Origin of the sequence: Pantoea sp. S62, from assembly GCF_016658625.1 — a bacterium.
In the GTDB taxonomy this organism is placed as follows: Bacteria; Pseudomonadota; Gammaproteobacteria; order Enterobacterales; family Enterobacteriaceae; genus Pantoea; species Pantoea vagans.
Map to the genome: position 1 here is coordinate 453,884 of NZ_JACVVI010000002.1, position 57,671 is coordinate 511,554.

The window sequence follows — 57,671 nt, forward strand, 5'->3', positions numbered from 1 at the left end:
AAAAAGGGACGAAGCGATTCGTCCCTTTTTTTATCTTTTACTTTTAATCAGAAATCGTAACCAACGGTCGCCATCACGCTGCGTTCCGCACCCCAGTAGCAGTAGCCTGTGCCGTAGCAGCCCGCCACATAAGTACGATCGGTCAGGTTGTTGGCGTTGACCTGAACCCAGGCCCCTTTCAGGCTGCTGTTCCAGACGCCAAGATCGGCCCGCACTGACGCATCAAACAGCGTCACCGACGGCACGCGCGTGGTATTTGCATTGTCCGCCCACTGTTTGCCGATGTAACGCACGCCTGCACCCGCACTCAGACCGTAATCAAACTGATAGTGACCCCAGAGTGCCGCCATGCTGTTAGGGGTGACGTATGGCGTATGTCCGCTGTTGCCATCCACCGAATCCTTAAAGCGCAGATGATTCAGCGTATAGCTCGCCACGGTGCTCAGACGCGGGGTGAGCTGATTACGCGCTTCCAGCTCGATACCCTGTGAGTGAACTTTGCCTGATGGCGAATAGGTCGCCGTCAGCACGTTGCGGTTCGCCACATCTTTCTGCGTCAGGTCATAGACCGCCACGCTATAGAGATCGCGGGTGCCATTGGGCTGATATTTCACCCCGGCTTCATACTGCTCAGCGGTGGTCGGCTTCAGCAGATTATTGTTGGGATCGGTGAGCGCGGTCGGGGTAATCGCCTGGCTCCAGCTCACGTAAGGTGAGATGCCGTTGTCGAAGGCATAGAGCAGTGCCGCGCGTCCGCTGATGTGATCATCCTGACGGCGATCGCTGCCGCTGTTATTGGCGACGATGCGATCGTAACGGCCGGAGAGATCCAGATGCCAGCGATCCAGCTTCATCTCATCCTGCAGATAGAGGCCGGTCTGGAAGTAGCGACGGGTTTTATCCGCCCAGGTGTAATCCGGCATGTCGCCTACCTGTTCGCCGGTCAGAGCATTGAGCTGGTTAGCCGAACCGCCCGCCGCGCTGATCTCATTTTTATAGCGATGATACTCGGCACCCAGCGTGACGCGGTGCTCCAGCTCACCCGTGGCAAACTCCGCCTGTAAACGGTTATCGGTTGACCAGGCGGAGAGCGACGAGCGCTCGCCAGAGTAGTAGCGGTTCAGCAGATCGGGATTATTTTCGTCCCAGCCAATCTGATAGACCTGATCGAGATCGACATTGGAGTGGCTGTAGCTGCCGGTTGAGGAGAATGACCAGACGTCGTTAAAGCGATGAGCGAAGTCGAAGCTGTAGATCTGCTCGCGGCGCTTAAACTGATCGAGGTCGCTGTTGCCCTCATAAAAGCCATTGCTCAGCTTATAGCCGTTGTGTTCGGTGAGGCTGCCGTCGCCCGGCACAGAACCGTGATAACCGCCCGACGGATCTTTCTGCAGATAGGCTTTCAGGATCAGATGGGTATCTTCATCCGGCTGCCACATCAGTTGCGGCATCAGCGCATATTTCTCTTCGCGGGTGTGATCGTACTGCGTATCGCTGTTGCGGGTCACGCCGGTCAGGCGAAACGCCCACTGGTCGTTGATCGCATTGGTATAGTCAAACATCGTGCCGGTGGTGGCATTACTGCCTGCCTGCAGTTGGATGTGACCCTCCTCGGCGAACTGCGGACGTTTGGTCACCATATTGACCAGGCCGCCTGGCACCGTCTGACCATAGAGTGCAGAAGAGGGGCCTTTGATCACGTCGATGCGCTCAAGGAAGGCGTTATCCACCTGCAATACGTTGAAACTGCCGCCGTCGCTCATCAGCCGCATGCCGTCGAGGAAGGTGTTATCGACATCGCCGCCGTGGAAGCCGCGCAGCGCAATGGTGTCGTAACGGGTCGCGGCACCGCCAAAGTTGGTGAAGACGCCGGAGCTGTAGCCGAGTGCCTGGTTCAGGGTCAGCGCGCCCTGATCCTGCATCTGCTGGCGGGTGACCACGGATATCGACTGCGGCGTGGTGATCAGCGGACGATCGCTTTTGGTTGCGCCCTGGCTGGTCGTCGCCAGATAGCCCTGGGTCGGTGACGTCGAGTCTTCCTGCGGTTGTGCAGTCACCACCATATCGGCAGCGAAACTCAGAGCAGGCGCGGTCAGCGCCAGGGTGCAGAGGCGAATATACCCTCTCAGCGACAGTGACAGTTTCATCGGAGTTCCTTTCATAGCAAAGATTAAGGCAGGTGAGTAAAGTTGTTAATAGGTAATCTCATTATCATAATGAGAATTATTACCTTTTGTAAATTGGCTGCAATTTTGCCTGTTGATGTAAGAAGGTCAAGTAAAATTCGCTGAAAAGGCGTGCGGATACCTCCGGTGAGGCCAGAGGTATCCAGAGAGGGTTAAGGTTGTGAGGCTGACGCCTGCGGAATATCGTGGGCGCTGTTACAGGTTTTATCTTTCGGACAATACTTATCGAGCAGTTTCAGCGTGACGCCGTTGGTCCAGCCAAAGCCGTCCTGGAGCGGATACTCACCGCCGCCACCGCCGCCGAGATTTTTGCCGTCGACGACATATTTCTCCACCAGCTTATGCTCACGGTCATAGGTTGTCTGGACGTTTTGCAGGAAGCGTAAGCCTACCTCTTTCGCCAGTTTTGGCTGGTTGTAATGCTCCAGACCTTCCACGGCAACCCACTGCAGCGGTGCCCAGCCATTCGGTGCATCCCACTGCTGGCCGTTGTGCACGGTGGTGGTCACCAGACCACCGGGCTTCAGCAGCTGCTTTTCAACTGCGCTGGCGGTGCTTTCAGCCTGCTTATCACTGGCGACCTGCAGATAGAGCGGGAACAGCGCGGCAGCCGTCAGTTGCGGATGAACCTGCTTTTTCTGCCAGTCATAGTCGGCATACCAGTTCTGTTTACTGTCCCACAGATAGCGGTTGATCGCCGCCTGGCGCTTCTCCGCGCGATCGGCGTACTGCTTCGCCAGATCGCTCTGCTTGTTCATCTGGTAGCCTTTCGACAGGGTCTGCTCCAGATGGAATAGCAGGCTATTCAGGTCAACCGGCGCCAGCTGGGTGGTACGGATTGTCGACAGGTTGTGCGCGTCGGTAAACCAGCGTGAGCTGAAATCCCAGCCCGATGCGGCACCGGAACGCAGATCGCGGTAAAGTTCAGCTTTATTGCGCTGCGGCGCTTTCTGCGCGGTGGCAATATCATCCATCCAGGATTCGGTGCGTGGTACATCGCGCGCATCCCAGTAGCGGTTGAGCAGGGTGCCATCTGCCAGCTTAATCACCCGCTTGCTGGCTGCGCCCGCCGCGACGTTATCGCTGTCGGCCATCCAGTAGTCGTACTCTTTCTGCAGCTGCGGCAGATAGTGGGTATAAGCTTTGCCGTCATCGTGCGTCGCCAGCAGGTCGACCATCAGGCTGAAGAACGGCGGCTGTGAACGGCTCAGGTAGTAGCTGCGGTTGCCGTTGGGGATGTGGCCATAACGGTCAAGCAGCGAGGCGAAGTTATCCGTCATATCCTGGACTTTATCCCAGTGTCCGCTCTCGGCCAGCCCCAGCATGGTGAAGTAGCTGTCCCAGTAATAGACTTCGCGGAAACGCCCGCCCGGCACCACATAGGGCTTAGGCAACGGCAGCAGCGAGTCATACTGACCGGCGCTGCTGGTGGTGCGCGTCAGCACCGGCCACAGGCCATCGATGTGCTCACGCAGGTTTTGTCCGGCGGGCGGCACATATTTGTCGCCTGCAGCAGGCAGCGTAAAGTTAGCGTCAACAAAACGTTTGAGATCGAAATTGCGCTGTTTCTTCTGCATCTGCCAGTCGGCAAGAATCGAAGCGGGATCAAATTTCGGCACCGCATCGGCAAAAGTCTTCTGATCGGGATAGAACTTCGCCTGCTGCACGGCATTAAACAGCGGCCCTAAACGAACGTCCGGCGGCTGCGGCTGATTATTCAGCATGCGGCTGTTGTCGTCGGCATGGGCGGTGAAAGCAGGTACGCTCAGCAGCAACGTGAGCAGAAAGGGCGCATAACGCTGACGCCGTGAGTCGGCGCTTACCTCAATTTTTGTCATCGGTTTTTCTCCTTGTCCGAAATGCGGCCGCGCGTAACGCATTGACCACAGGACCAACTTTAGACCTTATCTGCCCACTTCACCCTGAAGCGAGCCGGAAATGTGAAGCCACGGGAATTATTTTTATGGAAAAAACCGCTTTTTCACGCGGGTTTTTTCTTGCTCTCACCTCACTTTTCCCCGACGCTGAAAGAAAAAAAGGAGAGCAGGATGGAGATCATCTGGTATCACCCGTCGCAGTCTGCAGCGGCCTGGATTAACGGTTTGCAACAGCGTCTGCCACATGCGCGTGTGCGTGCCTGGCAACCAGGCGACAACGGACCAGCAGATTATGCGCTGGTCCGTTCACCCCCCGCAGAGATGCTGCAGGGACGTGCCACACTGCGCGGCGTCTTTGCGCTGGGTGCAGGCGTTGACGAGATTCTGAAACAGCTGCAGCACCCTGAGATGCTGCCCGACAGCGTGCCGCTCTACCGGCTGGAAGATACCGGGATGGCGCGCCAGATGCAGGAATATGCCGTCCATAGCGTACTGAACTGGTTCCGTCGTTTTGACGACTACCGTCTTCAGCAGCAGCAACAGTGCTGGCAGCCGCTGCCTGCTTACCCGCGTGAAAGCTTTACCGTCGGGATTCTGGGCGCGGGCGTGCTGGGACAGAGCGTGGCAGAGAGCCTGAAACCCTGGGGATTCCCGCTACGCGTCTGGAGCCGTTCACCAAAAGCCATCGACGGCGTGACCAGCTTTGCCGGACGCGATGCGCTACCTGCGTTTTTGCAGGAGACGCGTGTGGTGATCAACCTGCTGCCGAGCACGCACGAGACCATTAATCTTATCGACCACGCCTTTTTAGAGCAGTTGCCGCACGGCGCGTTCTTCCTCAACATCGCGCGTGGCGCACAGCTGGTGGAAGCGGATCTGCTGGCCGCGCTCAATAGCGGTCAGCTGAAAGCGGCGGCGCTGGATGTGTTTCAGGTTGAACCGCTGCCCGAAGCGCATCCGCTCTGGTCACATCCGCGCGTCACGATCACGCCTCATAATGCGGCGGTAACCTTGATCGACGAAGCTATCGATTACATCGCCCGCGCCATCACCCAGGATCAGGCAGGCGAGCCGCCGCAGGGCAGGGTAGATCGTCAGCGCGGCTACTAATGAACCGGCCCCGGCAGGGGCACTCAGCAGGAGAAGAGGATGTATCCGGTAGATCTGCATATGCACACCATCGCCAGCACGCATGCTTACAGCACGCTGCACGACTACGTGACCCAGGCGAAACAAACCGGCATGAAGCTGTTTGCCATTACCGACCACGGCCCCGACATGGCTGATGCGCCGCACTACTGGCACTTCATTAACATGCGCGTCTGGCCGCGCGTCATCGATGGCGTGGGAATTCTGCGCGGTATCGAAGCCAACATTAAAAACCAGCAGGGTGAGATCGACTGTTCCGGCCCGATGCTCGATGCATTGGATTTAATCGTCGCTGGTTTTCATGAGCCGGTTTATGCGCCGCGCGACAGAAAGCATCACACAGACGCGATGATCGCCGCCATGGCGGGCGGGCTGGTTCATATCATCAGCCATCCGGGCAACCCTGAAGCAATTTCTACACATTAAGGTAACTTTTTGTTTTTAATAGGAATTGTGTAAATGAAGCAGAAGTTGTACTCATATCAGCGTTGGTCTAGTGCTGTACAGCAAGAAGGTACATCTAAAGATCGGCAGTCCGAAAGTGCTCGAAATTACGCAGAAGAAAACAATCTAGAATTAGTAGAGATCGTGGATGCCGGTGTTTCGGCTTTCACGGGATTGAATGCACGTAAAGGAAGTTTAGCCGCTTTCATTAAGGCAGTAGAAGATGGATTTATCTCACCTAATAGTATTCTTTATGTAGAATCCTTGGACCGTATATCACGTGAAAAAATTCTAAAAGCATTGGGGTTATTTAATGACTTGTTAGAGTTAGGAATCACTATAGTTACTGGTTCAGATAGTAAAATCTATACAGAAGATTCAGTAAATGAAAACTCTATGGATTTGCTACAAAGTATTTTGCTATTCAGTCGTGCACATGAAGAAAGTAAAACAAAGCAAATGCGAACTAATGGTAGTGCATTAGCAATGATTCGCCGTTTTCAGACTGGCCTACCAACGACTATAAAGGCCGTTGGCAGTCATCCATGGTGGATCGATTCCAGTACTGATAAGTTTGAAGCGGTACGTAGACACGCGATATTATGGCAGCCTGCACAGGATGCTATTAACCTGTTCATGGAAGGTAAGAGTGTTTTTAAAGTAGTACAATATCTAAATGAAAAATACCCACATGCATATAAAGGGAAAGCATGGAGTACTGCTAATATCCGTAAACTTAGATTCAACAAGGCAGTGTATGGTTTACGTGAAATCCAAGTTGATGGAAAAGATTATTCATTACTGAACTACTTTCCGGCACTAATTACCGAGGGTAAATTCGAAAGGCTCAAACAGATTCGAAAAACAACAAAGTACATAGGTGAAGTAGGTAAGGGAAAAACTATTATTGATGAAGATGGTACTACTAAAGTAGTTTCTGAAAAGAATAATATTAACTTGCTTGCAGGAATGAAAATATTCAGATGTGGTCACTGTAATAGTACTATGATGGCTATGCGACATGGCGACACGATTAGATATCTATGCGAGAAAGGCAGAGGTAATAACCATGATTGTAAAACATGGTCACTACCAGGTATATTAGTTGAGCATACATTAATGCTTGTAACTACTATTGCCTATATCAACATGCAGCGTAAAGGCGGTATTACTAAGGAAGATTATAGTAATCAGATTGCAAGTGTTGAAGTACTTGTTGAAGATATAGGTAAGAAGATCAGTAATGGTACAAAGTTAGTACTTGCAGGTTTAGATGATGTTGATGAAGTTATTCAGCAGATAAAAGAATTAAAAGATTCTAGATCTAATCTTGTATTGGAACTTGAAGTACTACAAAGAAAACAACTTCTATCACAAGATAATACTTTTGAAGATTTAATGCTGAGTTTCTTTACTTATGCTCAATATGGTGTTCTACAAGACCCCGTACACGAATATAGGCTAAAGTTACGAGACATTGTATACAGTGCAATAGGTGAAGTTAAAGCATGGAAAGTAGAGCGTCGTCTGATGATTAGCTTTCAGATTAAAGGAGATGAAGAGTACTACACCTTTAGTGCAGGGGACGAACCCTATAACTACATCTTCTACTATGGCTTACCAGTGCAGCTAGGAGAAGACTTAAAATCAGATAGTATCTGCGAATTGCCTGATGAAGTAAAAAATCGCATACGCGAACACAGCGACTTCTATGAATCTTCAATGGCCGTTCTAGCCACTGCACATAGTTTGCTTTCGGAAGTACATTATCCATTACTAGATGGACGATTGTTTTGGCCTAAAAAGTAAAAAAAAGGCATTACTAAAAACCCGCCTTGTGCGGGTTTTTTTACGTCTGTAAGTTATTGATTTATCAACGGACTATTCTGACAGACTTAACGTAAGTGGTTGAAAATGATCAGTTTTTATTGACGACTTTAAAGAGTGCTGATAATCTTTAATCGTTTTCTGAACAATTCTCTGTAACAGCTAACCGTGGCGACCCCTAATTGCCTTTAGGGGTGCTTTTTTCAAAAGTTAACTAAATACCTTACTAATAATAAAAGGATTATAATATGAATAAACTACTTATTGCCTCTGCTTTCTTTCTACTTACTGGATGTGCATCACAACCACAAGTTACTAGCTTACAGTGTGATTCTGACTGTAAAACAGAAATTGCTAACATGGTGGCTTACACCGGCAAGTTCAGTTACTACACAATCACCAAGAGTACTAAAAATGGTTTTTCTGCTTCAATGAGTTCATAGGATAACTACAACTATCGTTCAGGTTCAGTGGTGACCGGCTATGTAAACGTATGGATAGAAGGTAAACGTATCAACGTTGAAGCAGTTAATAACGGCATCAATGATACTGATATGGTTACTGCGTTGAACAAGGCGAAAGATTATGACTGGCAGAAGGAGAAGGTTCACCCTAAACAGTCAGTATTGATTGATGATCGTGGTATGGTTGACCAACTTTACCTAAACAACAGGGCGTACTGATATGTATAAACAACATAACCTAAAGCACCCTCAAATGAGGGTGCTTTTGTATGTGTTGTACTAAATACATTAGTTAATCAGCAAAAGGAAAAATTGATGAAACTAATAAAAGAATATCTGCTTACTTCTTTAATCATGATTGTACTCTTCGTATTCTATGTAAGTGGTGCATTCATGATACTTATACCATTTATAGTAGTTTGCATTATATTGAAAGTACTAAGCCACATTCCAGTAGTACAAAAATATTTTAGAGAAAACTCATTATAATAGACGTGGTTTTGATTCAAAATGATAAATAACTATGTAGAAAGCAGAAAAATGAGATGGTCAATTTTTTTGTGATATAATAGTAGTACACCGACATACCGGTTCACGTATGAATTCCTAAATCCTCCGAGATTACCCCAATGATGTTATTGGGGTTTTTCTCATTGCGATTTAGTATAAAAATGTATGACAAAACAAGGATGACAACATGAAAGAAAACAAGACAAAACAACTATCAGTACGAATCAATGCAACTCAGGAAGAAGCGTTACAGCGTATGGTAGATAGTGGAGCACACAAGACGATAGCCGCAGCAGTTCAGTACTTAATCAATCAACAAACAATTTTAAAAAGTAACTAATCAATACACGGATAGTATTGATTCAAATGAAGGAATACATATATGTTCACGGAAGAACTACAATTACCAAAACTATTATCAAGAGAAGAATTAAAGAAGGAGTCAGACAAACTAAGAGCAGCAGTACTAAGTGGTGAAGTTCAAGATAAGCTACTAATGGCAGTACTACGCAAGGAAATGACCGGTAGTGAATCGGCATATAATGGTGAATGGACATTAGAACAAAACAGATGGATTAACAGTATTATTGATGAAATGGACTTATCGTCGGGTGTTAACCTAATCAATTCATCAGTTGGTACGGGTAAGACTACTCAGTTCATTTACAAACCAACCGAAGAGGAAAGGCAACGTGGTATGGTTACACGTGCTAAGACGGGTTATATAGTACTGGTTCCATTAACTTCAATTCGTCTATCATTCGAAGGTGATAATGATTTGTTCAAAACTGGAATCTGTACCTGGAACCAGATTGATACGATTCTACGTCACCCAAATAAAGAATATTTTGCAGATAAAACATTAGTGATTGATGAAGTACACGGATTCTTCTTAGACTATGGTTATAAGGCAAACGTAATTAACCGCCTGATTACTTCTTTCAACCTATTCAAAAGTGTAATCATGTTAAGTGGTACTGCTAGTCCTGATGATTTCTCTGGGATTGACTTCAATAAAGTGTATAAGGTTTACAAACCAAGTCTAGCACGTAAAACTCTTAATACTGTCATCGCAACTAAGACTCAGGATCTTGTACTAACACACTTGAATCAGAGTAAGCGTAAAACAATCGTACTACTAAATGACAAAGCACAGTGTGAAGCATTGAATCAGATGTGTACTCGTAGTGGTTTAGTAGTTAATGCAGACAGAAAAGATAATCAGGATGTAATGGATTTGTATACTAGCGGTATTATGAAAACAGATATTCTTTATGGTACTTATAGTATTGTTGAAGGACTTTCAATCAATAATGTACTAGATGAAGTTGATGTAATCATTGTTGGTCATGAACACCCGGCACGCATCGAACAGTTTACAAACCGTTTTCGTAATGTAAGTAAACTAAAGTGTGTTACCTACTACCTAAACCGTTCTGAGATTGAAGAAGTCGGAATCTTTAACCGTAATGAAGTAGTCAGTGATGCAAAAGTAATGAAAGAACTACTACAGGTTACTTATGAAACTTTACAGACTGATGAAGCTAAGTATTCCTTCACCAGTCAGTACCGTAAAGATATTGCCGGTAGTATGGTGTACTTTCATAATGGTGAATTCCATGTTTCATTTACTGGTATTGATTATGCATATAGTGAACACAAAATTAGAGAGTACGCAAACAATTGTGATATGCTTTGTACTGAACTTAAAAAGTATGATTTTGTAATTAATCCAATGCGTTTTGAAGATGGTGATGGCGATACTGCAAAGGTGATTACTGACACTGCTAAGAAGCTAAAGGAGGCCGCAGTAGAGGCCGAGAATGCGATTATTCTTGAGTACCTTGATGATGCCCTAAGTGGTAACGTGAAGGCCGTAGAAGACGCTACAGAGCTTTATACAAGTATTGATGAAAGTGCTTCGAAGTTACTAGCACGCGGCCTCAAGTCTGAAGACTTCAAGAGCCTAATTGAAGGATATGTAGAAGACCGTAGTTTCTTCGCAAGAGCACACGCCGACGCAGATTATTACCCAAATGGAAATACCATTCGTGAGCTAATCATTACTAAGCTAGCCGGAAAGACTAAGCTAGACAGTTTTGATATTGGTGATATTGCCGATTCTATTATCAGTAAGGTGCATCAAGAGTATTTTGCAGGTAATGATGAACTAATGTTAAAACATCCACTATGGAAGAAATCAGTTTCAGTAGTTGGCGGTCAGATGGTTAGCTCATCTTCCAAGGGTGCTAAGAGCATTGTAGAGCGTTACATTACCTTATCGAAGGGGAAGCAGGAACGCGTGAACGGACAGAAGGTAAGACTTTGCGAAGTAGTTCATCTATCACTTACCGGTCTTCAGTTCAGGCCGCCAGTGTTCAGACCTAAAGCAGTTGAACACGTTGAAGTGAGTCAGACCCTTGAGGGACTTAAGGCTAGATTCAACAAATTATTCAGTTAATGAGTTAAGTGTCTCGCTTAGGAAAGTTATATTCTATATAAAGAGATTCCTAAGCGAGACAGAATCTACTTTTGAAGGGAAGTGTCTACCTTAGGAAAGTTATATTCTATATTATAAAGAGATTCCTAAGGTAGACAACTACTACCAAAACCTAGTGAGTGTACTAAGGGCAATAGACGACAGTGAGAAACGCATGAAGGATGTATCAAGCGGCCCATCCGTCCCGGTGAAGACTAAGCAGTAACCCAACAATAAAATGTTCTCACAAAGAACCATTATTATTAAGTAAAAGAGATCATTTTTGTGAGAACAAATGATTATTTTTTATGCAAAAGAGGATTTAGATGAAAGAGGAATTTATCTACATGTGTACTGTACAGAACAAGCACACAAAAACACTAAGCGTCAAAGTCGGATATACGAATGACATACTACGCAGAATGAAGCAACTAGACGAATCAAACCCACACTACGAATACAAGCACTACAGGCTCTTTAAGCACGTTATGAAGACACAAGGGTACATCTATGATGAACAGAGCATACACCGCTCTAGCGTGCCATACAGAGCCAATTTGAATAAGGTTTCAATGCCAGTTGGATATACTGAATGTTATGAATGGGGATACACAAATGACCTCATAAAAAAACTTGGTATGATTGGATATGTCTGTATCTATGATGAGTACTATCAGTATGTTAAACCAGAACCAGAACCAAAAATGTTTGAATGGAGAAATAATGACAACATGGAACAAACTAAGAAAGGCAATTAAAGCACAAGGAGGCCGCTCTGATGGCCTCTACAACAAGCCAAAGAGTTCCCCCCTAAGTGATGATTTAGTACTGTCAGAATTGCATACAGAAGCAATTTCAGCATACATAGATAAATACATCACAAAGAATGAACGTATGCCTTCATACACTCACTTGAATAAACAATTCGGTATAATGGCTACAGCAAAATTTTACGGGAAATTGCGAAAATAAAAGGAATTTTAAAATGTATAAGATAACTAGTTTACAAATAACTAATAATAACACTCAAAACTTTAAAGCATCATTCTATATTGATGGTAAACCAGCCCGGCTACATTTGAGTAAACTACATGATACAAACTATGTGTACATAGGATCACTTCGCATCGTATCAAACGTATACGGTAAGATCATGTGTGGCGATGGTGAAGTTAATGAACATATGATGCATGAAGAAGAACTATTCATGCAGTACACTATAGATTCCAACGTTTACGATAAGTACATTGCAGGCAAGATCATTCATGCGTGGTTCGTAGCAGGGCAGCAGATGACAGTTGAAGTACTGAACCAGATACTTACTTCACATCCAGTAGAGAAGCCAGCAGTCGAACCAGAGCCAGAGCAAGCACCTAAACCAAAGAAACGCATTACTAGTAAAACCAAGTAGGCTGATATTGAGCAAATCATTGCCGATAACCACACTAAAAGAAAACAATAAATTTACAAAGGTAGTATACGCTAAACCTCAACTACCATTAAAAGCATCGGACTAATTGCTAATCTTATTAAAGATGAATAGTATGGCTATAAGCTATTGCCATGTTACTTTACCAGGAGCTATCAATGAGTACTATCACTAATAGAATCTTTAACCTTCTTCGAAACGAGACGCACCCAGGACAGTTTGAACTAGCCGACAATAAAGCAGATATTGAACGCATTAACCTTGCCGATCTTGATGTACTTGAATCGAACATTCCAGTACTGAGAGAGTACATTCAGACTACCCGCCAGAATCGCGAAGAAGCCACACGTAAGAAGCTGGAAGCGTTTCTAAAACAAAATGCTGATTTGGGTATCTCTTCTGTAGAAGACCTCATAGCGACGTTCCAGGGACGCGAGGAAGTACCCCAGCAACGGAAACAAAAGCCCAAGGCAGACAACAACACACGCTATACGGTAACACTTTTCAATCCAGAAACTGAGAAGCACGAACAGTTCCCCGTAGTGAATAAGATACTGAGTAAGAAAATCAAGGAACACCCAGCATACATAGCACTGGTTAAGAAGGACAAATCAATGTCTGATGTTGATAACTTCCTTCGTGCCTTTAGTCCAGAGTACGGCGAACGTTACCCAATCAATGCTAAGTGGAAGACCAAGACCTTTCACATCAACGATCAAGGGAAACTGAACAAACACAGTCAGGCGTACTTTAATGAGCACCTTAAAACGCAGCCAGACGCGACCACAGACGACTTCCGTACTCTGGTTAAGCAATCCTACAAACAAGTAGATTGACTCAGTACAGCCCCTTAGAGGGGCTTTTTAGTACCATCATTTACAGTTTGAAAACCGCACAACCTATCAGATACTATTAACCATACCTTAACTGAAGCAGGTCAGGATATGGACGCATCTAACATCGCTAAAGGCATTTGGGACAGCATTAAAGGACTTCCGCAGAGCGTCTACTATGGTGCTAAACGGACCTATATCAGTACTGGTGCTGTTGGATATGACCGCAAATTTCGCAACGATAGCGAAACAGAGCGATTCTACCAAGTAGTGAAATCGCTGGTTAGGAATGAAGAACCCTTACGAAGGTTGGTTACTACAGTAATTACCGAGTTTTACCGGAAACTTGACGATGAGGGCAAAGAAGCCATACATAATCAGTTGGCATATGGTGCAGGCCGTGTTAGTGGCCGTTTGGGTGGTCAGATTTTTGTGTCACAAACAGTAGCTGTGGCAATCATCAGGAATTCACGTAGTAGCTATGCCTATAAAGCCCTGTACCGTTTCGGTGCCAGCTTCACTATCTCCACTGCCTTATGGCAAGGACTCATTGAAGAAGCAGCCCTTGGAAGTCGCAGGTTACAGAATCACTACAGTGCAATGTACTGGAAGGTACAGCCACAAGGACTTGATATGATCTACTTCATAGTAGAAGACCAGCTCAAGCCTTATCTGGATTTCATCACCAGCCATCCGCAAACGTGCAAAGGGATCAATAATGAAATCTGTAAACTTGCTGGCTAAACTATCTGCTCACCTTCTGGAAGGGGCGATAACAGTAGCTATGAGTTTCATTGCTCTAGCATCGCTGTTTGTGTTCGATAGTGTCGCTATGAAAGCATGTGGCTTCATAGGGGCAGTAGTTATTGGATATGCAGCAGCATATTATCTTGGCAAGGTAAGGGGAGAACATAAGCAATGAAGAAAGTACTGGTGGCGGTAGTATTAACAATGGTAAGTGCATATGCTAATGCTGCTTATTATTTCAACTTGGGTGATAAAGGTAAACTAACAATAAGTAAAGATCTTAAAACCGCTGTGGTGGTCAATGGTGATCAGGTTATCAGAACTACACTTGGAAAAGCATTTACTGAAGACATAGATAATGGTGGACGTCCATATAATCTAAGTATCTATTATAATGAATCATGTAATTCATTTAAAGAATGTGATAAGCCACTGTTGGGAATTAAAAACTACAATGACAAAGTAAAGGGGTTCAGTATATGGATGAGTGAACCTATAACTAATAAAATTCTATGGCAGAAAGAACTAACAGAGCGTGATTTAATTACTGATTAATTACTCTACACCTCATTAAGGATTACTAATGAAATGGATTAATAAGCAAGAAAAAGAGTTTGAAAAAGATGAGTTGAGAAGAGAAATATCAAGAGCAAACTGGCGATATCATAAGCCAAGAATTAAGCAATCTCTTCAAGAAGTAGCCATATCAGCTAAAAATATCAACATTGAACTTAGTGTTTATGATTATAAAAGTAATCCAAATGGCTTTGGTTTTGATGGTCTCAATTTACAGTTTGGTATGAAATTTACAGGCAATATGATACAAACAGAAACTGAAGAGGTAATAGAGTTAGAAACAGAAGAAGGGGTACAGGAAAGAAAAGATAAAAGGTTACATTTCAACCATCACATGCAAGAAGGTGCAGTATTAGTAATCACCTATAGTGCGGTGGGGCATATACACATATTTTGCAGTCCATCAACCTCTGAAGATTCTTTAGCTAAACATAAAAATTTAATTCTCTATCACACATATGATGCACGAACAATAAATGATAAAGTAATTAAACGATGTGTAAAAGCACTATTTCATTATCACCGTTTTACAGGCGTTTTACATAGAATCACATGGCGTGATAGATGGGCTGTAAGATGGCTAAAAACTAAGATGTATTTCATTGAATATCTTGAGCCAAATGAGAAATTCACACGCTATTCCGGGCTATACATTCCTATAATATCATTCATTGTTGCAGTACTGTCACTATGGGTGGCATATCTCTCATATAATCCACATCAATAAATACTTCATATAGAATAAATATCTACTGATCATCTGATCAGTAGGTACTCCCACCCCCTTAAAACACCGCGAGATTTCGCCAGCACTTTATTTTAAATATATTTGAAAAATAAATGCCATACATAACAATGTTATATTATAACAATTCATAAAAGGAAATATTATGAGTACTGAAAAAAGGAACTTACAAAATGGCTAAATCAAAACTAACTATATCTTATTCTGAACTATCTCGCAGATATGGTTATGACGTTTCAGTAATTAGTCGTGAATGGGTTAGTAATGGATTGGACTGTACTAAATCAGAAACAGAAATCTATAAATGGATTCGTGAAAACGTAATAGACAAACTACGCAATGGCGATATTAAAGAACAGATGGATCGTGAACGACTTGCAAAACTTGCCGCAGAACGTGAACTAGCAGAGATTGAACTAGCAGAGAAACGCGACACCGTAATCAGTACTGAATATGTTGAACATGTTCTTACGGGATATCTATTTCAGATTAAAAATACAGTAAGAAGCATTCCCAATAAAATCTATCTTGATTTATTTGCAATGGAAGATGCAAAGGATCTAAGAGATAAACTACGCGAGGAAATAGATACACAATTATATAACTTAGGTGAAATGGAATTCACCTTACCAGAAGATATGGAAATCTTGGATGATGAATTACAACCAGAAGAAACTAACGAAGATACTACAGAACTCACAGAAGACGGTCAAACCTCCGAAGATTCAGAAAACAAGTGATTGGTTAAAATCCCCCGAAGCTCCATTACGTTGGGTTGATGGTCCTAGTATGGGCCTTCCTTGGATACCATTTAACTTTCAATGTGAACCAATAGATGTAGCTCAACTTAGAAGCACAAAGAAGATAGTACTCCAATCATGTAGCCAGCTTTTAAAGACGACAGTACTACAATCAATCGCATTTGGAATTATGGCAAATGATCCAACTAACTTTGCTTTTGCGAGTAGTTCAGCAGATGAAATAAAAAAGTTTAAGAATGGTAAATTCATGCCAGCAGTTGAAGGTTCTGAAGTACTAAGACCATTGATTACTGATAAAGCAGATAAGAATGCCGCAAACAATGCTAAGCAATCCGAAATGGTAAACGGTACTTTCATATACTGGATGAACCTCAATACTCCGGGAAACCTTAGAGGCATTACATGTAAGACAGTACTATTAGATGAAGTATCAAATGTTGAAATTACCTCGGAAGGAAACCCAATCAAGTTAGCCGAAGCCAGAACATCGACCTTTGGTGATGATGCTTTGACAGTAGTTTCCAGTACTCCATTATTTCCCAATGACCTAATCAACTCAGAATACAATCTATCCGATAAAAGACGATTTCATGTTACGCATGATTGCGGTCATGAATATGTATTCGAATGGGAACAGGTACGCTTTGAGTTTAAGCAACTTGAAAACGGAAGGGCAATACCAGACAGTACTACCACTAGATTAGAATGCCCCCACTGTAAGGGGATTATATCAGAACATAAAAGACACCAGATGGTATCTGCAGGCCGATGGATTGCAACGAATCCCCAAGGTGAACCGGGTGTAGTTGGATTCCAGTTGTCTCGCATGTACTCCCCTTTGAATTCTATTTCAGAGATGGTAGCAAAGTTTTCCGAAGCAATGTACACATTCAATATGCAAACATTCTTTAATAATGAATTGGGTGAAGTTTATGAAAACGAGTATGAAAAAGAGTTAGATGTACTAAGACTTGAAACACTACGTACTGACAATATAAGTATTCACAGTATACCTGATGAATCACTAGGAATCGTTATAGGTTGTGATCAGCAGGGTGACAGGCTTGAAGCAACTACAATCGCATTTGATGAAAAGAATATATGGGTATTAGACCATTCATACTTTTACGGTAGTGACTGTACTAAGATTGAATCTGAAGCCTATAAGAAACTTAACGAACACTGTAAGCAGACATTTAAATCAACTACTGGACGTGAGATACCCATGCTTGCGGCATTCATCGACAGTGGTAATGGTAATGCAACAGATACAGTTAAAAAGTTTTGTCGTACATGGTCTAAGTACCACGCAATAAAGGGTTCAAGTTCAACTACCAGCCCATTGTTTAAGAAGTCAACAGAGGCAAACTATCCCTTACAGATACTAAACGTACATGAGCAAAAATTAAATATACGTAAGTGGGTAAACTTAGCAATAAGCGATGAACCAGAAACGGCAACAACACAATTACATTTCAGTAGTTCCCTACCACATGATTACTTTGAACAATTAAGTTCTGAAGTACTAAAACCAAAGGGTAATAAACTAGTCTGGATGTTAAAGCCCGGTCAAAAAAGAAATGAAACATTAGACTGCTTAGTATATTCAAGTATTGCCATTAAGTATGTACTTGCGAATCTCGGTACTCAATATCCCGAAAAACTTTTACGTGAAAACCGTGCAAAACTTAAAGATAAATATAATGAAGAAACTACAACAGTAGTTGAAGAAAAAACAAAACCAAAGCCAACAAATACCAGAGTTCCAGGAAGGAGTTCAAAGGGTGGTTCATGGTTCGGTAAAAAATAAGGAAATAAAATGGCAAGACTTTTACCAGAAAAGTTATACATCCCAACAGTACCATATACCTGTACTGTAATCGTTCCCGCCTATTCTATTCTTTTCCTATGTAGTATCACAACTGCAAAATCTGAAAAACTAGACAATAGTCAATCGGACGTAGATAAAACCTTTACGTTCGATATCGTACAAAACGTTGCTAGTGATAAGTTATTTTGTACTTTAGTTACTTATAAGAACGTCATGAATACAGATAGTGAAATGTTCACTACTGAAATCATTGACGCCAGTAAGAATACTCAGGAGTACGCAGAACTAATTTCAATGATTAAAGAATTAGATGAAGTAATACGCGTTAAGGTAAATGGCGGTGGTGTATATAGTACCACAATTAATAATAAAACGTTGGTCAGTGAAAACTTAGCAGCACTTGAAAATCTAAGAATCCGATATGTTAAGCGAGCGAATGCTCTATGGTCAATTATGAATGACCAACCAGCGAACGGAAACGGAAGGCCAATCAAGTCTGTAACTATGCTTCGCGATCCCAACTATCCAAATAGATGGGGTACTAGATAATGTTTAATATGTTCAGAAAGAAACAACCACAGCCAGCAGAACTACCAAAGAAAGATAAGATCGCTGCAAAGATCCCACAGAAATCAAGCCTACAGCGTGAACTACAGAATATCCGTACTGGTCATAATGCAAGCGGTGGTGTAATCAACTTTGGTTTTACCAGTGGTATCGCAAGTAACAATATAAATAACATTCTTCGCTGGTTCTTGAATGATTTCCGTAATACAAGCCGTGAGGCAAGTATACATAATCCAATCGCACGTAAGTACATGAATCTTTCAGTAGATGGTGTTGTTGGTTCATTGGGTATCTATGTAAAACCAGATGTACAGGTAGAACGTTACACCCCAGATGAAACACACGAAGTAAACAAGAAACTTGAAAAGCTATTTGATCGTTGGGCGTATAACGCAGAACGTTTTAGCATGGATGGACAACTAAGCCTTGATTCATTCTTACAAGTACTTGAGAAAGTACGTGTAACTGATGGTGAAGGATTCGTACGTATTCATAACGTTAACTGTACTGTTAAGATTGAGATACTGGACGCAAGTAGATTAACTCAGCTAAATAACCAATGGCTAGGAAATGGTAACTATATCAGTAATGGAATCGAGTTTGATAAATATCACAAGCCAGTTAACTATTACTTCTGTCAATACAACCCAATTACATATACCTATGATGCAGTAAGTTATGACATTATCCCAGCGGATGAAATCTGTCATTATATGATATCTGATTTCCAAGGGCAGGAAAGGGGAATTCCCGATTTAGTCAGTACTAACAAAACACTCGAAGACTTAAAGAACTTTACTGAAGCAGCATTAGTTGCAAAACGTGTTGCAGCAAGTTCAATGGCATTTATTACTAACAACAATGGAAGTACTGAAAACGTTGAACTAACAGCCGGTGAAAGTGACGAGGCTGCAAAGTACTATGAATACCTTGAAGCTGGTGCGATTTATGAACTCTCACAGAATCAGGATGTTAAGTCAGTAAACCCACAAGCTGGGGTTGATCACATTCAGGAATTCACTAATGAGTTAATGAAACAAATATCAATGGGTTTAAACGTTACTCAACAGTCACTACTTGGAGACACGGGAAACGCCTCTTTTTCCGCCGCGAAGTTGGCAGAACGTTTACAGGCAACCACTTTTGGTACTCGTACTAATCTACTGATAAATAAAGTACTAAAGAAGATTTATATCACTTGGTTGAAAAACGAAATGATTAACAATCAAAACCTCGGATTATCTTTTAGTGATTTCGAAGATTTGATTTGTGCAAGATACATCCCACAAAAACCAATCAGCCTTGATCCACTAAAAGACATACAAGCAAGTGTAGCTTTACTCGATGCAGGTCTAGTTAGTAAGACTCAGATTATCAGTGAAATGGGTGGTGATGCACGGATTGTTTTCGACGATATAGAGAAAGAAAGAAACACAGTACAGGGAAGTACTGAAAATAACAAGGATGACCCAGATAATGAAAATCAAACAGATTCACCAGACGCGTGAAATTAGTGTTAGTGATATTGATGTTGATAAACGTACTATTGAACTCGCATTCGTAAGTGAAACTCCCGTTAGTCGTATTATTGATGACCAGTTATATTATGAAATCCTATTGTGTAATCCAGAGAATGTAGATCTATCACGCCTTAATAATGGGCGTGGTGGTCCAGTACTCTTTAATCACAACAGAGATATTCTACTTGGTAAAGTTATTAGTGCAAGAATCGACCCAGATAAAGTAGGCCGTGCACAAATTAAAATAAGTGCTGCTGGTATGGGTAATACTATGTTCCAGATGGTGGAAGAAGGAATTCTAAATTCTGTAAGCATTGGATATAACATTTACGATTACTACATGGATGGTAATAACATCATGGTTACTAACTATGAGATTTATGAAATCTCACTAGTAACAGTACCCGCTGATGATACTGTTGGTGTTGGCCGTAGTGATGATTTTGAATACCAGTTAGAAACTGCAAATAAGAAAGAACTAAATACTTCAGATGAAACAAACTCTGAAGGAACAGAAATGGAAAACGAACAAACGGAAACTGATGAAGTACGTCTAGACAATGAAGAGTACGATATTAAAGAAACTCTAGAAGTAGTCAATGATGATACCGCAGCAGTTGCAAATGTTGAAGGTTCTGATGATACAGAATCTGAAACACTAAATAGTAATGAACCTTCTGATGAAATTGACCGTCGCGAGATGGAAGAAATTGATGAAGATGAAGAAGAAATTGATACCGACGAAACTACTACTGAAGATATTGCAGAAGAAGAACGTAAACGCGAGTTAACCGCAATCGGTTCAGTACTACATATTGATGTATCGGAAGCAATTGAAAAAGGAATTTCAATCACCGATTTCAAACGTCAATTAAATAATAAAAAACCTAACGTTAAGGATAACAAACCAATGACTAAATCAGTTATTAATGGCCTAATTCGCTCTGCTGCTGCTGGTGAAGAATTCAAAGGCGACCGTGTACAAGTTCCAGCAAATGAACTAGTACGCCAAACTTCTACTGCTCCTGCTACTGGCGGTGCTCTAGTTAAAGAAGTATACGCAGACTCATACATCGATGTTCTTCGTGCTAACTCAATCTTTGCTCAATTACCTATTCAAGTATTTTCTGGCCTAGAAGGTGAAGGTAATCTAGTACTACCAAAGCTATCTAGTGACTTTACGCAAATGTTCACAATGATTGCTGAAGGTGCGGATTCCCCACTAGTTGATGCATCTTTCGAACGTCTAGTACTAAAGCCTCAGACCTTTAGTGGTTCAGTGCCAATTACTCGTACTCTAATCAAATCTGCTGATACTGCTGAACGTTATGTTCAAGACGCAATGGTACGCGGTGCTGGTCTAAAGCTAGAGCGTCTAATTCTAGATCAAATCGTTGCTGCTGCACCGAATGAAACACTAACTGCTGCACCTACTCAGGAAGATGTTCAGAAAGCACTAGCAGTACTAGCTACCGCAAACGTTCGTTTAGATTCTGTTGTTGCTGTTGTTCACCCAACTACTGCTGCTACTCTACGTAGTACTCTAGTAGGTAATAACACCGCAGCTAAGTACATGATCGAAGGCTTCCGTTTTGAAGCATGGCTATGTGATTCAGTACGTGTAATTGAATCTACTCAAGTTGCAGCTGGTCAGATTGTACTTGGTGACTTCTCTGAAGTTATCCTAGCTTCATGGGGTGGCCTAGCAGTTGATCGTGATGATACTACACTACGTGCTTCACAAGGCATCGTACTACGTACCTTCGCTTACATCGACCATGCTGTAGCACACGAAGAAGCATTCTACGTAATGAAGTTAGCTAAGGCGTAATAATTATGAGAGCGTTTAATAATTCACAATTAAACGTCTTTCTTAATGCCTTTGGTGAATCTATGACTTTAACCAGTGGACAGAAGCTAACAGTAATATTCGAACAAGAAACTGTTGGTATTGATACTGATAGTGGAATTGTTGAAACACAAGAACATTACTTTACTACTGCCACTGGTAAAGCAAACTACACAGATACATTTACGTATCGTGGAGTACTACAAGAAATTTATAACATAGTGGATGATCTTTCGGGGTTGTCTAACTACTACTTCAGGGATCACGAATGATTTTATTTAAACTAAAAAATCTTATCGTAGATTCCTTTTTTTCTTTGGGACTCACGGTAATTTCACCAAAAACAATTAACTCAGACGCTTTACCATATATCTTATACCTCACTAACTGTATTGAAACTAGTGCCAATATACCCATGGGACGTAATACCAGTACTCAATTTACCTTTGATGTTGTATGTACTTCAAAGGCTGTTGAAGATAATCAGGAAGCAATTCAGAAAGCCTATGATTATCTAATGTCTGAAAGGTTCGTTCTTGATGCAAATGGTATTAATGTACAGGTCAGTACTGTTACTAATTCACAAACTCAGGATGATTACGATCCAACTAGTGGACTAAATACAATTGTAATTAGTATGACTCTAAATTACTTAACACTAGCGAGGTAATCCCATGAGCGGTATTTTCGTCGGGAATGTTACCAAGATATTCTATAACACGGACGCAGGAAACAACATCCCAAATGCTCCGACATATGTTAACATTGATGAGCTTGGAGCATTTCCAGAAGTAAAAATACAAAGCGATATGAACCAGTACGATACTTATAAAGATGAGTATGCTGGTATTATTGCAGGTAACAAAAGCATTCAATCCGTAAACATAGTTGTGAACTATATCCCGGATAATGTTACCCATAGATTTTTAGATTCTATGTATGCAAATCAAAACAAATTTCAAATTAAAGTGTCACTATATGAAACACAAGATAGCTTAGAAGAACACTACGCAATCCTTTCGGGATATGTCAGTAGTACTAATCTATCTGGTGGTAAAGATGATGTAGTACGAAAAACATATGTCTTCACGGCTGAAGACATTATAGCCAGAGGGACAGCAACAGAAATGGCAGACTTAAAATTAGGTGATTATGGTGTTGGTGCCAATGGCGTAGACATTCCACAATTAGAATCAGAAACACCTTCCGGCAACTCATTCATTAAAGTACCATCAAGTCAGGCACAAAACCCAGCAGGGGTAGATTTACTTGGTATTGCCAATGTTGATAACGGTAATACTACAAAACTAGTAATGACTGAATCTGGTACTTTTAGTTTATATGGAAAGAATCAAAGTAATAACTGGCAACTAATCCCAACTAAAGTACAGACAGATGGCTACTATGTACCAATGGCTCGTACTGTTAATGGTAAAGCCTTAAGTACTAACATTACTCTTACTCCAGCTGATGTATCAGCACTATCTTTAACTGGCGGTACTCTATCTGGTACTTTAAACGGTACTGTAGCAAACTTCAGTGGGGCATTATCAGCAGGTGCAACAACACTATCTGATGCACTAACCGGTACTACCGCTACCTTCAGTGGGGCAGTACAGGCAGACTCAGCGAGTATAACGGGTAATCTAACTGTTAATAGTTTAACACTACAGAATGCAACCATTCAGAATAAAGCAACTACTAAAGATCTTGAAGTAACGGGTTCTACAACCGCAGGTGTATTGACCTTAAGCGGTGCTTTGACCGGTACTAGTGCTACCTTTAGTGGTGCTGTCAGTACTGGTAATCTAACAGCAGGGACTATCTCTGGTAGTACTGGTACTTTCACAGGGGCAGTAAAGGCAGACTCATTAACCCTAGCACAGCCTTTGGGCGTTAGTAGTGGCGGTACTGGTTCAAGTACTCCAGCAGCGGCCCGTACTGCCTTAAGTGCGGCAAAGACTGGTGTTAACAGCGACATTACTGGCCTCACATCTTTATCTGGTCCTTTACGCTTAGGCGGTGATGGTCAGGCAGACGCAGACGCTATTACATTACGTCAACTACAAGCGGCAACCTCTGGCAGTGGGTCAGGTGGAGCAACGCTAAATGGGGTAATGAATAACTTTACGGGTGCGGTTGAATGGTACTTAGGTACGCGTGCGAAGATACCAGCAGGATATGTAGCAGCAGATGGACAAGTACTAAACCGTGCAGACTACCCAGAGATCTGGAACGCAATCAATAATGGCGTATTTGTCAGCGTAACAGACGCATCATGGATATCAGCAGCCACTTACAGAGCATGTTATTCATTAGGTAATGGTAGTAGTACTTTCCGTATGCCAGATCTAAATGCTCAGCAATCAGGATCATTACTTCCTTTCCTACGTGGTGATAAAGGTTCAAGTGTAGGCTCAGTACTACCATCAGCAGCACCGAATATTACAGCTTTACTATCAATGCATGGTTATGATCCTTCAGGTAGTGGATTCTCTCCAGTTGCTGGTGCTTCAGGTTCGATGTATCCAGATCCTTCAATTGCTACTCAAACATCCGTGATTACTGGCGGTACTCGAACATCGGTCAATTCATATTCAACTATTATGTTTGATGCAAGTCGATCAAGTAGTGTATATGGTAATCAAAGTGAAATCAGACCGGTATTAGCAATTGGTATTTGGTTAATTCGTGTAAACAGCATCTATTCAGCAGCCAGTACTAACTTTAATGTCATTAATAGTATGAGTGCTGTACCTGCAACTGGTGCCGTTGTATATGGTGGTGATGTTAGAAGTAACTTACAACTTAATGGAGCTGATTACTTAGTTTCACGTGTTCGTAGCAAATTAGTTGGTGGCGGTGCAAAAACATTAGCACTTGGTTTAGCTGATAGTACTGGTGGTTCAGTAGTAAATACAGAATGGACAATGCCAAGTACTGGTGGTGAATTAGTATTAAGTACTGATACACGCCTAAGTTCAATTAATGGTAAGTCTGGCGGCACTGTTAATGGTAGTATAGCTATTAATAATGGTGGATTTGCTATTAATGGTGGTGGTGGCATTGAGCTTATCGGGGCAACATTATCAAATGGTGCTTATTATGGAAGTGGATATTTCCAGTACCTTGCCGGACGTGGTGCAAATAGTGATTCACGTGGTGCTTTCTCATTGTTCCGTACTGTTGAAGAAGTTGGTTCAAAAGCATATGCTCAAATTTTCTTTGATGGTTTTGGTGTTTCCTCTCAGTGGCAATTCTTAAATAGTGGTTCTGCTTTAGCAGCAAATGGAAGCTGGTTAAACGGTTCTGATATTAGACTTAAAACAGATTTGGAAGTAATCATCAATCCAATTGAAAAAGTAAATTCATTAACTGGATACACATATACACGTGATGGAACTAAAAGTACTGGTCTAATTGCTGATGATATTGAAAACGTATTACCTGAAGCAGTATTCAATGTGGGTTCTTATACCTTCCAGAATGATACTGGTGAATATAAAGCTGGTGATACTATCAAAGATGTTAAAGCAGTATCATATGGTGAATTAGCAGGTCTGTTAGTTGAATCAATCAAAGAATTAAATTCAAAAATTGAAGCAATGCAATTAAAAATCAATGCTCTCCAATCAGATAAATAAACAAGAGTAGGCACAGGCAGTGCCTACCAACTAAACTTATATAAGGATATAAAATATGGCAATGGATATTTTTGCTGGTGCTAACCTTGGTGTTTCAATCGGTACTGCTGGTTCTACTGAATCTGCTGCATGGACTGAAGTACCAGAAATCGCAACCTTCGCAACTTCTGGCGGTACTTCTACCGTTATTGATGTAGTAACTTTCAATCAACTATACAATCGCAAACTTCTTGGATCCAAGGCAGTTCCCGATGTTTCAATTAGTGTTAACTGGATTCCAGATAATGCAGTACATCAACAGTTAATTTCTGCTAGTGATACACAGAAACGTATTCAGGTTAAATTGGAGTACTTCCAGGATGCAACCCGTACTACTGGTTACTATGTAGTATACAACGCTTTCGTAAGTGCTGATACCGTAGCCGGTGGTAAAGACGAAGTAGTTACTAAGGAATTCACCCTAGCAATTGATGGCGGCCCGGTAGTAGCAGCAGTAATTACAAAATAATTAACTCAATTAAAAGGAAATTAAAATGAGTCTATTAAACGAACTTAAAAATAAACTAGCTCCAAAACTAACAGAAGTTACTGTTGGTGGTGATATTACTCTTTACGTACGCAAACCTAGCCTATCTAAGTTTGATGAATGTAAGGACATGAAAAATACTTTAATCAATTGCGTATGTCGTGATAGTACTGGTTATCCAGCTTTCAGTGATGGTGGAGATGAAACTACTATTGATGTAAATGAAATTGATGCTTCAATTGCGGGTGAACTATTCCAGCATTGTTTAGACCTATGGAGTACTGGTGATTCACCATCTGAAGAACTAGAAAAAAAGTAAGAGACAGTCCAGATCTACGTTTTGCCCTGAAGATGATACATCGACGGGGCTTTTCACCACAAGAGCTTGATGATTTAGACCCTGAATTATTTCAACAACTAATGATATTTGACCAGCGTATAGAGCCTAATGGAAGCAGACACGACATGATGATGTTTGCGAACCTATGCCACTTGATGCTTGTTACTTCAGGTAATATTAGCGAACGTGGACGTAAAGAGGCTTCAGTACTGGATTGGGACTTTTACGGACTTCTACAAAACCTTACTACAGGTGAACTATCCGATAAGGCAGAACAGAAGAAAAATAAAGAAGCCCAAAAGCAATTTAATAACATTGCCGATACCATTAAGGCACTAGCAATCAAGGATGATAAAGATGGCAAAAAATAATCAACTAATTTTTAATGTTGATGGTGATGTAACTGGCTTACGCAAAGCACTTGCCGATGGTACTAACAGTATTACAAAATTCGGTAGTGAGTCAGGTGAACTACTTGGTGGTTTAACTGGCAAGGTAACCGACCTAACAGGCAGATTCGGCGGGCTTAGTACTGGTCTAATCGGTACTGCTGGTGCAATGGGTATTGTAGCTGGGGGCATTTATAGCCTTGTAGCTTCAACTACTGAATATGTTAATAAGTACAATGAAGTTGCCCGAACCAGTTCACTTACTGTTGAACAATTACAGAAACTTGAAAAACAGTTTAACGGACTAGGATTCACTGTTGAAAAGTTTGGTGACCTTAACCGTGATGTACTCGATCACTTAGGAGATGCTTTCCGTGATGGTTCTGGACCTGCTGGTGATATGAAAGCATATGGTATTAATATTCAGGACTTCAATAAGTACTTGAATCAATCCGATGGTGGTATTCGTTCAGTTGCTGAAGCATTCTATCAAATGCGTAAAGCGGGAAAAAGTACTGCCGAAATTACTAACATGTTAGAAACACTTGGTTCTGATGGTAGTAAGTTAATTGGAGTATTCAGTAAGTTCAATGATACAACTGAACTAATGAATTCAATTCAGGGACAAACAGCACTTTTAACTAATGATAATGCTGCAAAGTTTGCAGATTTTGAAACTAAGGTAGATTCTTTAAGTACTAGTTTTCACCTATGGATGGCAAACGCATTAGGCCCAACAATTGATGATTTAAACACACTATTCAACTTAATGAATAAAGAATGGACCAGTACTGATTTCTGGGAAATGTTCCGTGGTTTTTATTATGGTGGTGATAATGGAATTGCCAAAATGTTACGGTCAATTGATGGTGTTGATGCTAAAACTATTCCGGGTACAAAGGAATGGAATGCAGCCCATATTGATAATAACTTTCCACCAAAGCCACAAGCCAGTACTGCAACTCCACAAGGTGGATGGGTAAACAAAGATCAGGAAGCCGCAAAAGCTAAAGCAGCCGCAGAGAAGGCCGCACGTGAACGCGAAGCACAACGTAAGAAGGAAGAAACAGCACTCAATAACTGGAATGCTGCGATTAGTAAATCTGGTATCACTGAAGGTGCTATACGCGTAAAAGAGTTTAACCGACAACAAGACGAAATCGTTAAGAAGATTAAAGAAAGTGGTGTAACTCTCAAAAAGTCTCAAGATGAAATTGATCATTACGTGAATGAAGCAAACGCAACTCGTTTGAAAAAATTCAAAGATATGATCGATGATATGATTGGGTACTCAGACCCAAATAAAGAACTACGTGGATTATCTGAAAATCTTTCTGGTCTAGAAGGACAGTTAAGTACTAGCCAAATGAAAGGATTACTACAGCAACAGGATCAACGTGTTGGTTTAGAAACTCCCGGTAATAGTACTACAAACCCGTTTGATAATGACAATGTACTAGACAAGAAAAAGAAAGATCTTGAAGCACAGCGTGATCTTGAACTTCAGATTAATGAACAGTTGAACAGACAGTTGGGTACTTCTCAGGAAGAGTATCAGAAGCGTAAGAAGGCCATTCAGGAAAAGTATTCAAAGCAAATCCTAGCCACTGAAACTGATAATACTCAGGCTCAAATGTCACTTCTAAGTGATTCTGCTGGATCATTGGGTACTATCCTCAGTGGTGCCCTGGGTGCCGGAAGTCGTGCGGCGAGTGCGGCATTCGCCCTACAGAAAGGCATCTCAATGGCTCAGATTGTGTTGAACCTGCAAACGGCACTTTCCTCTGCATTAGCAACGCCTTTTCCGGCAAGCCTAGCGGCATACGCTCAGGTACTAAGCCTTGGTGCAAGTATTGTGACAACTGCAAAGGGTGCCGCCTCTGGTAAAGCACACAGTGGTATTGATGAAGTACCGGGTAGTGGTGACCAGACCTGGATTCTACAAGGTGGCGAACGTGTGGTACAGAAAGACCAGAACAAACGCCTTACAGAGTTCCTAGATAACCAATCCTCTGGAAGTAAGACTAGTACTGGTGATGGGATGGTAATTAACGCACCTTTGATTATTCAGGGTGGCAGTACTGATGATGATACTAAGTTTCAGGCGATGCTTAAGAAGCACCAGAATAGCGTATCTCAGGCAGTTAAGAATGCTCAGGCACGTACTACTTAAAGTGTCTCGCTTAGGAAAGTTATATTCTATATAAAGAGATTCCTAAGCGAGACAGTATCAACTTTTGAAGGGAAGTGTCTACCTTAGGAAAGTTATATTCTATATAAAGAGATTCCTAAGGTAGACACTGACAAGCATAAATAATTAAAGCCCGGTATAAGTCTGTTTTATTCCTTTTAGCAGCAACCGGGCTTTTTCCATTTATAAATACCAGAAACCAAGAGGATTCACTATGGCATTTTCAAGCAACATTAAAGTAACTGGATTCCAGTTAACCAGTACTGAACCCATGTACTCTAACAGGGCATGGAACGGTGCATTAATAACCCGTAGTACCAATATTCAGTACTATCAAATTCAGTTTACACTGAACTTCAACCAGAAAGACCAAGCAGAAATCAAACAATTCTTAGCACAATATTCACAGGCTAGACCTTTTCAGATGGACTTAGGTTATCTCAGTCAATATACGGGTATTCAGAATTCAGCACTATCAGCAACCTCAGTAACAGCAGCTGGTACATACAGAGTGAATACACAAGCTAATAATCTTGAAGTTGGTTCATTGATTCAGTTCAGTAATCATTCAAAGATATACCGCGTTATTGCAAACACCAGCGGTGTACTAAGCATATTCCCAAATCTACGCCAACAGGTACAGGCTGGTGAAAATATTAAATTCAATAATATTCAGGGGCAATTTGTACTGGACATTGATAACGACTATCAAATCCAGGTACAAAATGTAATGAGTATTCAACTCAAAGCTACGGAGTACTTAAACTAATGAACGAATCAGTATTCACTAATCAGACACTACTAGACTTTTATAATCTCAAACGTGGTACTAATAAAACTCGTTTAACCATGAGTGATGTTACTTCACTTGGTGTAATAGTACGTTGTGTTGATATCTATCCAGTACCGGGTAGTCCTGCACCACAGTTACACCTTACTGATGCATTCACTGACGTAATGGCGAATGGTATTACATATACCAGTTTTCCCGACTTTATTAACAATAGTTTCCCAACATTCAATGAACAGAAAGATATCCAGAATGAATCTTTAAGTTTTCGTATTAGTAATGTTGAGCCAAGTTTTAGAGTACTGGCAACTTCTGGAGCATTTCGCAAGGCAAAGGTAAATATCTATCTAACTATAATGAGTCCCGCTGATAATACCGTAATTGATCACGACATGATGTTTAGTGGTTATATCGATTACTTCGAAGTATCGGCAAACAATCAGAGTCAGGGAATCATCAATGAGATTACAGTAAACATTAACAGTATATGGAATAAGCTAGATGTACAGATGCGAACCCTTGCGGCTAACTCAGTACACCAGTCAACACATCCCGGAGATGAATTCTTTTCATTACTAGGTATTATTCATAGTCAACAATATTGGGCATTTAAATAATGAGAAGTAAGATAAATAAAATTGTAGAAATCGCAGATGACACAATCAATAATCCATATGTAATAGGTACTAATGATTGTAACATTTTAGTACTAAGAGTTATCGATTTACTATGTGATACCAACTACACAGAAAAAGCAACTGGTTATACTTCGATTAAAGAAGGTTTAAAGATACTAAAAAATAATGGTTTTAAAGACCTCGAAGAACTAGTACAGAAACATTGTACTGAAGTAGAACTACCAATACTTGGTGATATCTACATTATCGAAGGAATAATGGCTAGTATATTCCTTCATGAAACTTATATTGAAGTAGACCATGAAAGACACGTCTTTAAAAACGTGCATACCCCAAAGGAATTGAAGGGTAAAATATATAGAATAAACAGGGAAGGTTAATATGGGTAGTAGTTCAGGGGGCGGTATTTTATCCGCTGTTATTATGGGCGTTGCAGTTGCAGCCGCCGCATTCACAGGAGGTACTAGCCTTTATGTTGCAGCGGCCTGGGGTGCAGGTGCAGCAGCCGCAAGCTATATTGCATCTAGTTCACTTACTTCTTTATCACCTAATACACAGGGTTATAATGACACTGCCAGTACTATAACACGTTCAACGGCTCCACAAAGCGGTATGCCAATCCTGTATGGGGGTGATGGTCTTAATGATTGGTGCAAAGTTGGTTCAATTGTACCATGGTATAACGTATCGAATGATAGTTCACAGTACCTCTTTACTCAACATGCCTTAGCAATGGGTGAAGTTGGTAACTTGATAAATCAGATTTACTTTGACGACGAGCCAGTACTGGCAAATCAAATAGCATATGAAGGTGTTGTAAATCCATCTGACATACTAGAGAAGTTCAGACCTTACTTGCAGTTAGAGGTACGATTTGGTAAATCATCTTATGCAGGTACTAATTCACTAGCAACAAAATACGCTGGTAATAAATGGAATAATAATTTTAAAGGTAATGGTGTAGTACAGATCAGTACTGTAATCAAGAAAACACAAACCAGCCTTGAGAAAGATATTCTTACAAACGATAACTACGTATTAACTTGTGAAATTAAGGGTATGTTAATCCGTGATTTGTACACTGGTAAAATAGCAGCAAGTTCAAATCCACCAAGCCAATTGTATGACTTTCTAACTAATACTGAATATGGTATGTCAATTGACCCAAACAATATTGATTTAACATCATTTCAGGCAGCGGCAAACCTTTGCCAGCAGTACAGGTTTAAATCAGTTGGTAACATTAGTTACAGTGATTCATACAAAAGTAACATCGAAAAGATCTTAATGACCTTTGGTGGTATTACATATATTCATGCTGGTAAGTTATATCTAACTATGGATTTACCCGGTTCAAGTGTTGCGACATTTGATGAATCTAATATGTTTGGTAATGTTAAACTTACTACTACTGGTACGGCAGATTACTTTAACTGTATTGATGCAAGCTGGGTAAACATCGGCAATAGTTACAGTACTGATGTAATTCGTATTCCAAGTGATATTGCTACTAATGAAGTCATTGAAAGTGACGGTACTATTATAGCTAAAGCAATGTCATATGAATTCGTACATGATAAAGATCAGTTAACATACCTAGTCAATATTGAACTTCTAAAATCGAAGTACTTACAGAATACCCTAGTGTTCAGTACTGACTCAGCATGGAACCTTCAGGTGTGGCAGGTAATCACCGTAAACTTTGCAGAGTATGGAATCAATAACAAACAGTATCGTATACTTGGTAAAGAAATCGTTACTGATAATGAAAACGTCGGAATGATGACAGTAACGTGTGTTGAGTACAGCCCTGGTGTTTACACTGGTGAAGATCCCGGTATTTTCCCCGTAGATGGTTCAGTACTATCAACAATCACCGTACAGCCTCCATCAAACCTACAGGTTATCAAAAAGGGTGGAGTAGTATCGGGTAACGTTGTATCAATGTCATGGACTGCTTCACCAGACCAGTACTTACGTGGATATTACTTGTACTACAGGATCGCGGGTGCGGCCTTATGGACATACGCAGGACAGGTTAACCAGTACGTGAACACCTTTGATGTGTTCAACCTTGACCCTGATGTGAGTTATGATTTCTCAGTCATGGCCTATAACAACTTGGGTATTCTATCGGCAAGGGTAAGTTTAACTAACCAACGTCCAGATTATGAATTCACACTACCAAATATCACAAATCTAGTACTAAAGAATAATGATTTGGGTGGTGCGAACACTACCAGTGGTGATTTCCTTATCGGATGGGATGATCAATCAACATTAAAAGTAAATGGCTTGATGTTTGGTCAGTACTTCAGCCGTTATCAAATCAAGGTGTATAACACTTCTGGCTCATTACTTAATACATATTTTTCAAGTACTAACCAGTTTAACTACCAGTTCCAGTACAACAAGAATGATGGTACGAACCGTAGCGTGATACTAGGCGTAACAGCCCTAGGACGCACTACAGGGACTTATTCACAGGAAGTAAGGATTACGGTTAAGAATCCACAAGCACCTGCTCTAAAGGGCTTCCAGGCACGTTCAGTTATAGGTCAGATTGTATTTGAATGGTCTAACCCAATAGACTCATCAGATCCTACATACTCACAGGTAAAAGATTACGCGGGTGTATATATCCAGATAAGTAACACTGAAAACTTCAGTAGTATTGCTAAGAACTATATCAGTACTAATCAATGGGGTGATTGGGTAACTGTTGATGATGGTCAGTACTATGTACGTGCTGGTATGATTGATATATTCGGAGTGTCAGAGATTATCTGGACTTCGACATTACCATTCTTACAACAAACCTCAGTTCCATTCAGTCAGTTGAATAATGATGTTGTTGATGGAGTACTAGCCAGTTCTGAGTTTAACACTGTTAAGACCCAGATTATTGATGATGCAAAATATAAAGGCTGGGCTGTAAGTGTAAATAATAATGGATATGTATCTGGTATTGCACTAGCAAACTCTGGAACAGAATCAGTGTTTACTATTATCGCAGACAGATTTAGTTTGATTAGTTCTGGAACAGCAGGTGATAGTACTAAGGTTTATCCATTCGTTGTTCAGAATGGAACGACATTCTTAAATAATGCTGTTATTCAAAATGCTGCAATCGGTACAGCTCAAATAAGAGATTTAAGTGTTAACAATGCGAAGATTATCGACGGTACTATTCAGGGTGCAAAAATTGCCCAAGCTACAATCATGGAAGCTAATATAGGCCAAGCCCAAATTACCGGGGCACTCATCCGAGACGCAAGTATTAATAATGCGAAGATTACAGGGGCTATATTCTCTGATAACTATCCTGGTTCTGGTGGTACTCAAGGTTGGTACATTGATAAATCGGGTGGCTTCCAGATGGGTTCACAAGATGGTAATGGACGTGTAGTACTAAATGGTAATGGATTAGCAGTTATTGATGGTGCTGGTACAGTACGCGTACAAATTGGAAGATTATAATAATAATGGGGGTTATCCCCAATAAGGAAATAAAAAATGGCAATGGGTTTTACAATTACTCCTGATGGATGGGATAAGAGAATAGATGTTACTGCTAGTTCACGGATTCTAAGCCATTTAGGACGAAATCAAATACAACTTAGTGGTACTGGTGATAACGTCGCAACTACTGTAGCACTTGAAAGAGCGTCAACAGGTGGTACATATCTATGTATTCCAAACAAGGCAGTATATGTACAGCCTAGTCCTGATAATGGTATTCCAAAAGTTAATATACTAAGGGGTGCTTCAGTCAGTGGTAACGCTCTTACGATTCGTTCATACCAGTACTACCCAAATGTACCCAATACTTTTGATATTAGTTCATTCGAAGTACCAGCAGCACAACCGCAGACCTATGGCATCGCAATGAATGATGCGACGGACTTCTGTGCAATCAGTGATGTTAGTCGTTTTGGTTACGTCACATACAGAACTACCCAAACAATCAGCGGTACATTCACACTTCCAGCATCAATTCCCAATCGTGATAGTTGTGTAGTATTTGTTCGATTCGAGAACACAGCTACACCTTTATATTATGATCGTGCTACATATCAGATCCGTACATATACGAGTTATGGTAGTACATCTGGTTCAGTTATTGGTGGCACTGTTGTTAACGTACAGATCCTTGTTGTGAGTACGGGTGTTACTCCACCAATTCCGTCTAGTGGGTTCGGTACTGTGATACGTAATGCAGCAGGTCAGGTTACTTTCAGTTCTGCATGGCCTCCTGTTATCTGGCGTGGTGGCATGGTCACATTTCCATACTACCTTGAGAACTCAACTGGTAGCCCCGCTAAGATTCAATGGAATGCCGCTACCGGTAACGTTGCGTTACCTATGGTTCCGTTAGGTTCATATGGGTTTATGTGTGGAGATTATGTAACCGCTGAAACCTACAAGAAGCGTCCAGCTTGTTACTCCGGTCTTCTAATGTCGGGTACGAGTGTTAGTACATACAGAGCCGCACCAGCAGGAGCTAACGTTGCTTACGATTACGCTCCTGTTCGTGCACAAATGGGTATTTCCATTCCAGTATTAGATGCCGCTGATTATTTTTAATAAATACTTTGAACCAAACAATATAGCGTAAGGCAAAATAAACTATGGAATGGATTATTACGGGATTATTAATCCCCGTAATCTTGGGTGTTTGGCAGATGGTTACAAAATATCTAGATAACAAGAAAGAACACGAAAAAAGATTAGACGATCTTAATACACGTGTCACTGTTGCAGAAGGAAAGATTGATAACTTGGAAGTTGACATTACAGAGATAAAAGAAATCAGGGAAGAAATTAAAAATATTCGAATGGATATTACTAAGCTAATCACACTGATTGATGAAAGAACTAAAAAAGGGCCGTAACTGGCTCTTTTTTTATGCAAGTGATAAATAGTATACGAACACATTGAAAAGGAATTCAATATGAATATTACAGAACAATTAAAACAATATGAAGGTACTAAACAGTATCAAGCTAAACTTGGTTACTACAGGAATAATAAATTCTGGACGTATAAAGATTCATTAGGCTACCCAACAGTTGGTTATGGTCACTTAGTTAAGAAGGGTGAAGACTTCTCACAGGGGATTACAGAGCAAGAAGCAACTCGTTTACTAGAAGCAGATATAACCATAGCACGTAATGATGTACAACGCCTTGGTGTAGTACTTCCACCTGACAGTAACTGGAATGACTTTCTAGTACTGATGGTATTCCAGTTGGGATTAACTAAGACTCAGCAGTTTAAGAAGTTTCTTGCGGCACTGAAGGCCGGTAACTACAACACCGCAATTATGGAAGTTAAAGACAGTAATTGGTACAGGCAAACACCAAACCGTGTTAATCAGATGATTGCGGCGGTGCTTAATGGCTAACTGGACAATGTTTTACCGTGATGACTGGAACATTGATGATGTAACAGACTATGCAGGATTTGTTTACTTGATTCAGTTTCCAGAGTCGGGAACGTACTATATCGGTGTTAAACAGGTATACAAGGGAATTAAGGACCATTCAAAGCTAAGAAGTACTTCTAAGGAATCAAACTGGAAAACATATTACAGTAGTTCAAGATCTGTTAAAGAAATGATTGATTCTGGTGAAACTTATACAAAGCAAATCCTATGGTGCTTTAAGACAGTACAGGAAGCTATGTTAGTAGAGAGTATCTTAATTGGTGTATTCGGTACTGACTGGAAGAATCTCAACAAGGCAATCATGGTTAAAACCCGATTAAGAAAAGACAATGGCGAACAGCTTCGCATCATAAAACAATTAATAGGGGATTTATCATGAATATCAACTCTGGATTCAGACCCGGACATACTCCAGCCGATGCAATTAAATGGGTAAATACCAAACAGACTGAAATAGTAGTTAATGTTCAGTCAGAGATTACGAAGAAGATACGGGCAGTAGCTTATGAACTTCAGAATAAACTAAATCAAGATATTAAAGGTGGTCCAGTACCGTTTACAAAACGGGCAATACTCTTCAACTTTATTCAGCGTGGTGAAGTACGTACTAACCAGATTATAGTACGTGGTGAACAGGCTAAGTATCTTAGTGCCGTTATTACTAAAGCGGCAGAAGTTCACGCAAAGTTTATCCCAACAGATAATGTGAAGTTAAACAAGTTTGGTAACATACCGGGATTACGTGCTGGTATGGATAAGAAGTACAAGGTAGCAACAGTCAAGGGTAAGAAGATGTTGATTGATACTACTAAAAAGAAAAAGAAACGTGATCAACGTATCGTGGCAGTTAAAGAAAGAAAAGTACGCAAATTGATATTCGACTTCTATCAAGAAGCAGAATCTGGAGCACGTCTAGCACTCTCAAACATGAACGGTACTTATTACTTTTCAAAACAATAACAAAGGAAAAACAAATGAAACTTGAAGAACATTATGATTTTGAAACAGCCAAAAATATTACATTGGCGGGTGTAAAACCACTAATGAATACTTACGCAGTAGATAAGACTCTATTCAATCCTAAGTACTTTCAATCTAAATACCCCATCGATTCATTTCAGGGTGATTGCATGAACATTGCTTTCTATCAAGGACAGGAGCCTGATATCTATCCAGGTGAGTTAATTGAATGGAAATTCTATGATGAACTTTCAATCGTTAAAGTAGTTGATACTTTTACATTGTTCGTTAAGGGGCTTCATTTTGTTTATTTCATTGTTCAAATACAAATCTAAGGACAATAAATGTTTGGTTTAATCATGAATCTCATAAGTAAGTTTGGTAACTTACTCGTTAATAAAATACCAAGTAAAAGTACTCAGGAAGTTGAATCTGAAAATACAGAAACAGCCAATGAGACAAACCGAGAAGAAATCAAAGCGGGTAAGGGTTGGCGTAGTTGTTTAGGATATGTTTGTACATTTATCCTTGCTTATAATTACATCATAGTACCGTTACTTGATCACTTTGGGATAGTACTCTTTTCTTTTCCACTATCAGATATCATTAGGATCATAGTTTTATTAATTAGTGGAAACTAAATAAAACCCCTTGCGGGGGGTTATTTTTTTATGGTAGTGGTAATTTTTGTCTCTAGATTGGTTTCAACTATAATTGTCTCTGATTGATGAACTTTTCGGCTGGTTTGTTTATTTTTAAATAGTAGCCAGTCAATAAACAGGCCGAATAATCCTAATGCTGCTATAAAAACGTATACATTACTATCATTGCTATTATTACCAAAATTAACTGCCCATGGACCAAATCCAGCAGAGACAGCTACAGCAACTGCAACAACATTAAGGATATCGATTTTTTTACCAGCTTTGTTTGTATAAGTTCCATACTCTTTACCTAAATAGCTAACACCTAGTATAGTCAAAGCAAGTGATTCCCAGCCTAACAATATAGCTGGATCTGTATTGGTCAAATACATAATTGCAATATTTAAGGATAATACTGGTAATGTAATAAAAAATAAAATCATTTTCATTGTCCTCAATAGTTTAATATTCCCAGTTGACAGTAGTATCTAAACCACGCAACTTAGTATGTTCAGTGCGTGTAGCTGTAATTATGGTTTCTCCAGTGTATTTTGAAACAATATCATAAACATCAATTTCAGTTTCCCCTATATGCCCTCTACTCCTACTGCTTATCATGGTTGGTGGTAGTTAACATAAGCCCCATACGGAGCTTTTTTTGTTAGAGATTAAATTTATTAAAAAGCCAATATTGTTTGCTTAATGGTATTACAAAGTTTGTACCTTTTGGATCTCGACTACGATTGGGTTTTATAATTCTATCAAAAGTAGAATGATATATAGTATCCATTTTTATACTTTTATACATTAACCCGTGCACATATCTATTTAAAAACCCAGCGATTATATCTGCTATCTGTATGCCCGTACTACCTTTAGAGTCTTTAAAATTCAAGGCTGGAGTTTCAACAACCTTAAAATCGCATGTTGGGATGTTAGGCATGAAATCAATATTAACTGTTTTTATTTCTGTCATGCAAAACTTTAAGGTATCGGCAAACTCGCTAGACGTATCATGTGTTAAAATGACATTAGATAATTTTCTGTTATGAATTTTATTGATTCGAGCGATCTGATTATAAAAACTATGTACGTTAGGTAATAGCTTTATGATATTGCCGTTGCTATCTAAGTCAGGAATGGGTACAAACCATCTAATAGCTATCTTTTCTGTAAACACACTTTTTCTGTAGTAATATTCTTTTAATGTTTCATCAATCATTCTACAAGTTTTTCCTTCATCATTTAGTGGGTTGCTATCACTAGAAAAGAATTCTTTTAAGGTATAAATGCAAACGAGTAACTTTTCTTCACAAGGATTTTTGCATAACTCCGAGAATGTTATGAAACAATCCTCTGGTGCATACAAACTAAGCACATCAACCAGTACAGATCTTATTAATTGTACTTGGTCTTGATCTTCATTCTCCATTGTATGTACTATAAGTTGATTTACTATAGAAACAGCTACGTTACATTTTTTATCCATTACCTCACATACTAAAGTGTATTTTTCTTTAATTACGAAATCCACTAATTCGTATACTAGTTCAGGGTTTTTTATATAATAATCTTGTGATTTTAGTTCAATTGATTCATCTATGCCGTGTCTTTCCTTCAGTGTACGTACGAAACCTTCCATTCTGCTAATTTTCCCGCTTGGTATCCCCACGCAGGAATGAGTGAAAAGGGGCTGATTAGCAAATCCCATGTCATTTTTTTTGTTAATCAAATCACCTGTGTTTCCACTTTCATCTAAGAAATATTCCATCATTACCAATCCGAATTGAACGAAGTTTCCAATTTTTTAAGGTTGGTAAGTTCCATGCGTGTAGCCTGTAGAACAGTTTCACCAATGGCTTTACTAACGATATCAAACGACCCTATTTCAGTTTGACCAATAGAGCCTTTTTTCCTGAAATTGGTTCTCACGTAGTCGTACTGATCTCTTGCGTAGTTACGTTCAAATTTTTCTTCTGTCATTTTTATAACTCTTGTGGTTAGTTTTTAAAATCATACCGTTAAGTAGCAAAGTTACAACACTTTGTACTGATAGTCGTATTGGTAGGATTTCATACATTCGTGCAGTGAATCCCATAGCCACCTTCACGCCCACTTGAGCAGCAGGCGAACAACAGAATAATTAGCACGATTACTATGGTGTTTCCCACCATTCGCTTATTTTTTACTACGGATTCCCTCGGAGTGTGACGGCGTATGTCTGTTACTATAGTCTAGTGGTATGCATATGAATTTTGACGGGGTAGGGGGATAAAGCTATGATTCTATCTAAATGTGCAGAAATTCATGCAGGGAACCCGAAATTCCCGGTTGATATCCCGGCGATTGCCGAGGCCGCAGCGCACTACGACGTGGCGCTGGAGCTGAACAACTCCTCCTTTACCCATTCGCGTCCGGGCAGCGAACCTAACTGCCGCGCTATCGCCGCCGCCGTGCGTGATGCGGGTGGACGGCTGGCATTCGGCTCCGATTCCCACACCGCGTTTACGCTGGGCCATTTCGATCACTGTCTGCGGATTGCCCGCGAAGTGGATTTTCCCGAGGATCGGGTGTTAAATGTCACGCCGCGTCGCCTGCTCGACTTTCTGGAAATGCGTAGCGGCAAATCTATTGCTGAACTGGCTGACTTTTAACAGCTTCATCGGGAACTCTGCCCCGCACAGGGGCTTTTTAGGGCCATCGCTGTCTGTTTTAAAAAATGACTTTATTCAGATACTATCAAACGTATCTGAACAAAATAAGGTCAGGGAATGAACGCTTTAAACATTGCTAAAGGTATATGGGATAGCATTAAAGGGATTCCGCAGAGTGCGTATTATGGTGCTAAACGTACCTATATAAGTACTGGTGCTGTTGGATATGACCGCAAATTACGCAACGATAGCGAAACAGAGCGATTCTACCAAGTAGTGAAATCCCTGGTTAGGAATGAAGAACCCTTACGAAGGTTGGTTACTACAGTAATTACCGAGTTTTACCGGAAACTTGACGATGAGGGCAAAGAAGCCATACATAATCAGTTGGCATATGGTGCAGGCCGTGTTAGTGGCCGTTTGGGTGGTCAGATTTTTGTGTCACAAACAGTAGCTGTGGCAATCATCAGGAATTCACGTAGTAGCTATGCCTATAAAGCCCTGTACCGTTTCAGTGCCAGCTTCACCATATCAACTGCCCTATGGCAAGGACTGATTGAAGAAGCCGCTTTGGGAAGCCGCAGATTACAGAATCACTACAATGCAATGTACTGGAAAGTACAGCCGCAAGGGCTGGACATGATCTATTTTGTCGTTGAAGACCAGCTAAAGCCATATCTCGATTATATCAATAGTCACCCTCAAACGTGCCGAAGGATTAATAATGAAATTTGTAAAATGGCTGGGTAAACTTTCGGCACACCTTCTTGAGGGTACGATAACAGCAGCGATGAGTTTCCTGGCTCTCGCTTCGCTATTTTTGTTTGATAGTCTTGCTCTGAAACTATGCGGCTTTTTCGGTTCTGTTTTGATGGGGTATGGAGCAGCTTATTTCCTTGGTAAAGCCAGAGGTGAGCAAAAGGAATGACAGTACATAGATCTCTCCCTGCCCTGAATACCCTGTGAAATAGACTCTTATAATTCCGGTAGACGGCTGGCGTTTGGCTCCGATTCCCACACCGCGTTTACGCTGGGCCATTTCGATTACTGCCTGCGGATTGCCCGTGAGGTGGATTTTCCTGAGGATCGGGTGTTAAATGTCACGCCGCGTCGCCTGCTCGACTTTCTGGAAATGCGTAGCGGCAAACATATTGCTGAACTGGCTGACTTTTAATTTATTTTGCCTCAAGGAAATCTGACTCATGAATGAGTTTTCCATTCTGTGCCGTGTGATCGGCTCACTGTTTAATCGTCAGCCGCAGGACCCGCTGCTGGTGCCACTGTTCACGCTGCTGCGTGAAGGCAAACTGCAGTCGCAGTGGCCGCTGGAGCAGGATGAACTGCTGACGCGTCTGCAACAGAACAGCGATCCGCAGGCGCTGGCCGCCGATTACAACGCGCTGTTTGTCGGCAGCGACTGTAATGTGCCGCCTTACGCCTCACAGTGGCCGGAAGGCAAAACGGAGCCGGAAGTACGTGCGTTCTTAACCTCACGCGGCATGCCGCTGAGCGATGCGCCTGCTGACCATTTTGGCGTGCTGCTGCTGGCCGCATCCTGGCTGGAAGATCAGTCAGCGGAAGATGAGAGCGCGGCGCAGCTGGCACTGTTTGAGGAGTACCTGCTGCCGTGGTGCGGAACGTTCCTGGGTAAAGTGGAAGCGCATGCAACCACGGCGTTTTATCGCACGCTGGCGATGCTGAGCCGCGAAGCAATTCAGGCGATGTATAACGAACTGCTTGAGAGCAGCGAAGAAGCGCCAGACGCCTGATTTACCACCTCGCCGGGTGCGAACCCGGCGCACAGCCCGGTGTTGCGCAGAGCTGCGGGGTGCCGGGTAGCCAGGCGGCTGCCCTGAGCCTGACCCCAAACCCCCACGGTGTTAACTCGTAACAGGGCAGGTTGTCTTTAACCCGCGGCGTAATGCCGGAACCCGAGCACTGCCCGGTGGGATGCTGCTGCAACAGCCACGCGGTGCGTGCCAGCGACAGCCGCACCTGGCTGCCATCTCCTTGCGTCACGCGTCGCCGTAATCCTTCCAGCACCGCGGCCGCCAGCAGATAGCCGGTAGCATGGTCCAGCGCCTGTACCGGCAGCGGAACCGGTTTGTCGCTCTGCTGCCACTGCATGCCGCGTTCGGCAATGCCGCATCCCATCTGCACCAGACTGTCGAAACCCCGGCGGTTGCGCCACGGACCCTGCCAGCCCCAGGCATTCAGACCGGCATCAACCAGACCGGGCGAGAGTGACTGAAGCGTCTTCGCATCAAACCCCAGCCGTTCCAGCGCATCCGCCCGGTAGCCATGCACCAGCACGTCCGCCTCACGTAGCAGGCGGATAAACTGATCGCGATCGGCGGGTTGTGTCAGGTCGAGCATCGCACGACGTTTGCCGCAGCTCATCTCCTCATCCAGCGTCGGCTCCTGCCAGCCTGGCGGATCGATGCGCAACACACTGGCCCCCAGGCTGGCCAGAAACCGCGTGGCGACCGGCCCGGCAATAATGCGTGTCAGATCCAGTACCCTGATACCCAGTAATGGGCGCGCTTCGGCCAGCGGCCACGCCGGAGCGGGTGCCGCGAGTGTTGTTTTCCAGCTAAACAGCGGCTCATGCTGCACGGCCTGGCCCTGGGGATGCAGCTGCCAGGCGGCGGCGCTGCGCATTTCAGCGGCGCAGCCATCGGCATCAATAATCGCCTGCTCCAGTTCGCTTGCCTGCCACTGTTGCACCTGCTGTGCCAGCGCCGCGCGATCGGCGTGCGCGCCCAGCACCTGTTCCATCGCCAGCCGGTGATGCGCGGCGTTGGTGTGCAGGCGGATCCAGCCATCGCGGCTGCGATAGTCACCGGCAAACGCATCCCACATCGCGGGCGCAGCACGGTTCAGCGGGATAAAGCTCTGCTGAAACCAGCGCGACGCCAGGCGCACATTGACAGCGACGGGTGGAGAGAGATATTCAGGGTGGGAGGCGGCGACCAGTGCGGCGGTGGCCTGGGTTGCCAGACCGATGCTGGTGGCCGCCAGTTCACTGACGGCAAAAGCAGAAGCGAAGGTGGCGCGCTCAAGGAAGGCAGGAAGAGGCAAGGCGTCATCGCGACCCCGTAATCCCTGCTGCATCTGCTGCCAGAGCGCGGCGGCAAGCTGTGAGTCCATATTGTGCTTCCTGAGAGGGGAGATTTCTCAAGCATAGCACGCAGGATTAACGCCGCCGCAGGCGCGGGAAGCGCGCATGCATCCGCAGGTTACGCAGGTTGAGCACCGCGATAGCCGTGCCCAGGATCACCAGCGAGGCGCCGATAATCTTAAAGCTGTTGAGGCTGTCACCCAGCACGATAATCCCCATCACCACCGATAAAACCGGCGTCAGCAGCGAGTAGGGCATGATCAGATTGACGTTATATTTCTTCAGCAGCATATACCACAGCGTATAGGCCACAATCGATGAGGCGATGGCGCTATAAAGAATGGCAAACCAGCCGCGCCAGCCCGCATGCTGCAGCGCATAGAGCTGATGGGATTCCATCACCAGACTGGAGCCGCCGACGATGGGAATCGCCAGAAACGCAATCCAGCCGGTCATGGTCAGCGGTTTAATCGGCGGCGACTTTTTCACTATCAGGTTACTGACGGCCCAGCCGGTGGCGCTGCACAACAGCAGACAGAGCACCCACCACGAGGGAATCGTCGGACTGCCAGAGAGCACCACCACGCCGCTCAGCGAAATCATAATGCCCAGCAGCTGCACCAGCTTTAGCTTTTCTTTCAGCACCACCATTGCCAGCAACATCGCAATCGGCGTGCCCAGCTGTACCACAATCGCGCCGGTACCGGCATCGGTGTAACGCAGGCCGACAAACAGCAGCGAGAAGTGCATAAAGCCGAAGGTAAAAGCCAGCAACAGCAGCCAGGGCAACTGCTGACGGTTAATACGGCAGAACGGCACCAGCACGATGGCGACGACCACAAAGCGCATAAACGTCAGAAACAGCGGCGGCAACTCCAGCAGCCCCCATTTCACCGCCACGTTGTTGAAGGCCCAGATGGAAACCACCATCAGAATCAGAAAAAAATGCCGCACAGCCACGATAATATCCTTTCGATGATTTTTGCTTAGCTCGCTAATGATGGCACGAACTGCGGCACTCCAGCCAATCGCAGTGAGAAATTTTCTGCAATTGCGGTGCAGCCCGATGAGACTTTCGGGCGTGATGCTGGCAGACTGATTTGAAACGACTTCTTAAAGGAACCGATTCGGTATGACCTATACGTCCGCCTTACCCCTTGCGTTGATTCAGCTTGAAGTCCCACCCGCAAACGTCGTTTCAGAGATTGGTGAACAGCCGCGCTGGTTTATTGATGCACTGAATCTGCAACCCGATGAGTACCTGATTGTGCGGCCTCATCTGGGCGAAGCCTTACCCGATTTTGATCAGATTTCCGGCGCGATCCTCAGCGGTTCATGGGCGATGGTCACCGATCACGCCGACTGGAGTGAGCGCAGCGCCGCCTGGGTCAGAGCGGCGATTGATCAGGGTCTGCCGCTGCTCGGTGTCTGTTACGGCCATCAGCTGATGGCTTATGCGCTGGGCGGTGAGGTGGCAGACAATCCCAACGGCTGGGAACGCGGTCTGTTACCCATTCGCTGCTCCGATCAGACCCAGCGCGATCCGCTGCTGCAGAAGCTGCCCGCCGACTTCAGCGTCTGGTTGTCGCATCGTCAGTCGGTCGTCAGTACGCCGTCCGGGGCGCAGGTGCTGGCCGCTTCTGCGCGCGATGGCTGTCAGATTGTGCGTTATTCACCGCAGGCACTCTCGGTACAGTTCCATCCCGAATTTTCACGGCACATTATGAGTGTCTGTACGCCGCCAGGCTGCAAAGAGGATGGGACCAACGAGATTGAGGGCAAAGACTGGGCGCGCGAGTTGCTGGTGACGTTCTGGCAACAGACGCGCCCGGCAGTGGAGCGTGCTCAGGGCGCGTAGTGACGCGTGCAGCGATAGACCCACGCGGGTGGCACGTTTTTCAGCACCCGCTGGCGCTCCCAGGTGAAGTAACGCGACAGATCGGGCTGGGTCAGTGAGGTGTACTGGAACTGCACAAAAACACCGTCCGGGCCAAGGGCGTTATAGACCGCTCGCAGAATGGCTTCACGCAGTTCGGGCGGTAATGAGAGCAGCGGCAGGCCGGAGAAGATCACGTCATAGTTGCCGTTCAGATACTCCGCAGAACAGGTGCGCACGGTCATGCGCGGGTCCTCCAGTGCGGTTAGCTTGTCTGCCAGCGTAGTGCAGATTTCAAAGGCATCCAGTGTTGCGTCGGGTGCCATCTGTGCCAGTATCTGTCGGGTCAGTACGCCATCACCCGCGCCAAGTTCCGCTATGCGCGCCGCTACAGGCCATTTCACCGACGTAATCATCGTCCGGCACAACGCCTCTGACGAGGGGGTAATGCTGCCCATCTTGCGCGGATTGCGTATAAACTGATGCACGAAATTGGCTTTAGCGCGCATCTGGGTAAAAGCTGAAGCCAGCATGCTTATCTCCGGAATGAATTCATCCTCAGGTTGACCCCCTTTGTGCCGCACAAGTTTCTCTCTGACTACCCTTTCGGGGAAAAGTCGGAATTTTCTCTAAGCGCAGCGTAAACGCCTATTCCTTCGGGGCGGTCACAGTTTCCGGTTAACAGACCTGACAGGCTCACAATGATCCTTCATGTTAATAATAAGTTTCATCATTGTTACGTCAGTCACCTGTCAGGAGAATGATCATGCGTTACGCTGCCCCCGGAGAACAGGGTTCTCTGATTACGCTACAGAAGAAGTATGGCAACTTCATTAATGGTGAATTCGTCGCGCCGGTGAAGGGTAACTACTTTACTAACACCTCGCCGGTAAACGGCTCTGCGGCCGGTGAGTTCCCGCGCTCAGACGCGGCCGATGTGGATAACGCGGTGGCCGCCGCGGCAGCGGCAGCGGACGCCTGGGGCAAGACCTCACCGCAACAACGCGCGCTGCTGCTACTGAAAATTGCCGATCGGCTGGAACAGCATCTGGAGACCATGGCGGTCTATGAAACCTGGGATAACGGTAAACCAGTGCGCGAAACGCTGGCGGCCGATATGCCGCTGGCGGTCGATCACTTCCGCTACTTTGCCGGTTGTGTCCGGGCGCAGGAGGGCAGCGCGGCAGAGATTGATGAGTTCACCGCTGCCTACCATTTCCATGAGCCGCTGGGCGTGGTGGCGCAGATTATCCCATGGAACTTCCCGCTGTTGATGGCGGCCTGGAAACTGGCTCCGGCGCTGGGCGCAGGGAACTGCGTTGTGCTGAAACCGGCTGAACAGACGCCGCTGTCGATCACTATCTTTGTCGATCTGATTAAAGATTTGCTGCCACCGGGCGTGCTGAATGTGGTGCACGGCTTTGGTAAAGAGGCGGGTGAGGCGCTGGCGTCCCATTCCGGTATCGCCAAGGTCGCCTTCACCGGCTCTACCGCTACCGGCGGGCACATTCTGGAGCTGGCCGCCAAAAGTCTGATCCCCTCGACGGTCGAACTGGGTGGCAAGTCACCGAACATCTTCTTTGAAGACATCATGCAGGCGGAGGAGAGCTTTATTGAGAAAGCGGCCGAAGGCGTGGTACTGGGCTTCCTGAATCAGGGCGAAGTCTGCACCTGTCCATCGCGTGCGCTGGTGCAGGAGTCGATCTACGAGCCGTTTATGGCGGCGGTGATGAAGCGGGTGAAAACCATCAAACGCGGTGACCCGCTGGACACCGATACCATGGTAGGCGCGCAGGCGTCGCAGCAGCAGTTCGATAAAATCCTCTCTTATCTTGAGGTGGCACGGCAGGAGGGCGCAGAAGTGCTGGTGGGCGGCGGCGTAGAGAAGCTGGATGACTCACTCAATAGCGGCTACTACATCCAGCCAACCCTGCTGAAAGGTAACAACAGCATGCGGGTGTTCCAGGAGGAGATCTTTGGCCCGGTGATCGGCATCACCACTTTTAAAGATGAGGCGGAAGCGATCAGCATCGCCAACGACTCGATTTATGGCCTGGGTGCCGGCGTCTGGACCCGCGATATCAACCGTGCCTATCGGGTGGGCAGGGCGATCAAAGCGGGGCGCGTCTGGACAAACTGTTATCACCTCTATCCGGCGCACGCTGCCTTTGGCGGCTACAAGAAGTCGGGCATCGGGCGTGAAACCCACAAAATGATGCTCGATCACTATCAGCAGACGAAAAACCTGCTGGTCAGCTACAGTATTGAGCCGCTGGGCTTCTTCTGATGGTCTTAATAGATGCCGGACTATCCCGGCATGTTGTCTCACAAAACCACGCTACTGCGTGGTTTTTTTAGGTTAAAAGGCCGAAACCCGTTAGGAAATATCTGGTAGCCAGTTTTTAAAAGCGAACCGGTAAAGAACAATTAATCAGTCTGGTCTGAAAGCGCATCTGGCCTGATTAACGTTTCGCTTAACCCCTTCCAATCCCCACCCTGCCTGGTTTACATCCCCCTCACTGTAAATCCGTATAAGGTATTGATATTTATATAAATATATAAATATCCCCTCACGACTCAGCATAGTTGCAGACTGCCTGTACGACATAAAAACTTTGAAATTTGGCTTAAATCAGAACCATTAAAAACGTGAGTGCTTTTAATAGCAATCTCAGAGGAAACTTATTTATGTGCAAAAAAACTTCATATTTTCGCAAGTTGTTAAGATTAGTCCTAACCGTGTGCTTAAAAGTAACACATATTTGTATTAACTTAATTTGTTAAGTTTTACTTGAGTAAATTCTTCTGAAAGTGGGCCGTTGAAATTTTGTCAATCTTCTGTAAACTCGCAGCTAATATTTACACATGGATTGTAATCTCTGAACCACGGGCAGGATCTACCTGACTCGTGCGGTAGCTATGAAATTTCAGTAAAGTAATAAGTCACTGAAAATAAACAAATATAAAGAAGATTATTCGGGCGTAATGTGTCATTCCTTACTGCCGGATAATTGACTCACGGTTATCGGCTTAATTCAATCCGCCGGTTTCTCGACCAGGGATGGCATAAGGAAAGCTTGGGTTTACCCCACCTTCTTAAATTTGCCGGGAAAAAATTGATCATGTTTCTGATCGTTGTTTGCCAGGACAGATTCCTCCCATTTCCCGTTTACGTCCCCGATGTTGCTTTTTTATACTTAACTTTTGCTGATCGGTTAACGTTTCGCAGCAAGACGCTTAGGCGCTTTTTGTTTAAGGATTATTTTTTAATCTGGCACTAAGTGGCTTCCTGTGCAGATGACATCTCCGATTTTCATTACTGACACCCGGCCTCTGGCCACTCTCCAAGGTATGAATGGAACACAACATGAAAAAAATGATGAAGCTCCGCGTTGCGTTAGGCCTGATGTTTGTTTTTTCAGTCGCCGGTTGTAAAACCCCGCCAAAAATGACCGATGACACCCTGGTCACCAGCACGGTGGACGGTGTGGCGATCAGTCACCGTTATGCCGTAAAACCGCCAGCGCAGTTCAGTCCGGTCAATGAAACCTATCGCGCGCTCTATCCCGGTTCGGTAATGAGCCAGCCAGGCTACGGCGGCAAGGTAGTGGAGACGCTGAAAACCGGCGAAACCTACACCGTGATTGGTCAGGTCGAGAACAACTGGCTGGCGCTGGGTGAACCGGCTCAGGCAGCAGAGCCTCAACCAGACAACGCTACCGCCAGTGTCAAAGATGCACCTCAGTCTGCCGCGCCGCAGTCAACCGTCCAGCTGACAGGCTATGTGCCATTCCGCGCCGTGGTGAAAAGCGCACTCTACGATCAGACCGTCAAAGCCGATCAGCCGAAACGCCGCGTGCGCAGTAGTAGCAAGAAGAAAACCTGCGTCGCGGTTAACGGTGACAGCACTGCCTGTCAGAACAGTACTAACGGAACCTGGATCATTAACTAATCGCACTGAGCAGGGAGGGCTGGATGATGAGAACAACACAACTGCGCGGTGGGCTGATCGTGCTGCTGATGTGGCTGCTGACGGCCTGCAGCAGCAGTACGCCGCCGGTGGCTTACTACAACCTGGACGTTCAGGGGCAGAATCAGCTTAACGGCGGTGCGCCGCTTAAGGTCCGTGTGGTGTTACTGAGCTCCGATGCGGAGTTCATGTCAGCAGACTTCTTCTCCCTGCAAAACCAGTCCGCAACGGTGCTGGGCAGTGCGCAGCTTAACACCCAGCAATTCTTCCTGACGCCAGAGCAGCGCAGCAAAACGCTGCGGATTAAGAGCCTGCCTGAGGCGCGCTTCATCGGCATCATGGCGGAATATCAGGCGCTGGATGGCAAGGTATGGCGACTGTCGCTGCCGGTTCCCGAAGGGAAGTCGCCCTCATTCTGGGCATTCTGGAAACGTGACGATAGCGAGCTGAATGCGCGCATCGTGGCGGGAATTAATGGCCTTCGCGTGGAAAAACAGTGATGCCGATGAACAGAGCCGAAAAGGTCGTCTGGACCGAGGGGATGTTTCTGCGTCCTCACCATTTCCAGCAGTCAGAAAATTATCTTCTCAGCACCCTGCGTGAATGGGGTCAGTCACAGCGCGTCTACACCTGGGGCTTTTACGATCTGGAGTTTGATGAAGCGCTGCTGCGTCAGGGGAAACTGGCGCTGAGTGCGGCCAGCGGCTGTCTGCCAGACGGCACGTTTTTCGCCTTCAGCCAGCCGCAACATGGCCCGGCACCGCTTGATCTGCCAGCTTCTGTTGACCGCAGCAAAGTGGTGCTGGCGATACCGACCCGTCGCAATGGCCGCGAAGCCGTCGCTTTCCAGGAGTCGCAGGATTCTCTGGCGCGCTATCTGGCCTGGGAAGCGGAAGTGGAAGATGACAACGCCCAGGCCGTAGGCAGCGCGACGGTACAGTTCGGCAAGCTGCGCCTGCGGCTGATGCTGGAGCAGGATCTGACCGCCGAGTGGACCGCGATGGGCGTTGCGCAGGTCATTGAAAAACGCAGCGACAACCATATCCGGCTCGACAGCGATTACATCCCGCCGATGCTGACTCTGAACAGCAGCCGTCCGCTGCAAAACATGTTTAACGACCTGCACGGGCTGATCCAGCAGCGCAGCCAGCAACTGAGTCAGCGTGCACCCGGCACCGGCCGCTTCAACAGCGCCGATATGGTCGATTTTATGCTGCTGGCGCTGCTCAATCGTCAGCTTGGCCTGCACAGCCATCTGCAACATCTGCCGCTGCTGCATCCTGAAACCCTCTACAGCCACTGGCTGCAACTGGCCGCAGAGCTGAGTACCTGGACGCCCGCGCGCGCGCCGGAAGGACTGCCGCTCTACGATCATGATGACCTGCATAACTGCTTCAGCCGTCTGTCGCTGCTGCTGCGTCAGGGTCTGTCGCAAGTGATGGAGGAGAGCGCCATTCAGCTGCCACTGACGCAGCGTTCGCACGGCCTTAACGTCGCTACCGTGCCGGAGAGCAGCATGGTGCATGAGTTCGGCTTTGTGCTGGCTGTGAAAGCTAGCGTGCCGGCCGACACTCTGAAAACCCATTTCCCGGCACAGATGAAAGTCGCGCCGGTCAGCAAAATCCGCGATCTGGTGCAGCTGCAGCTGCCGGGTCTGGCACTTCGGGCGATGCCCGGCGCGCCGCCGCAGATCCCGTGGCATGCCGGATACAGCTATTTCGAACTGGATAAGAACAGCGAGCTATGGAAAGAGATGGAGCGCTCGGGCGCTTTTGCGCTGCATCTTGCCGGTGAGTTTCCGGGCCTGAACATGGAGTTCTGGGCCATCCGCAGTCAGTCAGAATAATAAACTGAGCACGCAGCATGATGCAGGAACAACAACATTCACACAGCGATCTTGCGCCGGATGCCAGCCACCAGAATGTGCTGGTTGCGGCGGCCAACCCCCTGATTAACGCGATTCCACAGATCCGCCATTCGGTGTCGCATGAAGACCCGGCGCAACTGCGTCAGCAGCTGATCGACCAGATCCGCCGCTTTGAGCTGAGCTGCCAGCAGTCGGGCCTCGGCTACGAAGTGATCATCGGCGCGCGCTATTGTCTCTGTACCGCGCTGGATGAGGCAGCGGCGCTGACGCCGTGGGGCAGTCGCGGCGTCTGGACCAGCAACGGTCTGCTGGTCACCTTTCATAACGAAACCTGGGGCGGCGAGAAGTTTTTCCAGCTGCTGGCGAAGCTGTCGCAGAACCCCAGACGTCACATTCTGATGCTGGAGCTGATCTACTTCTGCCTGCTGCTGGGGTTCGAAGGACGCTACCGGGTGCTGGACAATGGCCGCTCGCAGCTGGAGACCATCAAACAGCGCCTGCTGCAGATGATCAAAAGCGTACGCGGCAGTTACGCCGCGGCGCTGTCACCGCATCCCACCGATCAGCCGGTGCTGCGCAAGCTATGGCGGCCGATGATCCCGCTGTGGGCCTGTGCGGCCGTGGCTGGGCTGGCCGCCTGTCTGTTCTACATCGTGCTCAACTGGCGTCTGGGTGATTACACCTCGCCGGTGCTGGCCCGCATCTATCAGACGGCGCTGCCGGAAGTGAAGATTGGCAACCCGGCGCCGCCTCCGCCTGCCACGCTGAATCTGCGCGCCTTCCTGAAGCCGGAAATTGATGCCGGGCTGGTGGCGGTGCGTGATGAAGCGGACCGCAGCGTGGTGACGCTAAAAGGGGATGGGCTATTTGCTTCGGCGGCGACCGAAGTGCGCGGCGGCTACATTGACGTGATCCGGCGCATCGCGGCGGCCATGAACAACGTCAGCGGCCAGATTCAGGTGATTGGCTACAGCGATAACGTGCCGATCCGCAGCGCGCGCTTCGCCTCCAACTTTGAGCTGTCGCTGGCGCGCGCCCGTTCGGTGCAGACCCTGCTGCAACAGCAGCTGGCGCAGCCGTCGCGGGTGAAAGCGGAAGGGCGCGGCGAAAGCAATCCGCTGGTGCCGAACACCAGCGCAGAAAATCGCGCGCGTAACCGTCGTGTTGAAATCACACTGCTGGTGGCGCCGGATGCGACGCATGCCGAACTCAACGGCCTGGCGAGAGGGAACTGATCCATGCTGAATATTCTGTTTGCGGTGCTGACCAGCCGCCTTGCGTGGGGCTTTGTCGGCATCACCGCGCTCTCTTTTATCATCTGGGTGATTGGCCCGGTCTTCTCTATCGTTGATTCGCGGCCACTTGAGCCAGAGCAGAACCGCATGATCAGTATCGCGCTGCTCTATCTGGTCTGGGGCCTGGGGCAGGCGATCCCGCGGCTCTACAATTACTGGCTTAACCGCAAGCTGATGTCGAGTCTGGAAACCGGCAAAAGCGATGCGCCGGAAGCCGATCGTCAGCGTCTGACCAGTGAAGAGCAGGTGCTGGCGGGCCGTTTCTCCGAAGCTACTGAAATGCTGAGAAAGGCGCACTTCCAGCGCCACAGCAGCAAAGGCACGCCGTTCTGGGCGCAGCGCTTTGGTCGGCAGTATCTCTATCAGCTGCCGTGGTACATGATTATCGGTGCACCCGGTGCCGGTAAAACCACCGCGCTGGTCAACTCCGGCCTGCAGTTCCCGCTGGCGGATAAGTTTGGCAAGTCGGCCCTGCGCGGCATTGGCGGCACCCGCAACTGCGACTGGTGGTTTACTAATGACGCCGTGCTGCTCGATACCGCCGGGCGTTACAGCACCCAGGAGAGTCAGCAGGAGCGGGATGCCAGCGAATGGCACCATTTCCTCGATCTGCTGCGTAAATATCGCGGACGTCAGCCGATCAACGGCGTCATCGTCACCCTGAGCGTCTCCGATCTGCTGAGTCAGTCGCCCGAGGCACTGCGCAACCAGGCGCTGGCGCTGCGTCAGCGTCTGATGGAGTTGCACGATCGTCTCGGCATCCGTTTCCCGGTTTATGTGCTGGTCACCAAAGCAGACCTGCTCAAAGGTTTCCGCAGCTACTTCGCCTCGCTGGATAAAGCGCAGCGTGAACAGATCTGGGGATTCACCTTTCCGTGGGCGAAGGCATCCGCCGCCGATTTCGAGCTGAACAGCCAGTTCCAGCAGGAGTATTCCCTCCTGCAACAGCGGCTCGATGCCGGACTGGCCGATCGGCTGCTGACGGAGAGCGACGCGCAGGCGCGTGCCGAAAGCTATCTCTTCCCGCAGGAGTTCGCTGCGCTGCGTCCGTTGCTGGCCGACGCGCTCGACACACTGTTCGCCCGCTCCGATTTTGAAACCCAGTTCGCGCCACGCGGCATCTACTTTGCCAGCGGCACCCAGGAAGGTCTGCCGTTTGACCGGGTAATGGGCGAGCTGAACCGTGCCCTGAATCTGCCAGGCCAGCAGGCGGGCGAATCGGGCAGCTGGGATCAGGTCGATAAGGACGCCCCGATTCCGCAGAACAAAGGGCAGAGTTTCTTCCTCAAAGGCGTGCTGGAAAATGTGATTTTCCAGGAGTCGGGTCTGGCGGGCAGCAACCGCTGGTGGGAGCTGCGCAACCGCGCCGGACTCTGGTCAGGCTATCTGGCGCTGCTGTTGCTGCTAATGGTCGCGGGCGGTCTGTGGCTCACCAGCTACAGCAAGAACAAAGCCTATCTGCAGGAGATGGCCGCTAAAGCGCCGCAGGTGGAGCAACTGGGCGACCAGCTTCAGAAGCAGGTCAACGGCGATCTCTTTGCGCTGGTGCCTTATCTCAACACCCTGTTGCACCTGCCGGAAAGCGCCGACTTCTCGCTGGAATCGCCGCCGCTGACGCGTCGTATGGGCCTTTATCGTGGCACCGAGGTCAGCGATGCGACGCGTGCGCTTTACGACAAAGCGCTGAAGCAGCTGCTGTTGCCGCAGGTGGCGCAGAACATCACCCGCTGGCTGCGCAATGACAACGGCAGCGACGCTGACTACAGCTATGAAGCGCTGAAGGCGTATCAGATGCTCTATCAGCCGAAGCACTACGATGGCAAGTTCCTGCAGGCGTGGCTGATGCTTAACCTGTCGCGCGAGCTGCCGCAGAACGTGACACAGCAGCAGGTAAAACAGCTGGCGTGGCATCTGCAACAGCTGCTGGAGACGCAGATTCACTCGTCGCCATATGCGAAGGATGACGCGCTGGTAAAGCGCGAGCAGGCGCTGATTAATCAGATGCCGCTGTCACAGCGCGTCTATGGACGCCTGAAGCGCCTGCTGCAACGTGATGACAGCCTGCAACCGGTGACGCTGGCGGCGCTGGGCGGTCCCCAGAGCGAGCTGGTGTTTTCCCGTAAAAGCGGTAAATCGGTTAATGACGGTGTGGCAGGTCTCTATACGCCGGACGGCTACTGGCAGCATGTGGACAAGCAGATTGGTCCGGTGACCCAGGCGCTCTATCAGGACGATCTCTGGGTGCTGGACGGCGCTGCGCCGCAGCAGAAAAGTGAGCAGACCGATCTCGCGGTGCGTCAGCTCTATGTGCAGGACTACATCCGCCAGTGGGAGCAGTTCCTGAGCGATATCCAGCTCAACAGCAGCGCCGATCTCTCGCAGCGTATTAACACCGCGCGTTTGCTGTCGGGCAACCACTCGCCGCTGCGCCAGCTGGTCATCAACCTCAGTAACCTGCTGACGCTGAACCGGGCGCAGCCCGATGAGAAAACCGCGCAGGCGGCAAAGCCGTCGGATAACAGCGCTACCCGCACCCTTGAAGCGCTGTTTACCTCGCCCGAAGCGGCTGCGGCGCGTGGACAGGCGGCAGCGCAGGCGTCACCGGAGCAGGCGGTTGCCGTGCATTTTGCGCCCGTGCTTGAGCTGGCTCAGCCATTACAGCAGGGCAGCAAGGTGCTGGCGGTGGATGATTTCCTGCATCAGATTGACGATCTCTATCGCTACCTCACGGCGGTGCAGGATGCCGCCAACAGCGGGATGCCGCCACCGGCCAGCGATGCGATCAGTCGTTTGCAGGCCAGCGCCGGACGTCTGCCCGGTTCGCTGCAGAATATGGTCTCCAGCATGGCGGTCGGGGCCAGCAGCGATGCACAGCGCCGCGACATGGATAACGTTCGTAAACGCATCACCATGGAAGTGGGCAGTTTCTGTCGTCAGGCGATCGCCGGACGTTATCCGCTGGTGCGTTCCGGGCGCAGTGAGGTGACACCCGACGATCTGGCGCGGATGTTCGCCCCCGGCAGCGGCATGATGGACAGCTTCTTCCGCGACAACCTGGCCAGCAAAGTCGACACCACCAACGCCTCATGGCGCTTTACGCCGGGTATCGACGGCAAAACGCTGCCGGGCGGCGAAGCGCTGCTGCGTCCTTTCCAGCAGGCGCAGTCAATCCGCGATGCGTTCTTTGCTAACGGTGCGACCACGCCAGGCTTCCGCGTCACGCTGCGCACCGTAAAAATGGACAATGACATTCTTAACCTGACGCTGGATGTGGATGGACAGCAATTGCGTTACAGCCACGGGCCGCAGGCAGTACAGATGGTCAGCTGGCCCGGTCCGGGCGGCACCAGCCAGGTGCGCATGCAGCTGGGCCTGACTAACGGCACCACCTCAACGCTGGTCACCAGTGGGCCCTGGGCACTCAATCGCTTCTTCGATCGCGCCCGTGTTACCGCGGCTGGCGGCCTGACCCGCGAAGCCACGTTCAGCGTGGAGGGGCATCAGGTCACGCTGTCGTTCACCCCAGGGAGCATTCGTAACCCGTTCCAGCTTCCCGGCTTTAGCTGCCCCTGAAACAGGACCCGACAATGACTCATTACGCTGCACCCTGCTGGTACGGCAAATTGCCCAGCGCGGGTGACTTTGTGAAGCGCCGCTTTCCTGATGTCCTCTATCGCCAATGGTCCAGCTGGTTTCAGGTGGGCCTGCATCACTGGCAGAGCAGTCAGGAGGGGGATAAAGCGCCGTCGCGCCCGTTCCTCAACGCGCCGGTCTGGAATTTTGTGGTGCCGCCGATGCTGGGCAGTCAGCTGATCCAGATGGGCTGCCTGATCGCGGCACGGGACAGCGTGGGACGTAACTATCCGCTCTGCGCGCTGCGTCACTTCACCCCCGCCGAGTGGTCGCCAGCGCTGCTGGCACGCTCCGGCGAGTGGTATCAGCAGGTGGGCAATACGCTGCTGCGGGTGGTGCAGGGCGGCGGATCGCCGGAGCAGCTGGATCAGGCGCTGATCAGCATTCCGCAGCCGCAACCGCCGCAGGAGACGGGTGAGCCGTCAGATATCCTCAACGTTATCGGGCATGGCGACACGCCTTCAACGCTGAACTGGACGCTGCCGGGTGAGAACTTCGACCCGCAGTTTTACACCAGTTTCTGGTGGACCAATCAGAGCGACGGGTTTCCGCTTTATACCCAGGTCCACAGCGGTAACTTCACCGCCCAGCTTTTTTCATTGCTGTTTGATCCGGCCGGTGGGGCAAAGCCGGGACGAAACGGACTTTATCCCCCGATGTTTGAATCCTGAGGCAACACCCATGACGATGAATACAGAGGCTTTGCTGGCTCCGGTCAGTGATGACAATCCCGGTGGCGATAACCTGGAGTACGACGCCGATTTTCAGGCGATGGAGCAGGCCAGTGCCGGTAAAGCGGAACAGCAGTTCGGCAACACCATCATTCCGGCGGAACCCGCCGACTGGAACAAAGTTGAGAAGCTGGCGATAGCGCTGCTGGCCCGCAGTAAAGATTTACGCGTGATGCTGGCGCTGACCCATGCCTGGACGGAGCTGAAAGGGCTGCCGGGCTATGCGCAGGGCCTGAAGCTGATTGAACAGGCCCTGCTGCTCTACTGGGAGCCGCTGTGGCCCCGGCTGGAAGAGTACGGCGAGCAGGACCCGTTCTACCGCATCAATGCCCTGGCGCTGCTGGGTGACAAGACTGAACTCAGTGGTGCGGTGCGTCAGTGCTGGCTGCTGCGCTATCCGTCCGACGGTATCACGCTGCGTGATGCAGCCGCCCTGTGCGACGGCAGCAAAACCGAGGTGGCAGACTATCCCGGCGGCCTGCCGCGTCTGATCGATGAACTGGCACGCGGCGACCAGCCCGGCATTGAGGCGGTGCTGCAGATTCATGAGCGGCTGCAGACCATCTGCGAAACCGTGGCCGAACGGCTGGGCGACGCGGCGGTGCCTGAACTGGCCCTGCTGCGCCGACAGATTGCGCTGATCGCCGAACGCTGCCAGGCCACCGATATCAGCCAGCTGATACCCACCGCAGCGGCGGAACAACCCGCAGAAGCGGCGGCCCCGGCGGCGGTCGCAACGGCGCCGCGCGCGGCCGCGGACTGGCGCACGGTACAGATCAGTTCCCGCGCCGATGCCCAGCTGATGCTGGAGAAAGTGAAGCTCTACTTCACCCAGCATGAGCCGAGTCATCCGGCTCCGCTGATGATCGACCGGGTACAGCGCTTAATCGAGCGCGACTTCCTGGAGATCATCCGCGAGCTGGCACCCGATGGCGTGCATCAGCTGGAAACCATTTTCGGACGTCGCGACTAAGCAGGCGTGACCCACTCACACAGCGGGACCTGCGCGCCTGCTGTGACACATTATCCGCGCATCATTGATGGAGAAAACCATGGCAACAAGCAAATCCAGTGGGCAGAAGTTCATTGCCCGCAATCGCGCGCCTCGCGTTCAGATTGAATATGACGTGGAAATTTATGGCGCGGAACGCAAAATCC

At 46.2% G+C, this 57,671-nt stretch carries 57 protein-coding genes and 3 pseudogenes (1 of these 60 cut by a window edge); 52 read left to right on the forward strand and 8 right to left on the reverse strand.

Going from position 1 to position 57,671, the window contains the following annotated elements; genetic code table 11:
- Positions 1–47: 47 nt before the first annotated feature.
- Together IBT54_RS04765 and treA are read right to left on the reverse strand one after the other, a co-directional pair.
- Positions 48–2,147 (reverse strand): TonB-dependent siderophore receptor, encoded by a 2,100-nt coding sequence (locus tag IBT54_RS04765; protein WP_201251673.1) that lies wholly within the window; start codon positions 2,145–2,147, stop codon positions 48–50.
- A 191-nt stretch (positions 2,148–2,338) separates the two neighbouring features.
- Entirely contained in the window at positions 2,339–4,024 is a 1,686-nt protein-coding gene (treA, locus tag IBT54_RS04770) for an alpha,alpha-trehalase TreA (RefSeq protein WP_201251674.1), read from the reverse strand.
- A 210-nt stretch (positions 4,025–4,234) separates the two neighbouring features.
- On the opposite strand from treA, the gene ghrA reads away from it, so the two are divergent.
- The 37 genes and pseudogenes from ghrA to IBT54_RS04955 all read left to right on the forward strand — a co-directional run bounded on the left by ghrA (position 4,235) and on the right by IBT54_RS04955 (position 37,363).
- Complete coding sequence (gene ghrA / locus IBT54_RS04775; RefSeq protein ID WP_201251675.1) at positions 4,235–5,173, forward strand: glyoxylate/hydroxypyruvate reductase GhrA; 939 nt, start codon at positions 4,235–4,237, stop codon at positions 5,171–5,173.
- A 39-nt stretch (positions 5,174–5,212) separates the two neighbouring features.
- Positions 5,213–5,620 (forward strand): annotated as a pseudogene (locus IBT54_RS04780) (PHP domain-containing protein); the annotation flags it as partial.
- A gap of 51 nt (positions 5,621–5,671) precedes the next feature.
- Positions 5,672–7,465, forward strand: a complete 1,794-nt coding sequence (locus IBT54_RS04785) for a recombinase family protein (protein WP_201251676.1) — start codon at positions 5,672–5,674, stop codon at positions 7,463–7,465.
- A gap of 266 nt (positions 7,466–7,731) precedes the next feature.
- The gene (locus IBT54_RS04790) at positions 7,732–7,926 is read left to right on the forward strand and encodes a hypothetical protein (RefSeq protein WP_201251677.1); all 195 of its coding nucleotides are present in this window, start codon (positions 7,732–7,734) and stop codon (positions 7,924–7,926) included.
- 30 nt (positions 7,927–7,956) lie between these two features.
- On the forward strand, positions 7,957–8,166 hold the full coding sequence (locus IBT54_RS04795; RefSeq protein WP_201251678.1) for a hypothetical protein: 210 nt from the start codon (positions 7,957–7,959) through the stop codon (positions 8,164–8,166).
- 478 nt (positions 8,167–8,644) lie between these two features.
- Positions 8,645–8,797, forward strand: a complete 153-nt coding sequence (locus IBT54_RS04800) for a hypothetical protein (RefSeq protein ID WP_201251679.1) — start codon at positions 8,645–8,647, stop codon at positions 8,795–8,797.
- A gap of 42 nt (positions 8,798–8,839) precedes the next feature.
- Positions 8,840–10,918, forward strand: coding sequence for a DEAD/DEAH box helicase family protein (locus IBT54_RS04805; RefSeq protein WP_201251680.1), 2,079 nt, complete (start codon positions 8,840–8,842; stop codon positions 10,916–10,918).
- 344 nt (positions 10,919–11,262) lie between these two features.
- The gene (locus IBT54_RS04810; RefSeq protein ID WP_201251681.1) at positions 11,263–11,694 is read left to right on the forward strand and encodes a GIY-YIG nuclease family protein; all 432 of its coding nucleotides are present in this window, start codon (positions 11,263–11,265) and stop codon (positions 11,692–11,694) included.
- 227 nt (positions 11,695–11,921) lie between these two features.
- Entirely contained in the window at positions 11,922–12,347 is a 426-nt protein-coding gene (locus IBT54_RS04815; protein WP_201251682.1) for a hypothetical protein, read from the forward strand.
- 176 nt (positions 12,348–12,523) lie between these two features.
- Positions 12,524–13,201, forward strand: a complete 678-nt coding sequence (locus IBT54_RS04820; RefSeq protein WP_201251683.1) for a hypothetical protein — start codon at positions 12,524–12,526, stop codon at positions 13,199–13,201.
- Positions 13,202–13,309: 108 nt separating this feature from the next.
- Complete coding sequence (locus tag IBT54_RS04825) at positions 13,310–13,942, forward strand: hypothetical protein (protein WP_201251736.1); 633 nt, start codon at positions 13,310–13,312, stop codon at positions 13,940–13,942.
- Positions 13,917–14,120 (forward strand): hypothetical protein, encoded by a 204-nt coding sequence (locus IBT54_RS04830; protein ID WP_201251684.1) that lies wholly within the window; start codon positions 13,917–13,919, stop codon positions 14,118–14,120. Before IBT54_RS04825 ends, IBT54_RS04830 begins: the two co-directional genes overlap by 26 nt.
- Positions 14,117–14,500 (forward strand): hypothetical protein, encoded by a 384-nt coding sequence (locus IBT54_RS04835; protein WP_201251685.1) that lies wholly within the window; start codon positions 14,117–14,119, stop codon positions 14,498–14,500. Before IBT54_RS04830 ends, IBT54_RS04835 begins: the two co-directional genes overlap by 4 nt.
- Positions 14,501–14,528: 28 nt before the next feature.
- Complete coding sequence (locus IBT54_RS04840; protein ID WP_236262905.1) at positions 14,529–15,248, forward strand: hypothetical protein; 720 nt, start codon at positions 14,529–14,531, stop codon at positions 15,246–15,248.
- Between the two features lie 191 nt (positions 15,249–15,439).
- On the forward strand, positions 15,440–16,006 hold the full coding sequence (locus tag IBT54_RS04845; protein ID WP_236262912.1) for a hypothetical protein: 567 nt from the start codon (positions 15,440–15,442) through the stop codon (positions 16,004–16,006).
- Positions 15,918–17,837: a terminase gpA endonuclease subunit gene (locus tag IBT54_RS04850; RefSeq protein ID WP_236262914.1), complete on the forward strand. Its 1,920-nt coding sequence runs from the start codon at positions 15,918–15,920 to the stop codon at positions 17,835–17,837. Before IBT54_RS04845 ends, IBT54_RS04850 begins: the two co-directional genes overlap by 89 nt.
- A gap of 9 nt (positions 17,838–17,846) precedes the next feature.
- A complete protein-coding gene (locus IBT54_RS04855; protein WP_201251686.1) occupies positions 17,847–18,407 on the forward strand; it encodes a hypothetical protein in 561 nt (186 codons plus the stop codon).
- The gene (locus IBT54_RS04860; RefSeq protein ID WP_236262916.1) at positions 18,407–19,933 is read left to right on the forward strand and encodes a phage portal protein; all 1,527 of its coding nucleotides are present in this window, start codon (positions 18,407–18,409) and stop codon (positions 19,931–19,933) included. The genes IBT54_RS04855 and IBT54_RS04860 overlap by 1 nt, the downstream gene beginning before the upstream one ends.
- Positions 19,902–21,776: a phage major capsid protein gene (locus tag IBT54_RS04865; protein WP_201251687.1), complete on the forward strand. Its 1,875-nt coding sequence runs from the start codon at positions 19,902–19,904 to the stop codon at positions 21,774–21,776. Before IBT54_RS04860 ends, IBT54_RS04865 begins: the two co-directional genes overlap by 32 nt.
- Before the next feature lie 5 nt (positions 21,777–21,781).
- Positions 21,782–22,066, forward strand: coding sequence for a hypothetical protein (locus IBT54_RS04870; protein ID WP_201251688.1), 285 nt, complete (start codon positions 21,782–21,784; stop codon positions 22,064–22,066).
- On the forward strand, positions 22,063–22,464 hold the full coding sequence (locus IBT54_RS04875) for a hypothetical protein (protein WP_201251689.1): 402 nt from the start codon (positions 22,063–22,065) through the stop codon (positions 22,462–22,464). Before IBT54_RS04870 ends, IBT54_RS04875 begins: the two co-directional genes overlap by 4 nt.
- A 4-nt stretch (positions 22,465–22,468) precedes the next feature.
- Positions 22,469–25,438, forward strand: a complete 2,970-nt coding sequence (locus IBT54_RS04880; protein ID WP_201251690.1) for a tail fiber domain-containing protein — start codon at positions 22,469–22,471, stop codon at positions 25,436–25,438.
- A 55-nt stretch (positions 25,439–25,493) separates the two neighbouring features.
- Positions 25,494–25,946: a phage tail tube protein gene (locus IBT54_RS04885; RefSeq protein WP_201251691.1), complete on the forward strand. Its 453-nt coding sequence runs from the start codon at positions 25,494–25,496 to the stop codon at positions 25,944–25,946.
- A 25-nt stretch (positions 25,947–25,971) separates the two neighbouring features.
- Positions 25,972–26,283, forward strand: coding sequence for a hypothetical protein (locus IBT54_RS04890; protein ID WP_201251692.1), 312 nt, complete (start codon positions 25,972–25,974; stop codon positions 26,281–26,283).
- Between the two features lie 146 nt (positions 26,284–26,429).
- Positions 26,430–26,675 (forward strand): hypothetical protein, encoded by a 246-nt coding sequence (locus IBT54_RS04895; protein ID WP_201251693.1) that lies wholly within the window; start codon positions 26,430–26,432, stop codon positions 26,673–26,675.
- Positions 26,662–28,866, forward strand: a complete 2,205-nt coding sequence (locus IBT54_RS04900; protein ID WP_201251694.1) for a hypothetical protein — start codon at positions 26,662–26,664, stop codon at positions 28,864–28,866. Before IBT54_RS04895 ends, IBT54_RS04900 begins: the two co-directional genes overlap by 14 nt.
- 232 nt (positions 28,867–29,098) lie before the next feature.
- Positions 29,099–29,653 (forward strand): hypothetical protein, encoded by a 555-nt coding sequence (locus tag IBT54_RS04905; RefSeq protein ID WP_236262922.1) that lies wholly within the window; start codon positions 29,099–29,101, stop codon positions 29,651–29,653.
- Entirely contained in the window at positions 29,653–30,291 is a 639-nt protein-coding gene (locus IBT54_RS04910) for a DUF2163 domain-containing protein (RefSeq protein WP_201251695.1), read from the forward strand. The genes IBT54_RS04905 and IBT54_RS04910 overlap by 1 nt, the downstream gene beginning before the upstream one ends.
- Positions 30,291–30,692, forward strand: a complete 402-nt coding sequence (locus IBT54_RS04915) for a hypothetical protein (protein WP_201251696.1) — start codon at positions 30,291–30,293, stop codon at positions 30,690–30,692. The genes IBT54_RS04910 and IBT54_RS04915 overlap by 1 nt, the downstream gene beginning before the upstream one ends.
- Before the next feature lies 1 nt (position 30,693).
- Positions 30,694–33,792 carry a fibronectin type III domain-containing protein gene (locus IBT54_RS04920; protein WP_201251697.1) on the forward strand — a complete coding sequence of 1,033 codons (3,099 nt, stop codon included), beginning with the start codon at positions 30,694–30,696 and terminating at the stop codon, positions 33,790–33,792.
- Between the two features lie 36 nt (positions 33,793–33,828).
- Complete coding sequence (locus IBT54_RS04925; RefSeq protein ID WP_201251698.1) at positions 33,829–34,899, forward strand: DUF6453 family protein; 1,071 nt, start codon at positions 33,829–33,831, stop codon at positions 34,897–34,899.
- 44 nt (positions 34,900–34,943) lie between these two features.
- Positions 34,944–35,207 (forward strand): DUF1515 family protein, encoded by a 264-nt coding sequence (locus IBT54_RS04930; RefSeq protein WP_201251699.1) that lies wholly within the window; start codon positions 34,944–34,946, stop codon positions 35,205–35,207.
- 60 nt (positions 35,208–35,267) lie between these two features.
- A complete protein-coding gene (locus IBT54_RS04935) occupies positions 35,268–35,720 on the forward strand; it encodes a glycoside hydrolase family protein (protein ID WP_201251700.1) in 453 nt (150 codons plus the stop codon).
- Complete coding sequence (locus tag IBT54_RS04940) at positions 35,713–36,141, forward strand: hypothetical protein (protein WP_236262929.1); 429 nt, start codon at positions 35,713–35,715, stop codon at positions 36,139–36,141. The genes IBT54_RS04935 and IBT54_RS04940 overlap by 8 nt, the downstream gene beginning before the upstream one ends.
- Positions 36,138–36,722 carry a hypothetical protein gene (locus IBT54_RS04945; RefSeq protein ID WP_201251701.1) on the forward strand — a complete coding sequence of 195 codons (585 nt, stop codon included), beginning with the start codon at positions 36,138–36,140 and terminating at the stop codon, positions 36,720–36,722. Before IBT54_RS04940 ends, IBT54_RS04945 begins: the two co-directional genes overlap by 4 nt.
- A 14-nt stretch (positions 36,723–36,736) precedes the next feature.
- Complete coding sequence (locus tag IBT54_RS04950; RefSeq protein WP_201251702.1) at positions 36,737–37,057, forward strand: hypothetical protein; 321 nt, start codon at positions 36,737–36,739, stop codon at positions 37,055–37,057.
- 9 nt (positions 37,058–37,066) lie between these two features.
- Positions 37,067–37,363, forward strand: coding sequence for a hypothetical protein (locus IBT54_RS04955; RefSeq protein WP_201251703.1), 297 nt, complete (start codon positions 37,067–37,069; stop codon positions 37,361–37,363).
- 20 nt (positions 37,364–37,383) lie between these two features.
- Here the strand turns inward: IBT54_RS04955 and IBT54_RS04960 are convergent, their stop codons facing one another.
- The 3 genes from IBT54_RS04960 to IBT54_RS04970 form a co-directional block, all read right to left on the reverse strand.
- The gene (locus IBT54_RS04960; protein ID WP_201251704.1) at positions 37,384–37,815 is read right to left on the reverse strand and encodes a hypothetical protein; all 432 of its coding nucleotides are present in this window, start codon (positions 37,813–37,815) and stop codon (positions 37,384–37,386) included.
- Between the two features lie 212 nt (positions 37,816–38,027).
- Complete coding sequence (locus IBT54_RS04965; RefSeq protein ID WP_201251705.1) at positions 38,028–39,140, reverse strand: DUF3800 domain-containing protein; 1,113 nt, start codon at positions 39,138–39,140, stop codon at positions 38,028–38,030.
- On the reverse strand, positions 39,140–39,349 hold the full coding sequence (locus IBT54_RS04970) for a hypothetical protein (protein ID WP_201251706.1): 210 nt from the start codon (positions 39,347–39,349) through the stop codon (positions 39,140–39,142). The genes IBT54_RS04965 and IBT54_RS04970 overlap by 1 nt, the downstream gene beginning before the upstream one ends.
- Positions 39,350–39,672: 323 nt before the next feature.
- Here IBT54_RS04970 and IBT54_RS04975 point away from each other — a divergent pair.
- The 5 genes and pseudogenes from IBT54_RS04975 to IBT54_RS04995 all read left to right on the forward strand — a co-directional run.
- A pseudogene (locus tag IBT54_RS04975) lies at positions 39,673–40,020 on the forward strand (phosphatase); the annotation flags it as partial.
- Positions 40,021–40,137: 117 nt separating this feature from the next.
- A complete protein-coding gene (locus IBT54_RS04980; protein WP_201251737.1) occupies positions 40,138–40,770 on the forward strand; it encodes a hypothetical protein in 633 nt (210 codons plus the stop codon).
- Positions 40,745–40,948 carry a hypothetical protein gene (locus tag IBT54_RS04985; protein ID WP_201251708.1) on the forward strand — a complete coding sequence of 68 codons (204 nt, stop codon included), beginning with the start codon at positions 40,745–40,747 and terminating at the stop codon, positions 40,946–40,948. Before IBT54_RS04980 ends, IBT54_RS04985 begins: the two co-directional genes overlap by 26 nt.
- A 54-nt stretch (positions 40,949–41,002) precedes the next feature.
- A pseudogene (locus IBT54_RS04990) lies at positions 41,003–41,194 on the forward strand (phosphatase); the annotation flags it as partial.
- A 28-nt stretch (positions 41,195–41,222) separates the two neighbouring features.
- A complete protein-coding gene (locus tag IBT54_RS04995) occupies positions 41,223–41,789 on the forward strand; it encodes a molecular chaperone (RefSeq protein WP_150009581.1) in 567 nt (188 codons plus the stop codon).
- 1 nt (position 41,790) lies between these two features.
- On the opposite strand, the gene IBT54_RS05000 is transcribed toward IBT54_RS04995, so the two are convergent.
- Both IBT54_RS05000 and IBT54_RS05005 read right to left on the reverse strand, forming a co-directional pair.
- Positions 41,791–43,170 carry a CoA transferase gene (locus IBT54_RS05000; RefSeq protein WP_201251709.1) on the reverse strand — a complete coding sequence of 460 codons (1,380 nt, stop codon included), beginning with the start codon at positions 43,168–43,170 and terminating at the stop codon, positions 41,791–41,793.
- A gap of 46 nt (positions 43,171–43,216) precedes the next feature.
- On the reverse strand, positions 43,217–44,101 hold the full coding sequence (locus tag IBT54_RS05005; RefSeq protein WP_013357563.1) for a DMT family transporter: 885 nt from the start codon (positions 44,099–44,101) through the stop codon (positions 43,217–43,219).
- Between the two features lie 172 nt (positions 44,102–44,273).
- Between IBT54_RS05005 and IBT54_RS05010 the strand changes: the two genes are divergently transcribed.
- Entirely contained in the window at positions 44,274–44,999 is a 726-nt protein-coding gene (locus tag IBT54_RS05010; RefSeq protein WP_201251710.1) for a glutamine amidotransferase, read from the forward strand.
- Here IBT54_RS05010 and IBT54_RS05015 read toward each other — a convergent pair.
- Positions 44,987–45,550: a class I SAM-dependent methyltransferase gene (locus tag IBT54_RS05015; RefSeq protein WP_013357565.1), complete on the reverse strand. Its 564-nt coding sequence runs from the start codon at positions 45,548–45,550 to the stop codon at positions 44,987–44,989. The genes IBT54_RS05010 and IBT54_RS05015 overlap by 13 nt on opposite strands.
- 233 nt (positions 45,551–45,783) lie before the next feature.
- Here IBT54_RS05015 and IBT54_RS05020 point away from each other — a divergent pair, with 233 nt between their 5' ends.
- The 9 genes from IBT54_RS05020 to tssB form a co-directional block, all read left to right on the forward strand.
- On the forward strand, positions 45,784–47,304 hold the full coding sequence (locus IBT54_RS05020; RefSeq protein ID WP_013357566.1) for an aldehyde dehydrogenase family protein: 1,521 nt from the start codon (positions 45,784–45,786) through the stop codon (positions 47,302–47,304).
- Between the two features lie 1,068 nt (positions 47,305–48,372).
- Positions 48,373–48,969 carry a hypothetical protein gene (locus tag IBT54_RS05025; protein WP_095707341.1) on the forward strand — a complete coding sequence of 199 codons (597 nt, stop codon included), beginning with the start codon at positions 48,373–48,375 and terminating at the stop codon, positions 48,967–48,969.
- A gap of 23 nt (positions 48,970–48,992) precedes the next feature.
- On the forward strand, positions 48,993–49,487 hold the full coding sequence (tssJ, locus tag IBT54_RS05030; protein ID WP_201251711.1) for a type VI secretion system lipoprotein TssJ: 495 nt from the start codon (positions 48,993–48,995) through the stop codon (positions 49,485–49,487).
- Positions 49,488–49,492: 5 nt separating this feature from the next.
- Positions 49,493–50,833 (forward strand): type VI secretion system baseplate subunit TssK, encoded by a 1,341-nt coding sequence (gene tssK, locus IBT54_RS05035; RefSeq protein ID WP_013357569.1) that lies wholly within the window; start codon positions 49,493–49,495, stop codon positions 50,831–50,833.
- Positions 50,834–50,850: 17 nt separating this feature from the next.
- Positions 50,851–52,089 (forward strand): DotU family type VI secretion system protein, encoded by a 1,239-nt coding sequence (locus IBT54_RS05040; RefSeq protein ID WP_013357570.1) that lies wholly within the window; start codon positions 50,851–50,853, stop codon positions 52,087–52,089.
- A 3-nt stretch (positions 52,090–52,092) separates the two neighbouring features.
- Entirely contained in the window at positions 52,093–55,722 is a 3,630-nt protein-coding gene (gene tssM / locus IBT54_RS05045) for a type VI secretion system membrane subunit TssM (protein ID WP_201251712.1), read from the forward strand.
- A 14-nt stretch (positions 55,723–55,736) separates the two neighbouring features.
- The gene (tagF, locus tag IBT54_RS05050; RefSeq protein ID WP_201251713.1) at positions 55,737–56,453 is read left to right on the forward strand and encodes a type VI secretion system-associated protein TagF; all 717 of its coding nucleotides are present in this window, start codon (positions 55,737–55,739) and stop codon (positions 56,451–56,453) included.
- A 16-nt stretch (positions 56,454–56,469) separates the two neighbouring features.
- The gene (gene tssA / locus IBT54_RS05055) at positions 56,470–57,486 is read left to right on the forward strand and encodes a type VI secretion system protein TssA (protein ID WP_033784560.1); all 1,017 of its coding nucleotides are present in this window, start codon (positions 56,470–56,472) and stop codon (positions 57,484–57,486) included.
- A 79-nt stretch (positions 57,487–57,565) separates the two neighbouring features.
- Positions 57,566–57,671, forward strand: the 5' end (the start) of a protein-coding gene (gene tssB, locus IBT54_RS05060) for a type VI secretion system contractile sheath small subunit (protein ID WP_013357574.1). 428 nt of this gene lie beyond the right edge of the window; only the first 106 of its 534 coding nucleotides appear in the window; the start codon lies at positions 57,566–57,568; its stop codon lies beyond the right edge, outside the window.

Coding starts and splice junctions, on each gene's coding strand:
- IBT54_RS04765 (WP_201251673.1), bottom strand. CDS start 2,147: ATGAAACTGTCACTGTCGCTGAGAGGGTATATTCGCCTCTGCACCCTG.
- treA (WP_201251674.1), bottom strand. CDS start 4,024: ATGACAAAAATTGAGGTAAGCGCCGACTCACGGCGTCAGCGTTATGCG.
- ghrA (WP_201251675.1), top strand. CDS start 4,235: ATGGAGATCATCTGGTATCACCCGTCGCAGTCTGCAGCGGCCTGGATT.
- IBT54_RS04785 (WP_201251676.1), top strand. CDS start 5,672: ATGAAGCAGAAGTTGTACTCATATCAGCGTTGGTCTAGTGCTGTACAG.
- IBT54_RS04790 (WP_201251677.1), top strand. CDS start 7,732: ATGAATAAACTACTTATTGCCTCTGCTTTCTTTCTACTTACTGGATGT.
- IBT54_RS04800 (WP_201251679.1), top strand. CDS start 8,645: ATGAAAGAAAACAAGACAAAACAACTATCAGTACGAATCAATGCAACT.
- IBT54_RS04805 (WP_201251680.1), top strand. CDS start 8,840: ATGTTCACGGAAGAACTACAATTACCAAAACTATTATCAAGAGAAGAA.
- IBT54_RS04810 (WP_201251681.1), top strand. CDS start 11,263: ATGAAAGAGGAATTTATCTACATGTGTACTGTACAGAACAAGCACACA.
- IBT54_RS04815 (WP_201251682.1), top strand. CDS start 11,922: ATGTATAAGATAACTAGTTTACAAATAACTAATAATAACACTCAAAAC.
- IBT54_RS04820 (WP_201251683.1), top strand. CDS start 12,524: ATGAGTACTATCACTAATAGAATCTTTAACCTTCTTCGAAACGAGACG.
- IBT54_RS04825 (WP_201251736.1), top strand. CDS start 13,310: ATGGACGCATCTAACATCGCTAAAGGCATTTGGGACAGCATTAAAGGA.
- IBT54_RS04830 (WP_201251684.1), top strand. CDS start 13,917: ATGAAATCTGTAAACTTGCTGGCTAAACTATCTGCTCACCTTCTGGAA.
- IBT54_RS04835 (WP_201251685.1), top strand. CDS start 14,117: ATGAAGAAAGTACTGGTGGCGGTAGTATTAACAATGGTAAGTGCATAT.
- IBT54_RS04840 (WP_236262905.1), top strand. CDS start 14,529: ATGAAATGGATTAATAAGCAAGAAAAAGAGTTTGAAAAAGATGAGTTG.
- IBT54_RS04845 (WP_236262912.1), top strand. CDS start 15,440: ATGGCTAAATCAAAACTAACTATATCTTATTCTGAACTATCTCGCAGA.
- IBT54_RS04850 (WP_236262914.1), top strand. CDS start 15,918: ATGATGAATTACAACCAGAAGAAACTAACGAAGATACTACAGAACTCA.
- IBT54_RS04855 (WP_201251686.1), top strand. CDS start 17,847: ATGGCAAGACTTTTACCAGAAAAGTTATACATCCCAACAGTACCATAT.
- IBT54_RS04860 (WP_236262916.1), top strand. CDS start 18,407: ATGTTTAATATGTTCAGAAAGAAACAACCACAGCCAGCAGAACTACCA.
- IBT54_RS04865 (WP_201251687.1), top strand. CDS start 19,902: ATGAAAATCAAACAGATTCACCAGACGCGTGAAATTAGTGTTAGTGAT.
- IBT54_RS04870 (WP_201251688.1), top strand. CDS start 21,782: ATGAGAGCGTTTAATAATTCACAATTAAACGTCTTTCTTAATGCCTTT.
- IBT54_RS04875 (WP_201251689.1), top strand. CDS start 22,063: ATGATTTTATTTAAACTAAAAAATCTTATCGTAGATTCCTTTTTTTCT.
- IBT54_RS04880 (WP_201251690.1), top strand. CDS start 22,469: ATGAGCGGTATTTTCGTCGGGAATGTTACCAAGATATTCTATAACACG.
- IBT54_RS04885 (WP_201251691.1), top strand. CDS start 25,494: ATGGCAATGGATATTTTTGCTGGTGCTAACCTTGGTGTTTCAATCGGT.
- IBT54_RS04890 (WP_201251692.1), top strand. CDS start 25,972: ATGAGTCTATTAAACGAACTTAAAAATAAACTAGCTCCAAAACTAACA.
- IBT54_RS04895 (WP_201251693.1), top strand. CDS start 26,430: ATGATGATGTTTGCGAACCTATGCCACTTGATGCTTGTTACTTCAGGT.
- IBT54_RS04900 (WP_201251694.1), top strand. CDS start 26,662: ATGGCAAAAAATAATCAACTAATTTTTAATGTTGATGGTGATGTAACT.
- IBT54_RS04905 (WP_236262922.1), top strand. CDS start 29,099: ATGGCATTTTCAAGCAACATTAAAGTAACTGGATTCCAGTTAACCAGT.
- IBT54_RS04910 (WP_201251695.1), top strand. CDS start 29,653: ATGAACGAATCAGTATTCACTAATCAGACACTACTAGACTTTTATAAT.
- IBT54_RS04915 (WP_201251696.1), top strand. CDS start 30,291: ATGAGAAGTAAGATAAATAAAATTGTAGAAATCGCAGATGACACAATC.
- IBT54_RS04920 (WP_201251697.1), top strand. CDS start 30,694: ATGGGTAGTAGTTCAGGGGGCGGTATTTTATCCGCTGTTATTATGGGC.
- IBT54_RS04925 (WP_201251698.1), top strand. CDS start 33,829: ATGGCAATGGGTTTTACAATTACTCCTGATGGATGGGATAAGAGAATA.
- IBT54_RS04930 (WP_201251699.1), top strand. CDS start 34,944: ATGGAATGGATTATTACGGGATTATTAATCCCCGTAATCTTGGGTGTT.
- IBT54_RS04935 (WP_201251700.1), top strand. CDS start 35,268: ATGAATATTACAGAACAATTAAAACAATATGAAGGTACTAAACAGTAT.
- IBT54_RS04940 (WP_236262929.1), top strand. CDS start 35,713: ATGGCTAACTGGACAATGTTTTACCGTGATGACTGGAACATTGATGAT.
- IBT54_RS04945 (WP_201251701.1), top strand. CDS start 36,138: ATGAATATCAACTCTGGATTCAGACCCGGACATACTCCAGCCGATGCA.
- IBT54_RS04950 (WP_201251702.1), top strand. CDS start 36,737: ATGAAACTTGAAGAACATTATGATTTTGAAACAGCCAAAAATATTACA.
- IBT54_RS04955 (WP_201251703.1), top strand. CDS start 37,067: ATGTTTGGTTTAATCATGAATCTCATAAGTAAGTTTGGTAACTTACTC.
- IBT54_RS04960 (WP_201251704.1), bottom strand. CDS start 37,815: ATGAAAATGATTTTATTTTTTATTACATTACCAGTATTATCCTTAAAT.
- IBT54_RS04965 (WP_201251705.1), bottom strand. CDS start 39,140: ATGATGGAATATTTCTTAGATGAAAGTGGAAACACAGGTGATTTGATT.
- IBT54_RS04970 (WP_201251706.1), bottom strand. CDS start 39,349: ATGACAGAAGAAAAATTTGAACGTAACTACGCAAGAGATCAGTACGAC.
- IBT54_RS04980 (WP_201251737.1), top strand. CDS start 40,138: ATGAACGCTTTAAACATTGCTAAAGGTATATGGGATAGCATTAAAGGG.
- IBT54_RS04985 (WP_201251708.1), top strand. CDS start 40,745: ATGAAATTTGTAAAATGGCTGGGTAAACTTTCGGCACACCTTCTTGAG.
- IBT54_RS04995 (WP_150009581.1), top strand. CDS start 41,223: ATGAATGAGTTTTCCATTCTGTGCCGTGTGATCGGCTCACTGTTTAAT.
- IBT54_RS05000 (WP_201251709.1), bottom strand. CDS start 43,170: ATGGACTCACAGCTTGCCGCCGCGCTCTGGCAGCAGATGCAGCAGGGA.
- IBT54_RS05010 (WP_201251710.1), top strand. CDS start 44,274: ATGACCTATACGTCCGCCTTACCCCTTGCGTTGATTCAGCTTGAAGTC.
- IBT54_RS05015 (WP_013357565.1), bottom strand. CDS start 45,550: ATGCTGGCTTCAGCTTTTACCCAGATGCGCGCTAAAGCCAATTTCGTG.
- IBT54_RS05020 (WP_013357566.1), top strand. CDS start 45,784: ATGCGTTACGCTGCCCCCGGAGAACAGGGTTCTCTGATTACGCTACAG.
- IBT54_RS05025 (WP_095707341.1), top strand. CDS start 48,373: ATGGAACACAACATGAAAAAAATGATGAAGCTCCGCGTTGCGTTAGGC.
- tssJ (WP_201251711.1), top strand. CDS start 48,993: ATGATGAGAACAACACAACTGCGCGGTGGGCTGATCGTGCTGCTGATG.
- tssK (WP_013357569.1), top strand. CDS start 49,493: ATGAACAGAGCCGAAAAGGTCGTCTGGACCGAGGGGATGTTTCTGCGT.
- IBT54_RS05040 (WP_013357570.1), top strand. CDS start 50,851: ATGATGCAGGAACAACAACATTCACACAGCGATCTTGCGCCGGATGCC.
- tssM (WP_201251712.1), top strand. CDS start 52,093: ATGCTGAATATTCTGTTTGCGGTGCTGACCAGCCGCCTTGCGTGGGGC.
- tagF (WP_201251713.1), top strand. CDS start 55,737: ATGACTCATTACGCTGCACCCTGCTGGTACGGCAAATTGCCCAGCGCG.
- tssA (WP_033784560.1), top strand. CDS start 56,470: ATGAATACAGAGGCTTTGCTGGCTCCGGTCAGTGATGACAATCCCGGT.